The organism is Streptomyces sp. SID486 (assembly GCF_009865385.1).
Lineage (GTDB): Bacteria > Actinomycetota > Actinomycetes > Streptomycetales > Streptomycetaceae > Streptomyces.
The window spans coordinates 1-54,460 of sequence record NZ_WWJT01000402.1; the positions used below are offsets into that span (position 1 = coordinate 1).

Below are 54,460 nucleotides of genomic sequence, written 5' to 3' on the forward strand. Positions count from 1 at the left end.
ACCGCCGCCCGGCGACCGGGAGAGGGCGGGGCGGGCGGCGCGGAGCCCCGGAGACCGGTGCGCCGGACCGCCGCCGGGCCCCGCGAGGGGCGCGGACTACGGCGCCCCGCTGCTGTGCGCGATGCACGCGACGTCGATGCGGTCCGCCAGCTTCGCCAGCTCGATGGTCAACGCGGCGACCGTGTCCTCGTCCAGCCTCTGCTCCCCGGCCTCGACAAGATGCAGCCACCGCGCACCGACGGTCCGCAACAACTTACTCACGTCGGCCGCCGCCACCTGCAAGGCACCGCGGTCGTCGACGATCAGAGGCAGGGTCACTTCGCGGTTCACAAAACGGGATGGTAGCCGCGCAGCGCTCACGCACCCTGCCAAACCGTGGTGATGTTGCAGAACTCCCGGATTCCGTGCCCGGACAGCTCACGCCCGTACCCCGACCGCTTCACCCCGCCGAACGGGAACGCCGGATGGGAGGCGGTCATGCCGTTGACGTACACGGCACCGGCCTCCAGGTCCCGGGCGAACCGCTCCACCTCGCTCTCGTCCCGCGTCCACACGTTGGAACTCAGTCCGAACGGCGTGTCGTTGGCGATCAGCACCGCTTCGTCCAGGTCGTCCGCCCGGTAGAGCGTGGCGACCGGACCGAACGCCTCCTCGCGGTGGATGCGCATCTCCCGGGTGATGCCGGCCAGGACGGTCGGCGGGTAGTACCAGCCGGGCCCGTCCGGCCGCTCCCCGCCGCACAGCACCTGCGCCCCGCTGCGCCGGGCGTCGTCGACCAGCTCCTCCAGGTCCTTCCTGCCCTGCTCGCTGGCGAGCGGGCCGACCTCGGTCTCCTCCGCCAGCGGGTCGCCGAGCCGGAGCGCCCGCATGCCCGCGACGAACCTCTCGGCGAAGGCGTCGTACACGTCGCGGTGGACGATGAACCGCTTGGCCGCGATGCAGGACTGGCCGTTGTTCTGCACCCGCGCGGTCACCGCGATCTCGGCCGCGCGGTCCAGGTCGGCGGAGGGCATGACGACGTAGGGGTCGCTGCCGCCCAGCTCCAGGACCGTCTTCTTGATCATTTCGCCGGAGGTGGCGGCGACCGCCCGGCCCGCCGGCTCGCTGCCGGTCAGGGTGGCGGCCTTCACCCGTTCGTCGCGCAGGATGTCGTCCACCGCGCCGGAGCCGATCAGCAGCGTCTGGAAGCAGCCCTCCGGGAAGCCCGCCCGGTGGAAGAGATCCTCCAGGTACAGGGCGGTCTGGGGGACGTTGGAGGCGTGCTTGAGCAGGCCGACGTTGCCCGCCATCAGGGCGGGCGCGGCGAACCGGATCACCTGCCAGAGCGGGAAGTTCCACGGCATCACCGCGAGGACCGGGCCCAGCGGGCGGTACCGCACCCGCACCCGGGAGGCACCGGAGTCATGGACGTCCGCCTCGGCGGGCTCCTCGTCCGCGAGCAGGCGCTCGGCGTTGCCGGCGTACCAGCGCATCGCCTTGGCGCACTTGGCGGCCTCGGCGCGGGCCTGCTTGACCGGCTTGCCCATCTCGGTGGTCATCACCCGGCCGATCTCCTCCTGGTCCTCCTCCAGCAGGTCGGCCGCCTTGCCCAGCAGCCGGGCGCGATCGGCGAAGGAGGTCGTGCGGTACGTGCGGAACGTGGCCTCGGCGAGCTGGAGCCGGCGTTCCAGCTCCTCCTCGCCCATGGGCTCGTACGTCTTGAGTGTCTCGCCGTTCGCCGGGTTCACCGTCGCGATGGGCATGGCTGACCTCCCTGGGAGCGGGCTTGTCTCGACCTTCGCGCGCGCCCGCGCCCGTCGCAACGCGAAAGGCCCCTGTTCAGCCCGAGTGCTCCGCCAGCCGGTCGAGAAACGCGGCCTGCGCCGTGATGATCACCGCACGGGCCCGCTCCGGAGCGAACCACGCCACCCGGTCCAGCTCCGGGAACTCCTGCGTGCGGCCGGACCGCGGCGGCCACTCCATGGTGAAGGTGCCCGGCTCGATCGTCTCCGGATCGAGGTCCGCCTCCACCGCCCACGCCGTGACGATCTTGCCGTTCGCCTGTACGACCTCGCCGAGGGGTACGGCCTCGCCGTCGGGCGGGGCCAGGCCCAGCTCCTCCTGGAACTCCCGCCGGGCCGCCTCCCAGGCCGGCTCGTCCGCCTCGTACTCGCCCTTGGGCACGGTCCAGGCCCCCGCGTCCTTCTTCGCGAAGAAGGGGCCGCCCATATGGCCGAGCAATACTTCCAGTCCCTCATCGGTGTGCCGGAACAACAACAGTCCCGCACTGCGCTTCGTGGTCCGCACCGTCACGGCCTGACCTCCGGGTGGGCTGCCAGCAGAGCCTCCACGGTATCGGCCTCCACGGGCCGCTTGTCCTCGCGGTAGCGGACCACGCGGGCGAACCGGAGGGTGACGCCGGCCGGGTAGCGCGAGGAGCGCTGGAGGCCGTCGTAGGCGATCTCCACGACGAGTTCGGGGCGGACCCGGACGCCCCACCCGTGCTCCTCGGCCGCCAGTTCCCGCAGCCGCTCGGTCTGCCAGGTGAGCATCGCGTCCGTCATGCCCTTGAACGTCTTGCCGAGCATGGCGAAGGTGCCGTCCGGGTTGCGGGCCCCCAGGTGGAGGTTGGAGAGCTTGCCGGTGCGCCGGCCGTGGCCCCACTCGGCGGCCAGCACCACCAGGTCGAGGGTGTGGACGGGCTTGACCTTCAGCCAGGCGGCACCGCGCCGCCCCGCGCTGTAGGCCGCGTCGAGCCCCTTGACCACCACGCCCTCGTGGCCGCGGGCCAGGGTGTCGGCGAGGAACCGCTCCGCCTCCGGGATGTCCTGCGGCCCCGAGACCAGCGCGCGCCGCACCCGCATCGGCTCGGGGACCAGCCGGGCCAGCTCCGCGTGCCGTTCGGCGAACGGCAGGTCGAGCAGGTCACGGCCGTCGACCGAGAGGGCGTCGAAGAAGACGGGGGCGACCGGCGTGCCCTCGGCGGCCCTGGCCACGTCGGTGCGTGAGCCGACCCGGCCCGCGGTCTCCTGGAAGGACCGGGGCCGGCCCGCCGCGTCGAAGGAGATCACCTCCCCGTCCAGGATGAACCGCTCGGCCGGCAACCCCAGCGCGACGGAGGTCACTTCGGGCAGCCGGTCGGTGATGTCGTCCAGGGTGCGGGTGTGCACCCGGACGCTGTCGCCCTCCCGGTGCACCTGGACCCGGATGCCGTCCAGTTTCTCCTCCACCGCGCAGTCGCCCAGCTTCTCCACCGCCTCGGCGACCGACGACGCGCTGTGCGCCAGCATGGGCAGCACCGGGCGGCCCACCGTGAGCCGGAACCGCTCCAGCGCCGCGGGACCCTCGCCGAGCAGCGCCTGGGCCACCGTCTGCAGCGACCCGGCGAGCATCACGGCCCGCCGCACGTCCGCCGGGTCCGCGCCGGTCGCCCGTGCGAGGCCCTCCACCGCGACCGCGTCCAGGGCGCCCTGGCGCACCTCCCCGGTGAGCAGGCCGAGCAGGAAGCGCTGCTCGTCCTCGGTGGCCGCGCCCATCAGCTCGCCGACGATCCGGGCCCGCTCCGCCTGGGAGCCGGGCCCGGAGACCTCACCCAGCCCGGTGAGCCGGGCGTCGACGTCGCGCACGGTCAGGGAGGGCTCGGCCGCGGGCGGCACCGGCCGGCCGAGCACCTTCCACCCGACGCCGAGCCGGCCCTGCGGCAGCCGTCCGGCGAGGTAGGGGATGACGACCGGGACGTCGTCCGCCTCCGCCTCCCGGAACAGCTCCGCGAGCAGTTCGGTCTTGCGGGACCGGGCCGCCGTGGCGGCCACCTCCCGGGACACCTGGGCGAGCCGGGTCAGCAGCATGCAGCCATGGTGCCTCAGCGCCCCGCCGGATGCGTGGTTCCCGGGAGCGCGTCGTCCTGGCCGGGGGCGTCGCCGCAGGCCGCGCGGTTGCACCTCCCGCTCCGAAGGTGCTGTATTGACAAAACGGATTGCTGTTTCTGCAATGGGGGCATGAGCACAGACGACGTACTGTCCGAAGTGGGGCCGCGGCTGCGCAGGATCCGCAAGGAGCGGGAGGTGACCCTGTCCGCGCTGTCCGAGGCCACCGGCATCTCCGTGAGCACGCTCTCGCGGCTGGAGTCCGGTCTGCGCAAGCCCAGCCTCGAACTGCTGCTGCCGATCGCCCAGGCCCACCAGGTGCCGCTGGACGAACTGGTCGGCGCCCCGCCGGTCGGCGACCCGAGGGTGCGGGCCAAGCCGATCGTGCGGCACGGGCGGACCATGTATCCGCTGACGCGGCAGCCGGGCGGACTCCAGGCGTACAAGGTGGTCGAGCCGCAGCGGACGGCCGAACCCGACCCGCGCAGCCACGAGGGGTACGAGTGGCTGTACGTGCTGGCCGGCCGGCTGCGGCTGGTGCTCGGCCGGCACGACGTCGTGCTGTCGGCGGGTGAGGCCGCCGAGTTCGACACGCGCGTGCCGCACTGGTTCGGCTCGGCGGGCGACGGACCGGTGGAGTTCCTGAGCCTGTTCGGACCGCAAGGGGAGCGGATGCACGTGCGGGCGCGGCCCACCGCCGGTAAGTGAGACCGGTGGACTGTTCCCTGATCTCACGTGCGGTCGCGGCCACCGCCGGCAAGTGAGACCGGTGGACTGTTCCCTGACCTCACGTGCGGGCGCGGCCCGCGGTCGGTAAGTGAGACCGGTGGACTGTTCCCTGACCTCACGTGCGGGCGCGGCCCGCGGCCGGTAAGTGAGACCGGCGGACCGTTCCTGATCTCACGTGCGGGTGCGGCCCGCGGCCGGTAAGTGAGACCGGCGGACCGTTCCCTGATCTCACGTGCGGTCGCGGCCACCGCCGGCAAGTGAGACCGGTGAACTGTTCCCTGATCGGCAAGCGACCGCTTAGTATGCGATCGGACCCGGTCAGACAAAGCAGTCCCGTGGAGGCCCCGCATGCAGGCATGGCAAGTGCACGAGAACGGCGAGCCCGGCGAGGTGATGCGCCTGGCGGAGGTGGAGCGCCCCACCCCCGGCGACGGCCAGGTGCTGCTGCGGGTGCGCGCCGCCAACGTCAACTTCCCGGACGCCCTGCTGTGCCGGGGCCAGTACCAGGTGCGCCCGCCGCTGCCGTTCACACCCGGCGTGGAGATCTGCGGCGAGACCGAGGACGGCCGCCGGGTGATCGCCAACCCGGCGCTGCCCCACGGCGGTTTCGCCGAGTACGTCCTCGCCGACGCCGGCGCCCTGCTGCCCGCCCCCGAGTCGCTGGACGACGCCGAGGCCGCCGCGCTGCACATCGGCTACCAGACCGGCTGGTTCGGTCTGCACCGCCGCGCCCGCCTGGAGGCGGGGGAGACCCTGCTCGTGCACGCCGCCGCCGGCGGTGTGGGCAGTGCCGCCGTGCAGCTCGGCAAGGCCGCCGGCGCCACGGTGATCGGTGTCGTGGGCGGTGCGGACAAGGCCGCCGTCGCCCGTGAGCTGGGCTGTGACGTGGTCGTCGACCGGCGTGCCGAGGACGTCGTCGGCGCAGTGAAGGAGGCCACCGGCGGCCGGGGCGCGGACGTGATCTACGACCCCGTCGGCGGCGAGGCCTACGCGCAGTCGGCCAAGCTGGCCGCCTTCGAGGGCCGGATCGTGATCGTCGGCTTCGCCAGCGGCACGGTCCCGAGCCCCGCGCTCAACCACGCCCTGGTGAAGAACTACTCGATCCTCGGCCTGCACTGGGGCCTGTACAACACCCAGAACCCCAAGCTGGTCCAGCACTGCCACGAGCAGCTCACCGGGCTGGCCGCCCGGGGCGCCGTCAAGCCGCTGGTCAGCGAGCGGGTCCCGCTGAGCGAGGCCGCACGGGCCGTGCAGCGGGTCGCGGACGGCCGGTCCACCGGCCGGATCGCCGTGGTGGGGGAGGGGGCGGCATGACCGACGCCGCGGAACTGACGCGCCGCACCAGGGAGTTGCTGGCCGCCCACCCGCCGGCCGACACCGGCCGCCTGGACTTCCTGCGCGCCCGCTTCGACGCCGGCCTCGCCTGGGTGCACTACCCCGAGGGCCTCGGCGGACTGGGCGCCCCGCGCTCCCTCCAGGGCGTGGTGGACGCCGAGCTCCAGGCCGCCGGCGCCCCCGACAACGACCCCCGGCGCATCGGCATCGGCCTCGGCATGGCCGCGCCGACGATCCTCAAGTACGGCACCGAGGAGCAGAAGCGGCGCTTCCTGCGACCCCTGTGGACCGGTGAGGAGGTCTGGTGCCAGCTCTTCAGCGAACCCGGCGCCGGCTCCGACCTGGCCGCGCTCGGCACCCGGGCCGTCCGGGAAGGTGACGACTGGGTCGTCAACGGGCAGAAGGTGTGGACCTCCAGCGCCCACCTCGCCCGCTGGGCCATCCTCATCGCCCGCACCGACCCGACCGTGCCCAAGCACCAGGGCATCACCTACTTCGTCTGCGACATGACCGATCCGGGCGTCGAGGTCCGGCCGCTGCGCCAGATCACCGGCGAGGCCGAGTTCAACGAGGTCTTCCTCACCGACGTCCGCATCCCCGACAGCCACCGCCTCGGCGAGGTCGGCGACGGCTGGCGGGTCGCGCAGACCACCCTGATGAACGAGCGCGTCTCCATCGGCGGCATGGCCCTGCCCCGCGAGGGCGGCATGATCGGTCCGGTCGCGAAGACCTGGCGCGAACGCCCCGGACTGCGCACCCACGAGCTGCACCAGCGGCTGCTCAAGCTCTGGGTCGAGGCGGAGGTGGCCCGGTTCACCGGCGAGCGGCTGCGCCAGCAGCTCGTCGCCGGACAGCCCGGCCCCGAGGGATCCGGCATGAAGCTCGCCTTCGCCCGCCTCAACCAGGAGATCAGCGGCCTGGAGGTGGAGCTGCGCGGCGAGGAGGGGCTGTCGTACGACGACTGGACCATGCGCCGCCCCGAACTCGTCGACTTCACCGGCCGCGACGCCGGCTACCGCTACCTGCGCTCCAAGGGCAACAGCATCGAGGGCGGTACCAGCGAGGTGCTGCTGAACATCGTCGCCGAGCGCGTACTGGGGCTGCCCGCCGAGCCGCGCACCGACAAGGACGTCGCCTGGAAGGACCTGGCCCGATGACCGATCTCCTGTACTCCGAGGAGGAAGAGGCGCTGCGGGCCGCCGTCCGCGACCTGCTCACGGACCACTGCGCCCCGGCCGGCGTCATCGCCCGCACCGAGACGGACGCCCCGCACGACATGCCGCTGTGGAAGTCGCTCGCCGGCGGCATGGGCCTGGCCGGCCTGCTGGTGCCCGAGGAACTGGGCGGCCAGGGCGCCGGCCATCGCGAGGCCGCCGTGGTGCTGGAGGAGCTGGGCCGCGCCGTGGCACCCGTGCCCTACCTGTCGAGCGCCGTCGTCGCCACCGAGGCTCTGCTGGAGTGCGGGGCGGACGACCTGCTCGCCGAGCTGGCGTCGGCGACGACGATCGGGGTCCTCGCCGTCGGTCTGCACACCGCCCCGGGGGCCGGCTGCCCGGCCGTACGGGTGGAGGACGGCGCGCTGCACGGCGAGCTGACCGGCATCGCCGACGCGGCGATCGCCGACGTGCTGCTGGTGCCCGCCGACGACGGCGGTCTGTACGCGGTACCGGCCTCCGCCGCGACGATCACCCCGCAGGTGTCCCTCGACCTCACCCGGCCGCTCGCCCGCGTCACCCTGGACGGGGTGCGTGGCGCCCGACGGCTGGGCGACGCCGCTCCCGCCGTACGCCGCGCCCTGCGGGCCGCCGCCGGACTGCTCGCCTCCGAGCAGCTCGGCGTGGCCGACTGGGCGCTGACCGAGACGGTCCGGTACCTGAAGGAGCGCAAGCAGTTCAACCGGCCGGTCGGCGGCTTCCAGGCACTCAAGCACCGGCTCGCCCAGCTGTGGCTGGAGGTCGTCCACCTGCGGGCCGCCGCCCGTGCCGCCGCCGACGCGCTGGCCTGTGGCGAGGACACCGACGTCTCGGTGGCCGTCGCGCAGGCCTACGCGGCACCCGTCGCCGTCCACGCCACCGAGGAGGCGCTGCAACTGCACGGCGGGCTCGGCATGACCTGGGAACACCCGGTCCACCTGTACCTGAAGCGGGCCAAGGCCGACTCGATCGCGTACGGCACGGCCGGCGCGCACCGCTCGGCGCTGGCGGAACTGGTCGATCTCCAGGCGCCCTGACCCCGGACACCGGGCCGGTCCGGGCGGGGGCGGGACGCGCTCACCCCCAGCGGGCCCGCCCGGAGCCCTTCCTCGACGCCCACCCCTCCGCGTGACACCACACGATCGGAGGACATGTCAGCCGCCCGGACGAAGCCTCCGCTACGCCACACTTGCGGCCGAACGCCGCACATGGGGCGTGGCGGAAGGGGTTCCGATGGCGATTTCCATCTCTGTGGTGCTGCTGCTCCTGATCCTGGCCGTGATCTTCATGCGCAACGGCGCGCTGAAGGTCTCCCACGCCCTGGTCTGCATGCTGCTGGGTTTCTATCTGGCCAGCACGAGCATGGCGCCCACCATCCACAGCGGGCTCACCGCGACCGCGGACCTGGTGAGCAGCCTGCGGCCCTGACCCGGCCGGCGCTCAGGCCGCCGAGAAGACGCCGATGCCGTTGGGCACGGGGCGCTCGGCGCCGCCGCTCGGGTGGTTGCGCACGGTCACCGTGGTCTCGTCCGTGCCACGGGTGACCATCTCCGTGGAGCCGCCGCCGTCCAGGTTGAAGGCGTCGGTGGCGCCCAGCGACCGCATGGTGTCCGCCTCCTCCGCGACGGTCAGGCCGGAGCGGTAGGCGGCGGCGCCGTCCAGCGCCAGGAGCAGCAGTCGCCGCCCGTCGTCCTTGGTGCCCACGACCGTGCGCACGGCCGAGGTGACGTCGTTCAGACCGGACAGCGGGGTGCCGCCCCGCAGTACCGGAAAGCCGCCGATCGCGAACGCGTACGGCACCTTGGACGAGGCCGCCACCAGGGAGTGCGTGATATCCACCGGGTCGCCGACCGACAGCCCGCGCAGCTGCCGTGCGCCGTCCTCACGGCCCAGCAGCACCGTGGTGTCGGCGGGGATCGTGCCGCTGCCCGGGGCGTCCGAGGCGGACACCACCCGGCCCCCGCGCACCTTCACCTCGTAGGTGTCGTCGCTGCACGGCGCCGACCGCTGGGTGTCGGTGCCGCAGACGGCGCGCACCCGTGAGGCGCTGCCCCAGCGCGCGGTGAAGGCGCCGACCGAGTTCACCGGCAGGGCGTACTGGTTGAGGCCCTTCAGGGGCAGCCGGCCCTGCGGTGTGCCGACGGTGCCGGTCAGGGAGAGGCGGTCGAGCCTGGCCCGCCGGTCGGTGCCCACACCGAAGACCTCCAGGGTGTTCGTGCCCGGAGGCAGCGCCGGCCCGAACCGCTGGCCCTTCGGCACCGCCGCCTTGAGCGCCTGGCCGGCCGCCACGGCGGGTCCGACGGCCGCGCCGGTGGCCTCCACACCCGGGTGCTGCGTCTCGGTGATGTCGAAGAAGTCCCCGTTCACCCCGGCGACCGCCCCGGCCGAGTCCGCCAGCCGGGAGACGGTCGCGCGGGCCGCCACCACGCCCGGGTGGAGCAGGTCGACACGGACGTGCGGATCGGCCAGGTCCACCGTGAGCAGGTGGGCACGGGCCGTCCCCCCGGCCGTCTCGATGTCGAACTGCCGGTAGGTGACGCCCGGTGCGATCCGCTTGCCCGCGGACGCGGCACCGGCGGGTGCCGCACCCGTCGGTGCCGCACCCGCCGGAGTCGCGCCGGACAGCACGACGAACGCCGTGACAACCGTGAGAACCGTTCGGCCCGCCGCCGAACGTCTGCCGCGTCTGGTCACCGTGTCCCCTGACGTCTCGTCAACTGCTCCTGTGTGCAGGGGCAGTGCACCAGACTCAGGGAGCCGCAGGGCCGACTAGGCGTCGACGACGCGAGAACGGGTGAGAAAACGCACCCCGTCGGGTGCCTCCAGCGAGAAACCGCTGCCCCGTCCCGGCACGACGTCCACGATCAGCCGGGTGTGGCTCCACAGCTCGTACTGGCTGCGCGACATCCAGAACGTGACGGGCTCCGGCACGCCCTCCACCGCCAGCTCCGCCAGCAGCACGTCCGAGCCGCCGGTGCGGAACTCGCCGTCGGGGTAGCACATGGGGGCGCTGCCGTCGCAGCAGCCGCCGGACTGGTGGAACATCAGCGGGCCGTGTTCGGTTCGCAGACGGCGCACCAGGTCCGCCGCCGACGGGGTGAGTTCGACGCGCGGGGTCTCCTCGTCCATCTTCGCCCTCCTGGACGGCCGGGGTGCCGACCGGTCCAGTCTCACGGTCGGTCAGCAGCGCGTCCAGAAGGCGTCGTTCACCGGTGGCCGAGCACGTTGACGACCCGGCCGCCCGGGTCCCGGACGAAGAACCGCCGCACTCCCCACTCCTCGTCGGTCAGCGGGTGCACGATCTCCGCGCCGCGCTCCCGCATCGCCGCGTAGGCCGCGTCGACGTCCTCGACCTCGATGCTCAGGTCCGGGGCCACCGGAGCGGTCAGATCCTCACTCATGAGGCTCAGCTGGACGGCCGGGTTCCCGGTGGAGGCGAGCGTCCTGATCCACCCGTGGTCCATGACCTGCTCCAGGCCCAGGACGCCGTAGAACTCCGCGCTTTCGGGCAGGACGGTCGACTGGATGTTGGGCACGACACGGCGTACGGACATGATCGGGCTCCCCCTGGTCGTCGGCTCTGACGAGGGGTCAGCGTAGTCAGGCGTACGCGTCACCGCTCCGGTCGGGCTCGGTCGGGATGCCGGCCCGCCCGGGTGCTCGGCCGGTGTGGCGGGTCGGTCGGGTGCCGAAGCGGTCGGGTGCCGGACCGGGGTGCGGGGTCGGTCGGGGTGCTCGGCCGGTGTGGCGGGCCGCTCCGGTGCGGGGCCGGGGGGGAACCTGGTCAGGCGGTGTCGCGGACGTGTCGCATCAGCAGGGCGTACAGCGCCGAAGCCACCGCCATCCCGGCGGGCAGGGCCAGGTCGACGCCGCCCAGGGCGGCGGCCACGGGGCCGGTGTAGGCGGTGTCGACGCACAGCGCGGAGGCGGCCACACCCGCCCCGAGGGCCAGCGCCCCGGACCAGTTGACTCCGCCGGTGTACCAGAAGGGCCCGGCAGGGGACTCGTCGGCGAGGGCGGGGCCGTCGTAGCGGTTGCGGCGCAGCAGGATGTCCGTGGCGTAGACGGCCGTGCTCGGGCCGAGCAGGAGCACGGTCAGCTGGAGCACGTCGCCGACGGTGCCGAGGAAGTCCGAGACGAGCAGCGCGTACAAGGTCAGGGAGACCGACACGGCGCCGTCGACGAGGACGCTGAGCGAGCGCCGGATGCGCAGGCCGACCGCCTGCAGGGCGAGACCGGCGCTGTAGGCCGTCAGCGCGTTCAGCGCGACCGTGCCGAGGACCAGCGCGAGCAGGAAGACCGGACGGAACCAGCCGGGCAGCAGCGGCTGGAGCGAGGACTCCGGGTCGTTCATGTCGACGGCGGTCGCCGCACACGCGCCGAGCCCGCACACCAGGACGCTCGACACGAAGCCGCCGAACGCAGTCCAGCCCGCCACCGCCCTCGCGGGCGTGCTGCGGGGCAGATAGCGGGAGAAGTCCGCGCTCGTGGTGTAGGAGAGCGGCCCCGAGGCGATGAGGGCGACACCGGCCGGCAGCGTCGCCCACAGGGCGGTGCCCGTCAGCGGCCGCTCGGGGACGTATCCGACGTCCGTGTGCCGCAGCACCACCACCCCCACCGCGGCGAACACCGCCGTCAGGACCAGGGTGACGGGCAGGTAGAGCCGGACGATCGCGGCATGGCCGTAGACGCTGATGGCGAGCGTGACGGTGGCGACGAGCACCACCACCGCGGCCTTCACCCCGGTGTTCACCGGCAGTCCGGCCCTGTCCACCAGGGCGAAGGCCGCGGTCGCCGCGGCGGCCAGGTTCAGCGCGAAGTAGCACACGGAGATGAGCCAGCCGGTCACCGCGTTGTTCACCCGGTTCCCGCGCACCCCGTACATGGCCCGGGTGACGACCTCGCTCGGCGCGCCCGCCACCGGGCCCGGGACCGCCAGCAGGCCGGTGAGCAGCCAGAACAGATTGCCGACGACGATCACCGCGAGGGCCTGCCACAGGGTCAGCCCCATCAGCACCAGGCTGCCGCCCACGACCAGGCTCAGGTAGTTGACGTTCGCGGCGGCCCACACGGAGAACAGCTCGCCCGGGCGCCCGCGGCGTTCGGAATCCGGGATGTGGTCGATGCCGTGCGCCTCGACGCCGCCGGTGTGCCCGGTGTGCCCGGTATGCCCGGTGTCCCGGTATGCGGTGGTGCCGTCGGTGGTGCCGTCGAGAGGTGTGGGCCGCGGGCCGGGGTGCGGGTCGGGGAGCGTGGACGCCATGGGGCCCTCCGGAAGCGGTGGGATCGGCCTGGTCGCTTATTGGGCAGGTGACCAGTTGCTTATTGGTCGCACACTCAATAGCATCGCCGACATGTCGTCAAGCGTTCAGCGCAAGCGGATCCGCAAGGACCCCGCCGCCCGGCGGGCCGAGATCGTCGGGGCCGCGGCGGCTGTCGCCCTCGCCGAGGGACTGGAGTGCGTCACCCTGCGCCGGATCGCCGAGGATCTCGCCGTCCGCCCCGGGCTGATCAGCCACTACTTCCCATCGGCCGAGGACCTCGTCGCCGAGGCGTTCGGCAGCGCCGCGACCGGTGAGCTGGACCGGCTACTGCCGGGCGAGCTTGGTGAGATCGGTGAGAGCGGCGAGGCGGGGGAGCCGGAGGGTGAGTCGTCGGTCGGGCGTGCTGGGGTCGGGGAGCCGGAGGGTGAGTCGTCGGTCGGGCGTGCTGGGGTCGGGGGGTTTGAGGGTGAGCCGTCGGTCGGGCGTGCTGGGGTCGGGGGGCCTGAGGGTGAGCCGTCGGTCGGGCGTGCTGGGGGCGGAGAGTCTGACGGTGAGCCGTTGGCCGAGCGCGCCGGAGGCCGGGGCTTCGGCGGTCGGTCTGCGGCGGGCCGAGGGGGGCCGGGCGAGTTCGACGGCGAGCCGTCGGCCGGCCTCGGCGAGGTGCGCGAGTTCGGCAACCGGTCGCCGGCCGGCCGCGCCGGGGCGGAGGAACTCGACCGCCCGGTGCCGGCCGCCTCGCTCGCGGGTACGCCCACCCGACGTCTGGCGCGATTCCTCGCCCGTACCTCGGGAGAGGAGTACGACGCGATCAGCCGGCTGTGGATCAACGCCCGCCACCTCAGCCGTTACCGGCCCGTGCTCCGGGACCGCGTCGCCGAGCAGGAGACCGCCTGGCGCGACCGGCTCGAAGCGCTGATCCGGGACGGAGTGACCACCGGCGAGTTCGGCACGGACGATCCGCGGGCCACCGCCATCCAGATCCTGGTCGTCCTCGACGGCCTGGGCGTCCACGCGAACACCGCGACTCCGCAGCGACCGGCCGCGGTGCTCCGTATGCCGGTCACGACTGCGGAACGCGAACTCGGCCTGCCACCCGGCACGCTGGACCACCCCACCGGCTGACCCGTGCCCACCAGCTGACCTGTGTCTAACGGCTGACTTGTGCCCACCGGCTGACTTGTGCCCACCAGCTGACCTGTGTCCACCGGCTGACCTGTGTCCAGCGGCTGGCCCCCGCCTGACGGCCGACCCCCGTCTGACGGCTGACTGCGCGTTACGGGGGCTGCCCGCTACCGCCTCCACCCGCCTCCACCCACCTTTGACCCCGTCGACCTCGGCCGCGTTGGCCGGCCTCCGCTACCCCTGGCCCACGTTTGCTCCCGCCCCCGTCCGACTCCCGCGCCCGTCTCACGCGTGCATCACCCCCCTTGCCGTCCGCCAGACCCCCGCGCCGCCCGTCCTGCCGTCCGCCAGACCCCCGCGCCGCCTGCCGTCCGCCAGATCCCCGTGCCGACTGCATTCGGCCTGATCCCCCTGTCGCCCGCCTCACCCCTGCCGCCCCCTCCGTCATTGACGCCTGCCCCCCTCATGAGCGAAGGAGCCCCCGTGGCCGCCGATCTCGTCCTGCTCTCCGCCCGGCTGCTCGACCCCGGTACGGGCCGGTTCCTCCCGCACACCGCGCTCGCCGCGGAACGGGGGCGGATCAGCTTCCTCGGTGACGACCGGGACGCCCGGGCCCTCGCCGGGTCCCGCACCACCGTCGTCGACCTGCGTGGAGCGGTGGTCAGCGCGGGGTTCACCGACGGGCACCTGCACCCGGTCTCCGGCGCCGAACGCACCATGGGTGTCGACCTGTCCACCTGCCGCGACCTGGACGCCGTACGGGCCGCGCTCGCCGCGGCGGTGCGGGAACTGCGGCCCGGCGCCTGGGTACGCGGCTGGGGCCTGGACCCCAACGTCTTCGGCACCGCACCCGTCGGCAGCGCGGCCCTCGGCCCCGTCCTCGACGGGGTGCCCGCCCTCGTCGACCTGTTCGACGCGCACTCGGCGCTGGCCAGCGACCGCGCGCTGGAACTGGCGGGCATCGACGGCCCGCGCACCTTCGGTCAGGGCTCGGAGATCGTCTGCGACGACGCCGGCCGGCCCACCGGCCTGCTGCTGGAGGACGCGGCCTGCGAACTCGTCGAGGCGGTCGCCCCCCGGCCCACCGACGCCGAGATCCGCAGCCGTGCCGCCGAGGTGCTGGCCGCCATGGCCGCCTCCGGACTCACCGGCGGCCACGCCATGGACGCTAACGGGGACAGCCTCGCCGTCTACGCCGCCCTGGAGGCCGAAGGCGCCCTGCCCCTGCGTCTGCGGATCGCTCCCTGGTGCCGGCCCGAGGCGGACGACGACGCCGTCGCCGGTCTCGTCCGTGCGCAGGGCACCGGCGGCACCCTGTGGCGGGTGGCGGGCGTGAAGCTCTTCATGGACGGCACCATCGACAACGGCACCGCCTGGCTCGAGACCCCCGACTGCCACGGCGAGTCCGGCCACGCTCACTGGCCCGACCCGCTCCGCTACACCCAGGTGATCGCGGCACTCCACCGCGCCGGTGTTCCCACGGCGACCCACGCCATCGGCGACGCGGCTGTGCGGCACGTACTCGACGCCGTGGAAATGGCCCAGGCCGACAGTGGCGGGGCGGACGGTCCGGGCGTCGTCCGGCACCGGGTCGAGCACATCGAGACCGTGCCCGACGACACCGTACGACGCTTCGCGCCACTCGGCGTCGCCGCCTCGATGCAGCCCACCCACTGCTGCGAGTTCACCCGGGCGGACCACACCGACAACTGGTCGCGCCGGCTCGGCGAGGAGCGGGCGGGGCGCGCCTTCCGCTGCCGTGACCTGTGGGAGGCCGGGGCACGGGTCGTCCTCGGCTCCGACTGGCCCATCGCGCCGTACCCGCCGCTCCAGGTCATGGCCGGCGCCCGGCACCGCCGGCCCGCGGACCTCTCCCTTCCGCCGCATGGCCCCGGCCAGGCCCTCACCCCGCTCCAGGCGCTGCAGGGCATGACCGTCAACGCCGCCTGGGCCGCGGGGGAGGAGGACCACGCCGGACGTCTTGCTGTCGGCCACCGCGCCGACCTGACCGTGCTGGCCGACGACCCGCTGAGGGTGCCCGACACCGGGCTGGCCGAGCTGCCGGTGCTGCTCACGGCGGTGTCGGGGCGGATCACGCACCGGGGACCTCAGCTGTAGCGGGACGGCGCGGTCGGAGGAGGCCGGAGGAGGGGGGAGGACGGGCGCGGTGCTGCGGGCGGGTACGGGCGGCCTTCGAGTGGCGGTCCGCGGGGAGGTGCCGGGCGGCTCGATCGCGGCGGCCGGAGGTCAGTCCGATGAGTCGCGTCGTTCCTGGCGGGCGCGGCGGGCGCGGCGGGCCTCCGGCAGGAGCGGCAGCAGCGACAGGACGACGACCAGGCCGACCAGCGGCAGCAGGTAGTCGTCGATGTGCGGAACCGAGGCGCCCAGGGTGAACCCGGCCAGGACCAGCGCCTGCGACCACAGCAGACCGCCGACGGTCTGCCAGATCGTGAAGGCCCGCGCGGGCACGCCCAGGGCGCCGGCCACCGGGTGCAGGACCGACCGCAGCAGCGGTACGAACCGGCCGATCACCAGCGCCTTCCCGTGCCCGTAGCGGGCCAGCAGTCCTTCCGCGCGCCCCGCCGCGGCCCTCACCCGGTGACTGGACGTACGCGCCAGCACCGCCCGTCCGCCGTGCCGCCCGATCAGATACCCCACCTGGCCGCCCGCCACCGCTCCGACGGCCGCGCACAGCAGCACCTGCCACAACGCCAGCCGCGGCGGCTGCTGCGCGCTGCCGGCGCACAGCACCCCGGCCGGGAACAGCAGCGTGTCACCGGGCAGGAAAAAGCCGACGACCAGCAGGCCCGACTCGGCGAAGATCACCACCAGGACACCCAGCGCGCCGAAGGCGGCCAGCACCGAGGCGCTGTCCAGCGGGTTGACGGCTATCACCGGCCGAGCCTCCTGGCCTCCTCGCAGACCTGTCCGCTCCCCAGCATCGCCCGACCGGCGCCCCCGTGCGCGCCGGTCGGACGTCCGGTTGTACGCAAAACCCCGCCCGGCGTCTCAGTCCGGCGGCCCCGTCTCCGGCCGGTGAGCCCCGCCGCCTACGCCGCCCGTGACCACCGCCCCCCCCCCCCGCGGAGCCGCCTGCTTCCAAGCCACGCCGTCCCCGGGTGCCCGACGGACCGTTCCTAGAAGAACCCGAGCTTCTTGGGGGAGTAGCTGCAGAGCAGGTTCTTCGTCTGCTGGTGGTACACGCTCGCCGTCGCCTATGACCTGCGGCAAGGGGTGGAATCGTCTGCTGCTGGGCCGAGTTGGTCCGCACCTGGTCCGGATCTTGCTGCGTGATCTGGTGTTGGCGTGCGAGTCCTGCGGTACGCCATGGCACAGGTTGTAGAGGCCGTCTATGGGCGTCCACGCCAGTCCATGGTGTGTGCGTTGTAGCAGGTCAAGGCTTCGCGGTCCGGTGGCGTCGACTTAGTTGGTGACAGACGTGTGACAGGGCCGGTGATAGATCGAGGCCCTGCCGGGGGCATCCTTGGCGGGCCTCTGCCCAGAGCCGTGAGACGAAGCTTCACCGGAGCGCTCCGGTGAAGCATCACCGTGAAGGTGACTGTGCGTGCATGCGTGACGCGTTCGGCTCGTCATGCAGTTTGTCTTCCCTACGCTGTTCTAGAGGACGCTGAATTTGCGATCGCAGCCATGACGGACGACGTGGCCCGCCAGGCAACTGGGCGGGCTCTGTCGGCTGGAGGGTTGATGCGCTGTGCCCTGCTCGGGCAGGCCAAGCGGTATGCCGGATGCCCGTGGGTGAGTCACGTAGCCGCCGTCGTCGATGCTGAACCCCCCTTCGCTTCCCGTGATGTCGTTCGTGAGGCTAGGTGGGGCCCCAGTTTGTGTCAGGGGCCGTAGGGGCTCCAGTGCCCGTGGAAGGGCTTCAGTCGTCGGCTCGTGGTTCGCGGATCTCGGGCATCCGGGGCGGCGTGCTCAGTGGGTCGAGGCGCTCGACGGTGGTTACTGCCCAGATGATCCATGTTTCAGTTCTGGTCTGGTCTGGCCTGGAGGCGGGGTCTCGACTTGTGTGCGTGCGGCGCTCACGTATTCGGCCAGTCGGGGTCGCGTGGCGCCACGCCGCTTCCTGCGCTTCGAAGTGCCTGACACGGTACGCCTCGGCGTATTGCACGCGGGCCTGTCCCATGGCGGCTTCCCAGCTGATGCGCTTCTGGCTCCCGGAGGGCCTGTCGTTCGCGAGCCGCTACCCGGACACCGACGTCGCCCACAAGAACCTGCGGCTGTACGTCGAACGGCTGCGGGACGTCGTCACGGGCGTCGCCCGCGGTGACGTCCCGCAGTAGGAGAGAGTCAGAAACCGACTGACTGGAGGGCGCCCAGGCCGACGTCCGCGTAGGAGTGCTTGCCGGAGACGAAGATGTTGACGCCGTAGTAGTTGAACAGCCAGCAGGCGAACGCGGCCAGTGCCAGGTAGGCGGCCTTGCGGCCCTTCCAGCCGGCGGTGGCGCGGGCGTGCAGGTAGCAGGCGTAGGCGACCCAGGTGATGAAGGACCAGGTCTCCTTGGGGTCCCAGCCCCAGTAGCGGCCCCAGGCGTCGCCCGCCCAGATCGCGCCCGCGATGATCGTGAACGTCCACAGCGGGAAGACGGCGGCGTTGACGCGGTAGGCGAACTTGTCGAGGGAGGCGGCGGAGGGCAGCCGGTCCAGGACGGAGTTGGCGAAGCGCCCGGGGGTGCCGCCGGAGGCGAGCTTGCTCTCGAAGCTGTCCTTGAAGAGGTACAGGAGCGTGCCGACCGCGCCGACGTAGAAGACCGCGCCGCAGAAGATCGCGGTCGAGACGTGGATGTACAGCCAGTACGAGTGGAGGGCGGGCACCAGCTGGTCGCTGGCCGTGTAGAGGACCGTGACGGCGAGGCCCAGGTCGAGCAGGACTGTGGTGACCAGCGGCAGGCCGAGCCAGCGGATGTTCTTCCTCAGGGCGAGCAGCACGAGGAACACGCCGACGGCGACCGTCGTGAGGGTGAGGTTGAACTCGTACATGTTGCCCCACGGCGCCCGCTTCACCGACAGGGCGCGGGAGACCACGCCACCCGCCTCAATGGCGAAGGCGAGGACGGTGAGCGAGACGGCGATGCGTCCGTAGAGGTCGCCCTTCTCGGTGCCGCCGTGCGCGCCGGGCCCGTCGGGCACGTCACGGGAGCCGGCGGCGGAGCGCACCACGACCTGCGGCCGTTCCAGTACGGCGGTGCCCCCGGCCTTCTTCACGGTGACGGCCGGGCCGGACGCCGCCTTGGTGGCGGCGCCGGCGGTGAGCGCGGCGGCGGTACGGCCGACCTTGCTGCGGCTGCCGAAGAGCCACTCGGCGATGTACGCGAAGAAGGCCAGCGTGTAGACGGCCATCGCGGAGTAGATCAGCGTGTTGCTGACGTTCGCGAGATGCTCGTTGGTCGCGGCGGCGAGATTCACTTCTCAGCCCCTTCGGCAGTGACGGCGTGGGTGTCGGGGGATTCGGGGGTGGCGGGGTTCTCGGGCGCGGCGGGCGCCCGGTCGTACATGGCCCCGGCGAGGTCGCCGAGCTCCGCGGGGACCTTCGCGGACTCGCTGCGGCCGAGGCCGGCCATCTCCACGACGGTGACGCCGTCGGCGCCCCGGACCCAGACGCGTCGGCGCTGGATGAACAGGGACCCGGCCAGGCCGAAGATGGCGACGACGGCGCCGCCCAGGGCCCAGCCGCTGCCGGGCTGCTCGTCATGCAGTTTGTTTACCAGCGCTGTTCTCGATGACGATGATTTTGCGATCGCAGCCATGACGGACGAAATGGCCCGCCGGGGGAGTACCCCTTGGCCCCGGCGAGTTCCTTCTCGGTCGCGACGTGCTCGGCCCGGTCCTGTTCCTGGAGGACGAGGAACCCGACTGTGAGCCCTTGAGCGGTGATGGTGAAGTGGGGAGATGCCCTGCGACGGCGATGAGACGGGGGTGCGGAGCCTGTCCCCCCGCAGCACTATCGATGCCAGGAGCCGATTCGGCGGCGTTCTCGCCGGTCGACGCAGCTGCCTGCTACGCCTTCCCGTTCGGCCTGCCGAAATCGGCTCCCCGCAGCGCTGCCTACTGGGCACCCTCGTCGGCGCGCCCTCCAAGCCGCTGTGCGACCCGCTCGGCGGTCTGCTGACCCGTAAGCACGGCGCCATTCATGGTTCCGGCCCACTCGCCGGCGGTTTCTACCCCGGCCCAGTGGATGCGCCCGTGAGGCTCTGTGAGGGCGCTGCCGTAACTGACGGATGCATAGGGGGCTACAGCAGGGTTCGGCCCTCCCGGGGCGAACGGTTCGGACGCCGGGCCCCAGCAGTGGTCCACGTAGTCGATGGGGGTGCTCGCCTGAGCGCCGTACAGCCCGACGAGCTGGTCGATCACCCGACGACGTCGATCCGCCGAGTTGAAACCGTCGAATACGCGAGGGTCGCAGAAGGCCATCAGGACGCCTGGTCCGCTGTCATCGGGCGAAACGTCGAAGGTGATGAAAACGGTCCCGGTGTCGGTCAGTGCCTCACCCGAAAGCCCGCTGCTCCGCCAGAAGGGCTTCTCATAGGCGACGAACGCCTTGCTCAGTGTGCCCAGACGCCAGGTCTTCGCGAGCCCTTCCGCCTTGTCAGGCAGGGCAGGCTGGAAGTCGATGTCGGCGCGGTGCGAGGGGGCGGCGGTGACGATGGCGTACTTGGCGTTGATCACTTTCGAGTCGGTACTGACCGTGACGCCGCTGTCGTCCTGGGTGATTCGTCGAACAGGGGCACCGACGACAACCCTGTCGCCGAGTTGCTCGGCGAGCCTCACGGCGATCTCTTGAGTGGTTTCGGTGATTCGCTCCTCTTGCTGACCGCCCTCGACGCTGAGCATGTGCTCCACGCCCCCTGCAGCGCGAATGTAGCGCAACGCGTGCAGCAGAGAGACGTCCCCCGGGCTGCAGCCCCACTGCACCTTGGTGAGGATGGTCATCAGCGCCCGGGTGCTCGTTGTCGCCTGCTGCTGGTCGAGCCATTCTCCGAACGAGATCGCGTCGAGCTGGCCGGCGTCCGGGGATTCCCAGGCCGCATCGACGTTGATGGTCGAAGTCAGTTCCGCCACCGCCATCTGGATACGGGCCAAGTCTTCCAAGGCTTCCGGTGAGACCTCGGGAAAGGTGCCGGTGTAGGTGCTGCGCTGTCCGTCCATCCACAGGACGTTGTGGCCCTTGTCGAACTGACTGGTCGTGGTGCACCCCAACCGGCTCGCGAGGTCTCGGATCGCAGTGTGCCGCCGTGCGACCCACGTTGCCCCGAGGTCGACCTTGATCCCGGCCACTTCGCCTGAGAACGCTCGGCCTCCGACGCGGTCGCGACCTTCCACGACCAAGACCGACACGCCCATGTTCACGAGCCGTTCTGCGGCGGTCAGGCCGGCGAAGCCGGCACCGACGATCACGACGTCGACTGCTGTTTCCTCGGTTCCGCCCTTAAGAGAATTCGACATGCTTTCCTCCTTCACTCACGCGGTCTGCGTATTGTGAGATGTATTGGGTCATCGGGTCAGTAAGGGATTCGGGACTGCTATATGCCGTGCCAGGTATGGTGACGTGCCACGCCCGAATCGGCGGTTTCTGTGCCAGTTTCCGAATCTTCCTTGGTCGCGATTCCGACATTTCCACCGTCTCAATTATGGCGTCCGGCTGCAACAGAAAAGTGCACCTGTCTCGATCGGAGCGAGTGCACGATGCACCGACTCCCTCCTGAGCTCGGGGCATCACCGATTGTCGAGCGATGTGACACGCCATACCCGCCACGCCCGAAGCCTGTGGCTTGATTCGAAAAATTCGGCGATCGTGAACGTGCTTGCCGTCCGGTCTCGTAATCGAACACCGGCTTCGGCTGCTTTCTGTTCCCTCGAAAGAAGTCAAAACAGAGAAGGATCTCAGCCGGGTAGGTAGTCCTCGTACTTGAGTGGCTGCCCTGTCAGCGCGGGGTGGCCGAATATTCCGGGGTGCCGCTGACCTTGGGGCGGTGGTGGAGGCGGAGGCAGGGTCGGCCGCGCCGTGCCTGGTGATCCGGACTCCACCCCGTTGTGCTCAGGGGGTGAGTACGAGGCGGATCGGGTCTCCGATCTTCTTCTCCAGCCGGGCGACGGCGTCCGCGGCTTCGGCCAGGGGGACGTGGGCGCTGACGGAGGGGCCGAGGTCGATCCGTCCGGCGGCGGCCAGCGCGACGAGCTGTTCCACGTGCTCAGGTTCGGAGCCGTAGTGTCCGCGGATCTGCCGGACGTTGAAGCAGAAGTCGATGCTGTCGGCGACGCTGACCGGCTCCGGGGTGAGGCCGGCGAGGACCAGGACGCCGTTCGGGCCGAGCACGGTGCTGGCCTGGGCACGGGCCGCTCCGACGCCGGCGAAGTCGAAGGCGACGTCGATGCCCCGGCCTGCCGTGGCTTTGTGCACCGCCTCAGTGAAGTCTCCGGCTGCGGGGTCCAGCGCGTGGTCGGCGCCAAAAAGGAGGGCGCGCTCGCGGGCCGAGGCCAGCGGGTCGACGGCGATGACAGGGGCGGCGCCGGCCAAGCGGGCGAGCCGGATGCCGTGGGCGCCGAGACCTCCGGCTCCCCAGATGCCGACGGCCTGCGCGGGGCGGACCGCGCCGGTGTCCACGATCGCGGCGTAAGGGGTGGAAACGGCGTCGGGGATGATCGCGGCCTGGTCGAACGGCAGGTGGTCCGGGATGGGGAGCAGGGTGTCCTCCCGGGCGAGGGCGTACTGCGCCCAGCCGCCGTCGTAGTCAACTCCTCGGGTCAGGGGCTGGCGGCAGGTCATGTAGCGCAGGCAGTCGGCGCAGTCGCCGCACGCCTGACCGGCCTGTAGTACGACGCGCAGGCCGGGGGTCCAGTTGCCCTTGACGCCGGGGCCGACGGTGTGGACGACACCGGCCACCTCGTGGCCGGGGGTGAGGGCACCGGAGTCTTTGACGGTGTCCACGGGGTAGAAGGGGCTCAGGCTGCCGTCGATCAGATGGATGTCGGACAGGCAGACGCCGGCTGCCCGCACTTCGACGAGGACTTCGCCCGGGCCGGGAACCGGGATCTGGACCTCTTCGACGGCGAAGGTGCGGGTGTCCAGGCGAAGCCGCCCGGCCAGCATGGTGTTCATGCGCGGACCTCGATGTGCTCGGGAAGAAGCGCACGCCTATAGCTCAGACGCACGACATGGTCACATGACCATGTCGGTTAACCGTGTCTGTTGACGAGGTCGCCTGTCAAGCGGCCGCCGCTGGACGTTCGTATCGGATTCCAGGTTCCCCCAGCCGTCTGTGTCCTTCGATACAGTCATACGACATGTTCGACTGACAAAGTCGTGTGTAGGTTGGTTGGCGACTGCTGGAGTGCAACGAAAGGCACGCTCATGACTCAGGTGTCCGTAGGCGCGGCGCGAGCGATCCCCGAGCGCCCCCCGCTGCCGCTCGTAGGCCATGCGTTCAACGTTCCCGCGGGCGCGGACTTCCTGGCCTACCTGCTGAAGGAGTTCAAGGAGTTCGGCCCCGTGTACCGGCTGCGCATCTTCGGGAGGGACACCGTCATGGTCGGCGGTCTGGACCTCGTGACCGAACTGTCGGACGAGACCCGCTTCCGCAAGCACGTCCACGCCGACCTGGTCGAGGTCCGGGCTCTGGCCGGGGACGGTCTGTTCACCGCCTACAACCACGAGCCGAACTGGCGCAAGGCCCACGACATCCTGATGCCCGCGTTCTCCCTCGGCGCGATGCGCAGCTACCACGACCCCATGCTCAACGTCGCCCGCTCGCTGATCGACAAGTGGGACCGGCTGGCCGGGGTGCAGTCGGTGGACGTGCCCGACGAGATGACCCGGCTGACCTTCGACACGATCGGCCTGTGCGGCTTCGGCTACGACTTCGAGTCGTTCCGCCGCGACGACCTGCACCCGTTCGTCGAGGCGATGGCCCGGGCCCTCGTCTTCGCCCAGGAGAAGGGCGAGTCCATCCCGGGCTCCGAGCTGTTCAAGAGGAAGAAGGTCGAGCAGTTCCGCGCGGACATCGATCTGATGACGGACCTCGTCGACGACGTGATCAGGGAACGCCGCGCCTCCGGCGACACCAGTACGGACGACCTGATGGGGCTGATGCTGCACACCAAGGACCCGGTCACCGGTGAGCCGCTGGACGATGTCAACATCCGTCACCAGGTGATCACTTTCCTGATCGCCGGTCACGAGACCACCAGCAGCTCGCTCTCCTTCGCCCTGTACTACCTGACCAAGCACCCCGAGGTGCTCGCCCGGGCCCAGGCGGAGGTGGACGCCCTGTGGGGTGACACCGACTCCCCGGACCCCCAGTACGGCGACATCGGCAAGCTCACCTACATCCGCCAGGTTCTCAACGAGAGCCTGCGGCTGTGGCCGACGGCGCCCGCGTACGCCGTCGAGCCGATCGAGGACACCGTCATCGGCGGCAAGTACCCCGTACGCAAGGGCGAGTCGCTGATGGTGATCACCTCGGCCCTGCACCGCGACGCCGCCTGGGGAGAGAACGTCGAGCTGTTCGACCCCGAGCGCTTCACCCCCGCGCGGGAGGCGGCTCGCTCGGTCCACGCCTTCAAGCCGTTCGGCAACGGCGAACGGGCCTGCATCGGCCGCCAGTTCGCGCTGCACGAGGCCACCCTGCTGCTCGGCCTGCTGGTGCACCGCTACCGCCTGATCGACCACACCGACTACCAGCTGAAGATCAAGTCGACGCTGACCATCAAGCCCGACGGGTTCAGCCTGAGGCTCGCCCGCCGCACCAGCGACGAACGGCGCCTGCCCGCCGCGACGGCGGCGGACCCGGCCGCGGGCCGGACCGCGGCCGTGACGCGCCGGGCGAGCGGCACCGCGCTGACCCTGCTGCACGGCTCCAACCTCGGCACCTGCGCCGGCATCGCCCGCGACCTCGGCACGGAGGGCGAGGAGCACGGCTTCGCCCCGTCCGTCGCCCCCCTCGACACGTACACGGAGAAGCTGGCCCACGCCGAGGGCCCCGTCGTCATCGTCGCCGCCTCCTACAACGGCCGCCCCACCGACGACGCCGCCGAGTTCGTCGCCTCCCTGGAGAACCTCGCCCCCGGCTCGCTCACCGGGTTGCGGTACGCCGTCCTCGGTGTCGGCGACCGCAACTGGGCAGCCACCTACCAGCGGATCCCCACCCTGATCGACGAGCGTCTGACCGCCGCCGGCGCCGTCCCGCTCCTGGAGCGCGGCAGCGCCGACGCCTCCGGCGACTTCGGCGGAGTGGTCGACCAGTGGACGGAAGACCTGTGGAAGGTGCTCCTGGACGAGTACGGCGTGGCGATCGCCGGTGAAGCGGCCGGCCCCGCACCGGAGGCGGAAGGGGAAGGGCTGTACGAGCTGGAGGACACCTCGGAGTCCGTCCTCGGCGGTCTCGCCGAGCGCCACGGCGTCCGGCCGATGGAGGTCCTCGAAGCGTACGAACTCGTCGACACCGACCACGAACTGGGCCGCTCCAAGCGGTTCCTTCGGCTCCGGCTGCCCGAGGGCGTCACCTACCGCACCGCCGACCACCTGGCCGTCCTGCCCCGCAACCCCGAGGCCCTCGTCCAGCGCGTCGCCGACCGCTTCGGCCTCGACCTGAACCGCACCGTCCGGCTGCGCGCCCGCCGCCGGAGCCGGGGCGCCCTCCCCGTCGACCGGCCGCTGACCCTGCGCCGCCTGCTCACCGACTTCGTCGAGCTCCAGGACGCGGCCACCCAGGAGCAGGTCGCCGTGCTCGCCGAGCACACCTCCTGCCCGCCCGAGAAGCAGCCGCTCACCGCCGTCGCCACCGCCGATCCCGAGACCTTCCGGGAGCAGGTGACCGCCGCGGGGCTCAGCGTCCTGGACCTCCTGGAGCGCTACCGCGCGTGCGAACTCCCCTTCGAGCGCTTCCTGGAGCTGCTGCCGGTCCTGCGCCCCCGGCACTACTCCATCTCGTCGTCCGCCGCGGCCCGGCCGTGGGAGGCCGACCTGATGGTGTCGCTGCTCGCCGCGCCGCACCGGTCGGGGGAGGGCACCTTCCGGGGCATCGCCTCGCACTTCCTGCAGACCGTGAACGCGGGTGACGTGATCCAGGCTCGGGTCCTGCCGTGCAGCGAGTCCTTCCGCCTCCCCGAGGACACCGCTGTGCCGGTGATCCTGGTCAGCGCAGGCACCGGTCTCGCGCCCTTCCGCGGCGCCGTCCTGGACCGCCACCACACGGGTTCGACCGGCACCCTGCTCTGCTACTTCGGCTGCGACCACCCCGACGTGGACTTCCTGCACAGGGAGGAGTTCGAGGCGGCGGAGGCGGCCGGCGCCGTCAGCATGCGCCCCACGTTCATGCATGCGCCCGAGAACGGCGCCCGCTTCGTCCAGGAGCGTATCGCCCGCGAGAGCGAGGAGGTGTGGGCGGTCCTGGAGGCCGGTGGGCGCGTCTACGTCTGCGGCGACGGGCGTCGCATGGCCCCCGCCGTACGGGAAGCGTTCATGGCGATCTACCGCGAGCGGACCGGTGCGAGCGATGAGCAAGCCGTGGCATGGCTCGCCGCGCTCGTAGGGTCCGGACGCTACGTCGAGGACGTCTGGGCCGGCTGAATCCCCCGCAGAAACGGTGGTGGGCGCACCTTCCCGGGTGCGCCCACCACCGTTTCGCGTCGTGTCAGTCCATCGGTACGTCCGGGAGGTCGAGGTCCCCCTTGGCCAGCGCCACGGTCGCGGCCACGAGCGCCCTGAGCCCCGTCCGCTCGGTGGCCTCGTCCGGCAGGCACTGCAGGACCTGCATGGTGAGTCCGTCGAAGCCGGAGAGGAAGAACCGGGCCACCGTCTCCGGGGACTCGGTCAGTTCCTGCCCCGTCCTCTCGGCCGTCTCCGTGATCACCTGTGCGGTCACCTCTACGACCCGCCGGTAGTGGCTCTGCCGGGCCTCGTTGAGGCCGGGCACGCGCAGGGCGAACATGGTCAGCTCGCTGAGCAGCTGGTGGTGCGACGTCGGCTCGCGCACGGTGCCCCACAGGGCACCCGCCAGGGCGCTGAAGGTCTCCTCGAAGCCCGCGCCCTCCGGCGCCGCCCGCCGCACCTGGGCGACCAGCTCGTCGGTGATCTGGTCCATGACCGCGCGGTAGAGGTCCTCTTTCGTCCCGAAGGTGTAGTGGACGGTGGCCTGCGCGACACCGAGCTCCGCAGCGATGGCACGGGTGCTCCCCGCGGCGACGCCCTCCCGGGTCATGAGGTCGATGGCCGCTTTGATCAACTGGGGGCGGCGCTCCGCCGCGGAAACATGAGCCATACGCCCACTATATCGACTTAGTCGATCGATCAAGTCGGCTGGGATCGGAGGCTAGCCACCTGGGTGGTCGACGCGCTGACCGCCAGGGAGAGCCTGCTCGGCCCAGATGACCTTTCCCTCGCGACCGTGCCGCGTCCCCCAGCGCTCGGCGCACTGGGCCACGAGGAGCAGGCCGCGGCCGCCTTCGTCGTAGATCCGGGCGCGGCGCAGATGCGGGGCGGTGCTGCTGGCGTCGGAGACCTCGCAGGTGAGCGTCGACTGGAGGATCAGTCGCAGCAGGACGGGAGCCCTGCCGTAGCGGATCGCGTTCGTCACCAGTTCGCTGACCACCAGTTCCGTGGTGAAGGAAAGATCTTCCAGCCCCCAGGCCGCCAGGACGTCGGAGGCGAAGCGGCGGGCCCCGGACACGGCCGCCGGATCGGACGGGAGGTCCATCGTGGCCACGTGGTCCGGGTCGAGGGCGTGGGTCCGGGCGACGAGCAGGGCGATGTCATCGGCGGGGCGGCCGGGCAGCAGCGCGGCCAGCAGCCGGTCGCAGATCTCCTCCAGAGAGTCCGGCGCCGAGGTGAGGACGCTGTGCAGCGTGGCGAGTCCGAGGTCCACGTCCCGCGTGCGGCCGGCGATCAGCCCATCGGTGTGCAGGACCAGCAGGCTGTCCTCCGGCAGCTCGAACTCGCCCGTCTCGAAGGGGAGTCCACCCAGGCCGAGGGGTGGTCCGACCGGCACCTCGGGCAATCCGGCCACCCTGGCGGTCTCGCCGGAGGCCGGGGAGGTCACGACGGTCGGGGGGATGTGGCCGGCACTGGCCAGGGAGCACCGGCGGGAGACGGGGTCGTAGACCGCGTACAGGCAGGTGGCGCTGGTCTCGCCCTCGTCCGGCGACTCCTCGCGCTGCATTCGGATGACCACGTCGTCCAGATGGGTGAGAAGTTCGTCGGGCATGAGATCGATGTCGGCGAAGGCACGGACGGCCGTGCGGAGCCGGCCCATGGTGGCGGCGGCGTGCAGGCCGTGACCGACCACGTCGCCTACGACGAGCGCGACGCGGGCCCCGGACAAGGGAATGACGTCGTACCAGTCACCGCCCACACCGGCGCCGGACCCGGCGGGCAGGTAGCGCGAAGCCGTTTCGACGGCTGGCTGTTCCACCGTGGTGCGCGGCAGCAGGGTCCGCTGGAGGGTGAGCGCGGTGGAACGCTCCTGGGTGTACCGGCGGGCGTTGTCGATGGATACCGCAGCCCTGGAGACGACTTCCCGGGCCAGCAGGAGATCGTCGTCGTCGAAGGGGACCGAGGCGCGGTGGCGCACGAACTGCACCAGTCCGAGGGTGTCCCCGCGGGCGTGCAGGGGCACGAGGAGTACGGAGTGGAGGCCGAGGTCGCGCAGTACTCGGCCGTGGGAATCCGACGGAGCCAGCCACGGGGGCGTCTCGGTCGCCGCGATGTGCTTCAGGACGGACCGTCCGGTGGCCAGTGCGCGCACCGCCTCCGAGTCGTCGGGGTAGGCGTGGGTCTCACCGACGCGGAGCGGGGACTCCGGACAGCCGTCGAGGACGGAACGCTGGGCGACGCGGCGCTGCGTCAGAGCCTCCGGCGAGCCCGTGCCTGTTTCGTCCAGGGCGGAGTCGAGGAGGTCGACGGTGACGAGGTCGGCGAAGTCCTCGGTGCAGACCTCCGTCAGCTCCTCCGCGGTGCGGGTGATGTCGAGCGTGGTCCCGATGAGCTTGCTCGCCCTGTCGGTGAGGGCGAACCGACGCTGCAGCAGACGCTCGCGTTCCTCCTCGTAGGCGGCGACGACTTCTTCCGAGGAACGGTCCACATAGTCGAAACCGAGCGCCACCAGCCTCTTGGAGATCAGGTGGACCATGTGCCAGTCGCCGGTGAGACGGGCGGCCTCGGCCTGCATCTGTTCGAGCAGGCCGAGATGGCCCAGCCGGTAGGCACGCAGGAGCCGGCTCACCGGGATCCCGCGCCGGGCGTAGAAGCGGCCCAGGTCCAAGGCGGCCGGGGGAGCCTGCGACGCGCTCGCGCCGGGGCGGGTCTCCAGGAGATCCAGAAGGGCGGTGATGTGCTGGACCGTCTCCTCCAGGGTCAGGGCCTCGATGTCCGCGTTCTCCCACAGCTCGGGGAGCTCACCGTTCAGGCGCTGGAGCAGCAGGACGGCCAGCTTCAGCACCTGTGGCCTGAGGTGGCGGGCGAGCTGACCAAGGAACGCATCGACCTCGGTTCCCATAGTGCGAATGTACGGGAAGGCCATGACGTGCGCTCCTCGGACAACTGCGGCAGCCTTTGCCGGCCCGGGTCTCAGAGACCGAGGTGGTCGCCCAGATCGGCGTAGTCGACCTGCCACAGACCGGGGGAGCCCGTGGGGTACTGGGAGCGGAAGCCGAGCATGCGCTGGACACGCGGCGAGAGCGTCTTGGCGAGCTCCCGGTCGACCAGGAAGGGGTACGCCTCCTCGCCGGTGAGGAAGCCCGCGTTGAACGTGAAGGCGAGGCCCCGCCGGTACTCGTCGCCGGTCTGGTTCGCCCCGCCGCCGTGCGCGGTCTTGCCGCTTATGAGAAGGACGTCTCCGGCGTTCATGACCGCGGGAATCGTTTGCTCCGGAGCCCCGCGGTCCTCGAAGTCGCTCCAGTGGTTGCTTCCGGGGATGACGCGGGTGGCGCCGTTCTCCTCCGTGAAGTCGGTCAGGGCGACCAGGAAGTTGATGGTGACTTCCGGGCCGCCGGGCCCCATGCCGATGAAGGGGAACCAATTCTCCAGGTCACGGTGGAGCATCTGCGCATTGTTGCCGGGGCCGATCTCGATCACCTGTGCGGTGGTCATCCAGTACGTGCCCGACTCCTGGAGGAAGACCAGGTCGCTGATCTCGTGGACCAAGGGATGGTCGATGACCTCGCTGCGGAACGTGGCGCTGTGCGTCACCAGGTTCGTGAGGCGCTTGGTGTTGCTGCCGTGGAACGCGGCCACGATTTCGTCCTCGTGGGTGGACCCCGGGGCGAGCGCCTGCAGCGGCTGCTCGATCTCGGCGTTGAAGCGGGCGATCTGCTCCCGCGTCAGAAAGTTTTTGATGATGACGCCGCCGTCACGGGTCACGATCTTGAGGATCTCCTCCGCCGGCGTGTCGTTCGCCACGGATGCCAGGTTCTGGGCCTTCTCCTGTGTGGTCATGTGTGTCCTCTTCCTCGATCTGAATCGCGGTTGATCGGCCGTTCGATCAGCCGCGGGCGTTCCGTCTTCTGGGGACTCGCGCGCGGCGTCCTCGCGAGGGGCAGGTGGGTTCGGTGGTCATGGCGTTTCCGCGTTGTTCCTGTGGTGGTGGTCTCACTGTCGCCAGCCAGTACCGCGGGTGAGAACGACGGCGGGCACCTGCTTCGCCCGGGTCCGGTGCACGATGCACGGTCCGGTCGGGGGAACGGCGGAGCTATCCGCTCACGACGTCCTCGTCGGAGTCGAGGCGCGCTCCAGGGGATCTACGTGCAGGAGTGGGTCCCGGCGCCGTGTGCCGGGGGTGTGTGGTTCGCTCCCAGGGACGCGCGCTGCCGAGCCATCCGAGGAGGAAAGCTGCCGGGACGGAGACCAGCCCGGGGGTGTGGAGCGGGAACAGGTTGAAGTCCTGCTCCGGCAGCAGCGCGTATCTCGTCCCTGAAACAGCTGGGGAGGCGAGGGTCAGGAGGGTGCACAGAGACAGCCCTCCGTACACGAGCCACAGCAGCCCGCGGCGGTCGAAGCCGGTCCACAGGAAGGAGTAGACGAGCGCGGGGAACACGCATGAGGCCGCGAGGCTCAGCGAGAAGGCGAGGAGGAACTCGATGGGGTAGCGGTGTACGGCGGTGGTGAGGAGAAGACTCACGGAGCAGAGCGCGACAACGGACAGCCGCAGGACCGCCGGCTCCCCGATCCCCATCCCGCTCCGGGTACGGCCCTTCCGCCCCAGCAGGTCGCGGGTCATGGAGACGGCGGCGGCGAAGGTCACGCTCGCCACGGCCGTGAGCATGGCGAGGAAGGCGACACAGGCCACGAGGGTGATGAGCACGACCCGGCCGGTGGAGTGGTGGGGGAGGACCTCCGATGCCAGGAGGATCGGGGCTCCTTGTCCCTTCGCGTCGACCGCCCCGATCTGTCCGCTGCCCACCACCGCGGCCGCGGCGAAGCCGGTCGTGATCAGGAGCAGGTAGAAGAGGCCGGTCAGCCCTACGGCGATGCTCAGTGAGCGCCGAGCGGCGGGCACGTCCCGGCTGGCGCTGACGCGCAGGAGCAGGTGGGGCATCATCGCGGTGCCGAGGATGACGACGATGTGGTCGCTGATCGTCCCGAGCGCACCGAGATCGGCGGTGTGCGCCCACAGCCCGGGGCTGAGGTAGTGATCCGGAGACATGCTCTTGTCCGTGGCAGCCGACAGCAGAGCTTCAGGGCTCCAGTCGAACAGGCGGAGCGCCATCAGCGTCAGTGCGGCGAGCGCCGCCAGGGCTACGGGCACCTTGGCGACCTGCACGAAACTGGTGCCGCGCAGATCGGCCACTCCTGCGAAGCATGTGATGAGGACTCCCATCAGCACCGTGCACACCACCTGCGCCGCCTCGGTCGGCTTGCCGATCAGAAGAGCGGCGGTGATGCCGCCGGCACGCAGTTGCACCATGAGCAGGGGTACGGCGATGCACAGCGTCACCACCGCACCGGCGATCCGCGTTCCCGGTCCCTCGGCACGCAGAGAGAACAGCTCGCCCAGGGTGTAGCGGCGGGTCGCGCGAATCCGGGAGGCGAGGAGCAGGAAGACGCCGAGTGCGAGGGCACTGTCGACGGCGGTCGAGACTCCGTCGTAGCCGAAGAGGGCGATCGCTCCCGGCAGCGAGACCAGAAGGACGACCGTGATCTGTTCTCCCGCCATCGCGACGCCGTTGAAGACGGGCGGGAGAGACCGGTCGGCGACGTGGAGGCGTTCCGGGTCGTCGTCCTGAGTGACAAGAGTGAAGACCCACAGGAGGCACAGGCCGATGAAGACGAGGAAGGTGGTGATGACCGCGCCCCTCGTGGCGGAGCCGGTGAGGTCGGGCGAGCCGACGCTCAGGAGGAAGAACGTCACCACGTGCCCCCGTTCGGTCGAGAGGCAGTGGTCGTCGCCGAGGCCGGTTCGCAGGAGGACGCGGCCCGGTTCTCGTGCCACCACGTTGCGCCGACGAGGACGACGAGCTGCGTGAGTGCCCACGCCATGCCGAGGGTGAGACGTCCGTACACGGAGACCTCTCCTAGGGTCGTGGAGCAGGAGAGCAGGACACCGACGGCGAGCGGCAGCGCGTTGACAGTGACCAGCACACGTGTGTCACGGGGGGAATGTCGGGAGGAAGCGGGAGGCACGGAACCTCTCTCTGAGGAAAAGGAAGACGGACACGGCGCGAGGGGTCGCGGGGGACGGTCGCAGCCGTTGAGGACGAGCGATGGAAGTCGGGCGGTCGTGCTCCGTACCGGTCGGAAGTGCATGCTGCGACTGCGGGGGCTCGGCGGTGGCGCGGCCGCCCCGGCCCGGCCGCAGCGAGGTCGGTGAGGAGCCCCGTACCGGAACGCGTCGGGCGTCAGCGGCGTGTGGCCGCCGTCAGGCCGGCGTACTGCCCGGCACGTTCCAGCAGACGGGGGACACCCGTTTCGAGCGACGGCCCGAAGGTCGTGTCGTGGGGGCGCTCACCACGCTGCCAGCGTGTGTAGATGGCCTCGCAGAAGATCGCCGCCTTCCACAGGGCGAGGGTCTGGTACCAGGGCAGTGGGGTCAGATCGAGGCCCGTGCGGGACTTGTAGCGCTCTGCCAGCTGGCGCTGGGTGAGATAGCCGGGCGACCGGGTCACCCGGGTGAGCTCGAGCGGCGTGGCCGGGTTGCCGGCCTCGGACCAGGTGGCGGTGAGATACCCCAGGTCCGCGAGCGGGTCACCGAGCGTGGCCATCTCCCAGTCCAGGATCGCGAGGACCCTGGCCGATGCCTGGGGCGCGAACATGAGGTTGCCCATGCGGTAGTCACCGTGCACCACCGAGGCCGCCTGGCTCGTAGGCAGGTTGCGGGCGAGCCAGTCCCCGATGCGCTCCACCGCGGGCAGGCTGCGGTTGGTGTTGACCTCCCACAGGCCGCGGAACCGGTCGACCTGACGCCGCAGATACCCCTCGGGCCGGCCCAGGGAGGCGAGTTCCCCTCCGGACACGTCGATGCCGTGCAGGGCGACGAGGGTGTCGACGACCGCCTCGCTGGTGGCCCGGCGCTGTTCGGCGGGGGAGAGATGGGGTGGGATCGTGTCGGTGACGACCGTCCCGTCGAGCCGGGACATGAGGTAGAACGGCACGCCCAGAAGCGACTCGTCCTCGCAGACGGCGACGATCTCCGGCACCGGCACTCCGTGCCCGCCGAGGATCTTCTGGACGCGGGCCTCGCGCACCATGTCGTGCGTCGACTTGGGCAGGGGCGGACGCGGTCCACGGCGTAGTACGACGCACTCACCACCGCGCTGGATCAGATAGGTGATGTTGGAGTGGCCGTCGCCGATGCGTTGCCACGCGAGCGGGCCGCTGCCGATGCCTTGTGCGTCGAGGAAGCCGGTGACCGCGTCGAGGACCAGGAGCGGAGGGCTGTCGAGGTGGCGGGCGCTCTCCCAACTCGCCACGATCTCCACGCCGTCGGGGACGGTGTGCATCACGCGCCTCCGTGCCGGCCGACGACGGCGTCGCCCCTGTACTGCTCACCGGCGCGGACCGCGGCGGCGCGGCCGGCCGAGGCCCGACGCGCGATGGCCCACCGGTGGGTCTCGTTGGAGCCGTCGTAGATGCGGAACGGGCGGACCTCGTTGAGGTACTGCGCCAGCGGGAGTCCGTCGGATACCCCGTCCCCGCCACAGATCTGGATGGCGCGGTCGATCACCCGGAAGATCGCCTCCGAGCAGTGCACCTTCGCGATCGAGGACATCGCGGACCCCGCCTTGGGGTCGGTGCCCAGCAGGGCCGCGGTCTTGGTGATGACCGCGTCGGACGTCTCGATGTCGATGGTCGACTCTGCGATCAGGTGCTGCGCCAGGCCGAGAGAGTCGATCGGGCCGCCGAACAGCTCCCGCTTCCCGGCCCGGTCCAGCGCGATGTCGTGTGCCCGCCGCGCCAGCCCCAGCCACCGCATGCAGTGTGTGAGACGCGCCGGTCCGAGCCGTACCTGGGCGTAGCGGAAGCCGAGGCCCACCTCGCCGAGCACCGCCTCGTCGGGGACGAAGCAGTTCTCGATGTACAGATGCGGATGACCGCCGTCGATGGCGCGGTCGACGGTGTGGATCGCCTCGCCGACCCGGATGCCGGGGTTCGTCATGTCGACCAGGAACATGGTGGCCCCTTCGGGGGAGCTGCCCACGGACGGGGTCCGAGCCATCACGATGCAGAACGCGGCACCGACGGCACCGCTGGTGAACCGCTTGTGGCCGTCGATGATCCAGCCGCCGTCGGTACGCACGGCCGTGGTCCGCAGCGCCGCCGGGTCGGAGCCCGCCCCCGGGTGGGGCTCGGTCATGCCGAAGCAGGACCGGATCTCGCCGGCGGCCAGAGGCGCGAGATGGTGCTTCTTCTGATCCTCGGTGGCGATCAGGTTGAGCATGTGCATGTTTCCCTCGTCGGGGGCCATGCAGTTGAGCGTGCTCGGGCCGATGGTTGAGTAGCCGGCCTCCTGGAGGATCGGCGACCAGTGCTCGATGGGCAGACCCTGCCCGCCGTACTCCTTCGGCACGAGCGGCGCGAAGACGCCGGCCTCCTTCGCCGCCACCTGCAGCCGGTCACGGGTGGCTTGGTCGAGACGTCCGCCCGGTGCGGGCTCGGCGTCGATGACGACCTCGCGGATGAACCGGCGCGTGCGGTCACGCAGCTCCGCGACCTCTGGCGGAAGATGAGGGAAAGTCATGGCTGTCCTTTGTCGGGTGAGCGCGGTTTACGCGGTGCCGCCGACGACCGTGAGGCCGCCGTCGACGGTGAGGATGTGACCGGTGACCCAGGAGGAATCCTCCGATGCCAGGTAGGCCACGGCAGAGGCGATGTCCGACGGGACGCCGAGGCGCCTCATGGGGTACTCCGCGGCCACCTCCGCTTCCCTGCTCTCGTACAGGGCTTCGGCGAAACGGGTTTTCACCACCGCCGGTGCCACGGCGTTGACGCGGATCTCCGGACCGAGCTCGACGGCCAGGGTCCTGGTCAGGTGGGACACCGCCGCCTTGCTCACGCCGTACAGGCCGATGCCGGGCGCGGGGGTGTCGCCGGTCACCGAGGAGAGGTTCACGACGGTGCCGCGGCGTTCGGTGAAACCGAGCTTCGGGTGGGCCACCGCTTCCTGCACCCAGGCGAGAGTGGCGAGGACGTTGACCTCAAGGACCTTGCGGGCTGCCTCGAGGTCCAGGCCGACGACGGGGCCGTACGCCGGGTTGATGCCCGCGTTGTTCACGAGGACGTCCAGTCCGCCGAACTCGCGTGCGACGGTGTCGAAGGCCTCGCGCCGGTGCTCGGGGTCGTCCGCCTTGCCGGCGACGGTGATGACGCTGCCCCGGGGGAGAGCGGCGGCGGCCTCTTCGAGCGGCCCGGCCTTGCGCGCGGTCAGGCACACCCGCGCCCCCTCGGCGACGAGCCGTTCCGCGACGGCGAGACCGATGCCCCGGCTCGCTCCGGTCACGACGGCGACACGGCCCGCGAAACGGCCCTGGCCGGTGTGGTCCTTGCTCATGGCTCAGTCCTTCGAAGGGGAATTGGGCTCGGTGCCGTCGAGGCCGCGGAGTTCGGCGCGCCGGATCTTGCCGCTCTGGGTCTTGGGCAGGTCGGCCAAGAAGTGGATCGTGCGGGGGCACTTGTAGGCGGCCAGCCGGTCGCGGGAGAAGGCGATCAGCTCCTCGGCCGTGGCGATCAGGCCCGACTTGAGCGAGACGTAGGCGGTGACGGTCTCCCCGCGGTAGGCGTCCGGCTGCCCGACGACCGCGGCCTCCAGCACCGAGGGGTGCTCGTACAGCGCGTCCTCGACCTCGCGCGGCCAGACCTTGTACCCGGACACGTTGATCTGGTCCTTGAGCCGGTCCACCAGGTAGACCCAGCCCTCCTCGTCGATGACGGCGACGTCACCGGTACGAAGCCGGCCCTCCGGCATCGTGTGACGAGTGGCCTCGGGTTTGCCCCAGTACCCGGGCACCACCTGCGGCCCGCTCAGTTCGAGTTCGCCCTGTTCCCCGCTGGGCACCGGGTCGCCGTGCAGGTCCACGACGCGTGCCGTGAGGTGCGGCAGGGGCTTGCCTATGGACAGCGTCCCGCTCGGCAGATGCACCGGCGCTCTGTCCCCCGGCGGCACGGCGATGACAGCCGACGTCGTCTCGGTCATCCCGTAGCCGTTGTGGAGGTAGACACCGAACCGCTCCCGGAACCGCTCGACGGTCGCCGGCGGGATCGGCGCGCCGCCCGAGTACAGGGCCTTCGCCGACGCGAAGTGCTCCGGTCCGGCCTGCTGCAGCTCGTAGATCGCGTTGTACGCCGTGATGGAGCCGATCGTGTAGGTCACCCCGTGCTCGGCGAAGGCATCCAGGGCGACCTCGGGGTGGAACCGTCCCGCCAGGACCAGCGTGGTGTCGGTGAGCAGCGAGATCGTCGCGTTGACCACGGCACCGGTGATGTGGAACAGCGGAGCGATGGCGAACACGACGTCCCCGTCGCTCACCCCCATCCACGACGCGCAGGTCGCCACCACGCTCAGGACGTTGCCGTGGGTGTTCATGGCACCCTTCGGCGGCCCCGTCGTTCCCGAGGTGTACGTCAGGAACGCGACGTCGTCGCGGGTCAGCTCCACTGGCGAGGGGCTGCGGCCCTCGAACTCACCGATCAGCGCCACCAGATCGCCGTCCGGCGCGGGGGCCAGACGTTCCGTCGTCGCGAAGACCCGCGGATCGTTCCTCGACTGGTAGTCCAGGGCCGACGTGCTGATCAGCCATCGCACCGTGCTCCCCGCCAGCGTGCCGAGCGTCTCGTGGACGTCCGCGTCCGCGCAGACGACCCCGACCGCCCCGGAGTCGTCGATGATCCGGCGGAGCTCCTGGCGCCGGTACATCGGGTTGAGTCCCAGCGCCGTCGCCCCCAGCTTCCACAGAGCCAGCAGGACCAGCGCGTACTGCGGAACGTTCTGCAGGTACACCCCGACGCGATCACCCCGGCCGGTTCCGCGCGCCTCGAACGCGGCGGCCAGGGCGTCGGACGCCACGTCCACCTCCCGCGCGGACAGCGCACCGTCGAAGAAGCGGAGCGCCGTGCCCTCCGGGTTCTTCGCCACGCGTGCCTTCCAGGCGGCCACGAGTGAGCCGGGAACCGCGTCCGTCCCGGTACCGGACCCGTCGGGGAACGTGTCCAGCCGCCGACCTTCATCCACTGTCATCTGCCGTCCTTCCCACCCATGTCCATGCGCTTGGTGCGCCGGTCACGTGAGTTCGCGCTTGAGGATCTTTCCGGTCGACGTCATCGGCAGGGTCTGCACGATCTCCACGATGCGCGGGTACTTGTAGGCGGCCATCTGCTCCTTGCCCCAGGCGATCAGCTCGTCGGGACGGGCCTCGGCGCCGCGGTCGAGGATGACGAACGCCTTGATCTCCTCGCCGTGGCTCTCGTGCGGCACGCCGACGACCGCAGCCAGGCTGACCGCAGGGTGCGTCATCAGGACCTCCTCGATCTCGCGCGGGTACACGTTGAAGCCACCGCGGATGATCAGGTCCTTCGCCCGGTCGACGATGTAGTAGAAGCCGTCCTTGTCCCTGCGGGCCAGGTCGCCGGTGCGGAACCAGCCGTCCCTGATGGCTTCGGCGGTGGCCTCGGGGCGGCCGTGGTACCCCTTCATGACGTTGTGGCCCTTGACCGCGATCTCCCCGATGGCGCTGCCCGTGCCGTCGTCCTCGACCTCCGACCAGTCCGAGTCGACGAGCTTGACCTCGACGCCCCAGACGGGCACGCCGATCGACCCGGGCCGGGGCTCCCGCGCCGGATCACTGAAGGTCACCACCGGCGAGGTCTCGGAGAGGCCGTAGCCCTCCAGGACCTGAACGCCCAGCCGCTCCCTGACCTGCTTGACGATCTCCGCGGGGAGCGCGGCGCCACCGGAGACGCCGACGCGCAGGTTCCTCGCGATCCTCTCGACGTCGACGTCGTCGGTGAGCGTCTGCAACAGGCCCCACCACATGGTGGGGACGCCCGCGAAGACGGTGATGTCTTCCTGCTGCATCAGGGACACCGCCTGCCGGGCGTCGAACCGTGGCAGCAGCACCAGCGTGCTCGCTGTCGAGAAGCCGGCGTTCAACTGCACGGTCGCGCCGAAGGAGTGGAACAGCGGCAGCACGACCAGATGGGTGTCCAGGGCCGGCCGGTTCTCCAACAACTGGTTGACCGCGAGGGCGTTGAGCACCAGGTTGGCGTGGCTGAGTCCGGCGCCCTTCGCCTGTCCTGTCGTACCGCTCGTGTAGAGCAGCACGGCCGGGTCGTCCCCCGAGGTCCCGATGCTGTCGAACGTCGTCGCGGTGCCCCGCAGCGCGGCGCCCAGGGTCTCGACGCCCTCGATCGGGCTTTGCGCCGCGGGGCCGGCGGTGATGAGGAAGAAGTGCTCGCAGCCCGCGGCCTCGCTGAACCCGGCCTGTCCCTCCGCGCCCGTCGGCAGGCCCTCGCCGCCCTCGAAGCAGAAGTACGCCTTCGCCTCCGAGTCGGCGAGGTGGTAGGCGACCTCCCGGCCCTTGAGCAGGATGTTGAGCGGTACGACGACGGCGCCGGCCTTGAGGATCCCGTAGTAGACGATCGGGAACCAGGGCACGTTCGGACAACTGAGCGCGACCTTGTCGCCGGGCCAGATGCCGCGGTCCACCAGGAGGTTGGCGACTTGATTGGCGGCGGCCTCGACCTGGGCGTAGGTCAGACGCGTCTCGCCGAGGACGACGGCGTCCCGGTTCGGGTGCGTGCGGGCGGAGTCCTCGAGCAGGACCGAGAGGTTCAGCATGGTGTCTTCCGGAAAGGTGGACCGGGCCAGGCCGCGGGGGAACGGAACACGCGGCCTGGCTCGGGGCGGGTGGGGTTACACGCGGCTTGACGCGGACGTCACAACTGCCGCAGCAGCCGGTCGAGGGCCTCGGCCGTCGCCTCGACGTCGGCGGTGGTGTGCGCCGTGCTGAGGAAGACCTTGCCGGACGGCATGAACAGGAAGCCCTGCCGCAGCATCCCTTCGAGGATCACCGCCCAGAGCCCGCTTGTTCCGTGAAGCCCCGTGGCGCCACCGGCGGGGACGTACTGGAGGAGCGAGCCGACCCGGTTGAGGCTGCCGAAGTCGGGCGATGCACCGAGAACGGCGCCGACGAGGGCTTCGAACTCGGACGAGGTCCGTTCGAGTTGCTCGTAGACCGCGGGATCGGCCAGGACGCGCATCGTCGCCGCGACGGCCGCCAGCGCGATCGGGTTGGCGTTGAAGGTTCCGGCGTGAACGACGCCGGACGTCACCTGGTCGATCAGATCGGCCCGGCCGACGACGGCGCTCTGGGTGAAGCCGCCGGCCATCGCCTTTCCGAAGACGGACAGGTCGGGAAGGACGCCGTACTTCTCGGCCGCCCCGCCCCGGGCGATCCGGAACCCGGCGATCACCTCGTCGAAGACGAGGACGACGCCGTGCCGGTCGCAGAGGGTCCGCAGCGTCGACAGGAACCGCGGTGTGGGTGCTTCGACGCCGGCGTTGCTCATCACCGGGTCGACGAGCACGGCCGCGATGTCGCGCTCGACGGCCTCGCCCAGCAGGCGCTCGGCCAACGGTACGTCGTTGAAGCGCGCCACGACCAGGTCGTCAAGGACGCTGGCCGACTGCCCCGCCCCACCGGGGGTGGCGGGGCGATCGCAGTCGTCCTCGGACATCCCGGCGTACACGGTGTCATGCCAGCCGTGGTAGCTCTTGGCGAACTTGAGGACGCGGCGCCGGCCGGTGGCGGCTCGCGCGAGGCGCAGCGCCACCTGCACCGCTTCGGTCCCCGTGTTGCTCCACAGCAGTCGCTCGCCGTGCGGCGCCGCTTCGAGGACCGCTTCCGCCGCGAGGTACTCGAGCGGGTGGCCGGTGCCGACGACCTGCATCTTCGTCGCGACCTCGGACACCGCTGACAGCACGCGCGGGTCACTGTGACCGAGGACGAGCGGTCCCCAGGCCATCACGTAGTCGATGTACCGGTCGCCGTCCAGGTCCCAGACGTGTGCGCCCCGCGCCTCGCGCACGAAGAGCGGATGGGGAGGCATGGCGGCGCGCAGGCCCGACCCCACACCCCCGCCGACGCTGCGGCGGGCTCGCTCAAAGGCCGAGCGTGATGATTCCAGGGCCATGAGATCGCCCCTGCCTTTCAGTACGTGATCACCGAGCGGATGCCGATGCCGCGCTTCATCTGGTCGAACGCCTCGTTGACGTCCTTCAGACCGATCACGCTCGTCACCAGGGAGTCGAGATCGATGCGGTCGTTCATGTAGTGGTCGATCAGCAGGGGGAAGTCGGAAGCCGGCTTGCTGGAGCCGTAGTTCGAGCCGATCAGCGAGAGCTCCTGATCGGACATGACGAAGGGGTCGATGGAGACCTTCAGGCCGTCCGCCACCTGCCCGGCGACCACCGCCGTGCCGCCCCGGGCCAGGACCTCGTAGGCCGACTCGATGGTGCGGGGCAGCCCGATGGCCTCGATGGCGATCTCCACACCGCGTCCGTCGGTGAGCTGTCGCACCCGGTCCGCGAAATCCTCGCGGTCGTTGTTGATCAGGTCGGTCGCGCCGAAGACGCGCGCCTGCTCCAGCTTCTCGTCGGAGATGTCCGCGGCGATGATCTTCCGCGCGCCGGCGAGGCGGGCACCCTGAATCGCGTTCAGGCCGACGCCACCGCAGCCGAGGACCAGCACGGTGTCGCTCGGACGCACACCGGCGGTGTTGACGGCCGCGCCGACACCGGTCGTGACGGCGCATCCGACCAGAGCCGCCTGCCGGAACGGGGCGTCGTCCCGGATGGCGATCGCGCCCGACTCGGGCACGAGGGTGTACTGGCCGAACGTTCCGAGGCCCGCGAAGCTGAGCACGTCGCCCCCGCCGGCGGACGTGATCCGGGACCGACCGTCGAACGACAGGTGGTTCGCCGAGTGCTGACTGACCATGTCACAGAGGACCGGCCTGCCACTGATGCAAAAGCGGCAGCGGCGACAGGAAGGCGTCCAGGACAGCACGACGTGGTCGCCCTTCTTCAGCGTCGTGACGCCTTCACCGACGCTCTCGACGATCCCAGCTCCCTCGTGGCCGAGGATCATCGGCGAAGGAACCTCCCATTCGCCGAGGAGGACGTGGAGGTCGCTGTGGCACACCCCGCTGGCCTGGAGCCGCACGAGCACCTCGCCGGGCGGAGGCGTCGAGGGGATCGACACTCTCTCGATGGTCAGCGGTTCGTTCGGCGTCCTGAAGACGGCGGCGTCGAATTCGATGGTCATGCAAGGTTTCCTTCCGTGCTCTGGGGCGATCACGTCCGAGCGGTGCGGATGAGCTTCTTGTTGGCGAACTCGTCGATTCCCGCCCGGCCCAGCTCGCGGCCGAAACCGGACAACTTGACCCCACCGAAGGGCAGTTCCGCGCCTTCGAGGCCGACGCCGTTGATGAAGACCATGCCGGCGTCGATCCTGTCGGCGACGCGCAGCGCCTGCTCGGCGTCCGTCGTGAACACGTAGGAGCCCAGCCCGTACGGGGTCGCGTTCGCCAGCTCGACGGCCTCGTCCTCGGAGGCGACGCGGTAGACGGTCGCCACGGGGCCGAAGAGCTCCTCGGCGGCCGACGGCGAAGCAGGGGAGAGGCCCGTCAGCACGCCGGGCGGGAAGTACGCCCCCTCGCGCTGCCGTGCGGAGACGAAGGTGGCACCCTCGTCGACGGCTCGCTCGACCTGCTCCTCGACGTACTCGGCGGCGGCGACCGAGGAGAGCGGCGCCAGGCCATCGGTCAGGTCGAGCACCCTCTTGGTGAACTTGTCGAGGAAGGCGTCGTAGATGTCCTCGGCGACGATGAAGCGCTTCCCGGCGTTGCACGCCTGACCGGCGTTCTCGAACCGCGCCTCGACCGCGGCCTGGACCGTGGCGTCGAGGTCGTCGGTGGACAGCACGATGAAGGGGTCCGAGCCGCCCAGTTCGAGCACCACCTTCTTGAGACTGCGCCCGGCCTTCTCGGCGACCTCCGCGCCGGCCCGCTCCGAACCGGTGAAGGAGACGCCCTGCACGCGGGGGTCCGCGATGGCGCGACCGATCTGCTCGCCGGTGGCGTGGACGTTGACGTAACAGCCCTCGGGGAGGCCCGCGTCCGTGAACAGCTGCTGGAGAGCCGCGGACGACTCCGGACACTGCGACGCGTGCTTGAGTACGATGGTGTTGCCCAGCGCGAGGTTGGGTGCGGCGAACCGGGCCACCTGGTAGTACGGGTAGTTCCAGGGCATGATTCCCAGCAGCACGCCGACCGGCTGGCGGCGGACGAAAGCGGTGCCCTCTCCCTCCAGAAGCTCGATCGGTTCGTCGGTGAGGAACTTCTCCGCGTTCTCGGCGTAGTACCGGTAGATGGAGGCGCTGAACTCGACCTCCGCGACGGCCTCGTCCACCGGCTTGCCCATCTCCCGGTGGATGGTCTCGGCGAGCTGCTGGCTGCGCTCGCTGTGCAGGGTGGCGACGGCGTGCAACAGCTGGGCGCGCTGTTCCACGGAGGTCTGCCTCGACCAGCGCGCGTAGGCGTTCGCCGCCGCGTCGAGCGCCGCGTCGACGGTCTCGTCCGTCGCGGTGGGGTACTCCTTGACCAGCTTGCCGCTGGCGGGGTCCACCACCGCGTACACGTGCTTCTTCGCCATACTGACTCCTTGTCGGTGTTCCGGGTTCATGCGGGGGCCCCGGTTGCCCGGGCCGGGTTCGCGTCCGAGGCCGCGTTGTGGTCGTGCAGTGCGCGATAGGCGCGGAAGTAGACGAATCCCTGGGTGCCCCAGGTCGCCAGCGCGGCGGTGTAGAAGATCGTGCGGTTCGCGTCGTCGAACGGCAGGGGGAAGAAGTCGTACGTGATCGCGATGGTGGTCGCAGCGGCCGTGACCAGTCCCGTCCAGATCGCCGGCCACTTCGCGCCGGCGTCCCAGAGCCGCTTGGCGAAGTATCCGAGGAAGACCGCGGTGAGGAGATTGACGACGATGTAGAAGACGGCGACCCAGAACGCGATGCCTCCGGTGTGGAGATCCGCGCCGTGGAACTGCCGGAGGAACAGGCCGGCCACGATCGCGACTCCGAACACGCCGACATCGACGCCGACGCTCGGCTTGTAGCGATGAGTGACCTTCATCAGGCCCATGACCAGGATGAGCGTGATGCCGACCGACCTGGAGAACGCGTCGAAGAAGTACGCCAGGTCGTACAGGACGCTGTCGCTCTTGGCTCCGGACAGCGACCAGAGCAGGAAGTTGCTGCCCGACGTCGCGACGACCATCCACTCCAGGCCCAGGAGGTAGTTGCCGTACCGGCGGATGAACTTCCAGCCGTAGAAGTAGCCGGCGAAGATCATCCACAGGTCGGCCAGCAGGAACAGCGCTTCTCTCATCGCGACGCCCCCTCGCGGACGTGACGGGACAGGAGGGTGGCGACGCGTTCGGCGGTCCGCTGGCCCGTCAGAACCGCGCCGTTCATGGTGCCGGCCCATTCACCGGCGGTTTCGGTGCCGGCCCAGTGCACGCGCCCGTGGGGCGTGGACAGCGCCTTGCCGTAGCTCGTCGTCGCGTAGGGGGCGACGGCGGGGTTGGGGCCGCCCGGGGCGAACGGCTCCGCTCCCCAGCAGTGGTCCACATAGTCGATCGGGGAGCGGGCCTGGGGACCGTAGAGGTCGGCGAGCTGCTGGACGACCCGGTCGCGTCGGGTCTCGGGGCTGAAGCCGTCGAAGACGCGCGGGTCGCAGAAGGCCATGAGGACGCCCGGTCCGCCGGGGGCGGGGGACACGTCGAAGGTGATGAACACGGTTCCGGTGTCGGTCACCGCTTCACCGGAGAAACCGTCGGTCCGCCAGAACGGCTTCTCGTAGGCCACGAATGCCTTGCTCAGCACGCCCATGCGCCAGGTCCGCGTGAGCCCTTCGGCCTGTTCGGGCAGAGCGGGCTCGAACTCGATGGCGGCGCGGTGCGCCGGCGAGGCCGTGACGATCGCGTACCGGGCGCGGATCTCGCCGGAGTCGGTGTGGACGGTGACGCCGGTGTCGTCCTGCGTGATGCGGCGCACCGGTGTCTCCAGGCGCACGCGGTCGCCGAGCCGCTCCGCCACCCGGTTGGCGATCTCCTGGGTGGTTTCGACGAACCGGTCCTGCTGCTGGCCGCCTTCGACGTCCAGCATGTGGTCGAGTCCGCCCGCCGAACGGATGTACCGCAGTGCGTGCAGCAGGGAGACGTCTCCCGGGGTACAGCCCCACTGCACCTTGCTGATGACGGTCATCAGCGCACGGGTGCCGGGCAGCGCGTTCTTCCGGTCGAGCCACTCGCCGAACGAGATGGCGTCGAGCCGGCCGGCCCCGGGCGTCTCCCACGCGGCGTCCACGTCTATGGTCGCGACCAGCTTGTTCACCGCCGTCTGCATGCGGGCCATGTCCACCAGGGCCGCGGGTGAGACTTTGGGGATGGTGCCGCGGTAGATGCGGCGCCGGCCTGCCATCCACAGCACGTTGCGGCCCTGGTTGAACTGGCCTGTCGTGGTACAGCCCACTCGGCTGGCAAGGTCCCGGACGGCGGTGTGGCGTCGTGCCACCCACGTCGCTCCGAGGTCGACCTTCACGCCTGCCACCTCGCCGGAGAGCGAGCGCCCTCCGACCCGGTCGCGGCCTTCCACGACCAGGACGGACCGCCCCGTGTTCACCAGTCGTTCGGCAGCGCTCAGGCCGGCGAAGCCGGCACCGACGACCACGACGTCGACCGTGGTGCTCCTGGAGCGGGACTCACGAGATCCGGACATGGCTTCCTCCATCACCCACGCGGTTCGCGTGCTGCGAGATGTACTGCGTGACGGGGTCGACAAGGGCCTCGGGAAGGTGATGGCCCATGCCCGGGATGACCACGTGCTGGGCCGAGCGGATCGCCTTCACGGTCGCTTCGCCGCCGCTCGGGTCGACCAGCAGGTCCCGGTCGCCGTTGATGACCAGCGTCGGAGCGGTGATCCTGTTCAGCTGGGCCGTCCGGTCGCCGGAGCGCTGGATCGCCTGGATCTGGCGCGCCGCGCCGGCCGCCGGATCGCCGGCGCTGCGGTCCCAGCCGCGCGCTGCGAGGGCCGCCTCGGCCGCGTCGTCGATGGGATATCCCGTGCCCGCGATGTGCCGGGTGATCCGCAGGTGGGCCCGGACCGCCGCGGTTCTGGTCCGGGCCGGCGGGGCGGCGAGGAGCCGGATCGTCGAAAGCGCCGGCTGCCCCACCTTCTTCGACCCGGTGGTCGAGTAGACGGAGGTCAGCGACAGAACGCGCTCGGGCGCCGTGGACGCGATCGTCTGCGCGATCATCCCGCCCATCGAACGACCCACCAGGTGAACCCGCGAGATCCCGAGATGGTCGAGTACGCCGAGGGCGTCCTGGGCCATGTCGGCCAACGCGTAGGCGTCGCCGCGCGGACGCCCGGTGAGCTGACGCCACAGCCCGGGAGGGGAAGCGGCGACGAACGTCGACTGCCCGGAGTCGCGGTTGTCGATCGCGACGACCCGGAAGCCGCGGGTGACGAGTGAGCCGACGAACGAGTCGGACCAGAAGGTGAGGTCCTCGCCCAGTCCCGCGATGAGCAGCATCGCGGGGTCGGCTTTGTCGCCGTAGTCCCGGAAGCAGATCGTCATCCCGGACGGCAGGGTCGCGTACCGGTCGGCGCTCTCGGCGCCACTCGTCTCAGGCATGGGTCGCTCGCTTCCCGCCGAGCCGGTGCGCGGCCGACCGCCTGACGCCGAAGTGGAGGTGCTCGTCGGCCACCGGACCGCGCAGGGCCTTGGCGTCCTCGGGGTAGGACATCGCCATCCGCCAGGGCTTCTCGGGGCCCTGCTTGGGCAGGAACTTCTCGCCGCGCTTGGCGTACCCGGCCTGAAGGTCCATGACGGGCCTGCGGTTCGTTCCCGGCGGTGCGACCGGAACCACCGTGTCATATCCGCGGGCGTCCATGTGCCTGACCAGGTCGATGAAGTAACGGCACATCAGGCTCACCTTGAGCGTCCAGGACGAGGTGGTGTAGCCGATCGCCATCGCCCAGTTCGGGATCCCGCTCAGCAGCATGCCGCGGTAACAGAGCGCGTCCGCGATGTCGACCTGGTGCCCGTCGACCACGATGGGCATGCCGTCGAAAAGCCGAAGGTTCAGCCCCGTCGCGGTGACGATGATGTCGGCTTCCAGCTCCTCACCCGACGCCAGGACGATGCCGCGCTTGCTGAACCTCGCCACGGCGTCGGTGACGACGGAGGCCCTTCCTTCCTTGATCGCGTCGAAGAAGTCGCCGTTCGGTGCCACGCACAGCCGCTGGTCCCACGGGTCGTACGGCGGGTTGAAGTGCTTGTCGACGTCGAATCCCTTGGGAAGGCGCTTGACGTTCTCGCGCCGGATGAAGGCCCGTCCTGCCTTGGGGAAGGTCCGCAGGCCCTTCACGACGGCGTGTTCGGTCCAGATGTTCTTGAACCGCGTTACGGCGTACCCGCGCTCTTCCCCGAGCAGCTTCGTGAGCGCCAGGGCGACCTTGTCGACGCGGGGGAGCGCCATGACGTAGGTGGGGGTGCGCTGCAGCATCGTCACGTGCCGGGCGGCGCCCGCCCCGGTGGTCATGGCCGGCACCAGAGTGATCGCGGTCGCGCCGCTGCCGATGACGACGACCTTCTTGTCGCTGTAGTCGAGTCCCTCGGGCCAGTGCTGCGGATGGACGATCTGTCCCTCGAACTCGTCCCGTCCCTGGAACTCCGGGGAGAACCCCTCGTCGTACCGGTAGTAGCCGGTGGCGGCGAAGACCCATCCCGCGTGGATCGTCCTGGTCGGGTTCGCTCCCGTGGCGGAGTCCGACGTCTGGACGGTGAGGGTCCACCGTGAGTCCGCCGTGGACCACTCCGCGCGGACGACCCGGTGGCCGAGCCTGAGGACGCGCTCCAGGCCGTTCTCCTCGACGGTCTCGTGGAGGTACTCCTTGATGAGGGGAGCGTCGGCGATCGCGGCTTCGTGGCGCCAGGGCTTGAACGCGTATCCGAAGGTGTGGAGGTCGGAGTCCGAGCGGATGCCGGGATAGCGGAACAGGTCCCAAGTGCCCCCGATGTCGTCGCGCGCTTCCAGTACGGCGAGCGACTTGTCGGGCAGCTCCCGGCTGAAATAGGTGGCCGCGCCGATCCCGGAGATCCCGGCTCCGATGATCACCACGTCGAATTCCTCGACGGCGTCCAACACCTCAGCTGTCATGGCGTTTCCTCGCTGTTCCTGTGGCGGTTGCCTCACTGTCGCCAGCCAGGACCGCTTGCGAGAACGACAGCGGGCACCTCCTTCGCCAGGGCTCGGTGCACGATGCACAGGCGGGCCGGGCCGCTGCGCCCATACGGTGTCCGACGTTCGGGCGGGGCCCCCGGCCGAGCCTGCGGCCCGGCCCTTCCGGGAGCAGGGCGGCCGGAGCCGGCCGTCCAGCGGACGGTCGTGCCGCAGCCATTGCGGCAGCAAGACCGGCGCGGTAAAGGTTTACTCCCTGTGTTTAGTGGTACTAAACCCCTCGTCGTGGTCATGCGCAGAGGTCGTACCCGCTGTCGTCACGACCTCGCTGCGCGTCGCGCCCCCGGGTGTATCGAGTCGCAGGGGAAAACGCCGCCGTCGCTCCCCCGATCGCGGCCGAGCGGAAGCGGCTGACGACCCGGAACCCGCACGGGGCCACGTCTTCTCGGGCGGGAGGAGCCGCCTCCTGCCGCTCCGGCTCAGCCACCGCGAGGGAGCCACACCCGTTCGTTGGCGCAGGCGTACCGCTTCACGCACTCCTTCATCCACCCATGACGAGCCGGTACCGGCCCGTGAGCCGAAAGGTGGTCGCGATGACCGGCCTCTCCAAGACAGGGCACGCCGAAGCACCCGGCGGTGAAGCGAGGTCGGGCAACCCGCTCCACCGTGGGCTCGGCGTGTCGCAGATCGTTTTCATGGTCGTCGCCGCGGCGGCACCGCTCGGGCTTGTGGCCGGCGGGGTGCCGCTCGCCTTCGCCGTGAGCGGCAGCCCGGGGATGCCGCTGTACTTCGCGCTGTCCACCGTGCTGCTGCTGATCTTCGCGGTCGGCTTCACGCTGATGGCCGGACGGGTACGCAACGCGGGCGCCTTCTACGCCTACGTCCAGGCGGGGCTCGGCCGCATACCCGGCCTCTCGGCCGCGACCCTCGCGCTCTTCTCCTACACACTGCTTCTCGTCGGGGTGAACGCCTACGTCGGCGTCGCGACGAGCAACGTCATCGAGCGGTACGCCGACATCGGCTCCCCGTGGTGGACGTGGGCGCTCGTCTCGCTCGGCGTCATCGCCTTCCTCGGCTACCGCGACATCGAGCTGAGCGCCAAGGTGCTCGGCGCCGTGCTGGTGCTGGAATCCCTGCTGCTCCTGGTCATGGACCTCGGCATCGTGGGCCACGGCGGCGCCCACGGCCTGACGGCCGAGCCGGTGTCGCCCTCGATCGTGGGCACCGGCTCCCTGGGCCTCGGCGTCATGTTCGCCCTCTTCGGGTTCATCGGCTTCGAGGCGACGGCCGTGTTCCGCAACGAGGCGAAGGACCCCGACGTCACGGTCCCGCGGGCGACATACGTCGCGATCCTGGTGATCGGAGCCTTCTACTCGTTCACCGTGTGGGCGATCGTGGTGGGTTCCGGCGTCGACGCCGTGGTCGGAGCCGCGCAGGCCGACCCCGAGGGTCTGGTCCTCACGCTGACGCGGAGCTACGTCGGGTCCGTCTGGGCCGACATCATGCAACTACTGCTGATCACCAGCCAGTTCGCTTGCGTACTGGCCTTCCACAACGTCGTGACGCGCTACCAGTTCGCGCTGTCCCGGGCCGGCGCGCTTCCGGCGTCGCTGAGCGTCGTCCACTCCCGGCACCGCGCGCCGTCGGCGTCCTCGGCCGTCGCCTCGGCGGTCGCGTTCGTCTCCACGCTCGTCGTCGCCTCGCTCGGCCTCGACCCGATCGGGGACCTCTACGCCTGGTTCTCCGGTGCCGCCACCCTCGGCATCGTCCTGCTGATGGCGGCCACCAGCCTCGCCGTCATCGGCTTCTTCCGGCGCGCCGGCGGGCGGCCATCGGTGTGGCGGACGGTCGTGGCCCCGGCCGTCGCCTTCCTCGGCCTGGCCTGCGTGGTCTGCCTGATGGTCGCCAACTTCCCGCTCCTCGTCGGCACCACTACGGGTGCCTGGGTGATCGGCGGACTCGTCGCCCTCTCGGCCGTGGCCGGCGCGGTGCAGGCCCTCGTCCTGCGAGCACGCCGACCGGCTGTCTACGAGCGGCTCTGAGCGACTTGCCGGTCAGCTCATGAGCGCAAGGGCGCGGCCGGTCTGTGCACCGTGCACCGCCCCCGGAGGAAGCCGGTGCCCGGTGTCGTTCTCACCACGCCCGTGGCCTGTGACAGTGGGGTACCAGGCAACCGCCACCGGCGAAGTTCAGTTTCGCCGAGCACCGTGTCGCGGGCGGGCCGACCGAGGCGCCCAGGGGAGTGACGTTGAAGAATCGGACTGTCGTGGTGGGGCTCGGTGCCACTGGCCGGGCCATCACCTCTTCCTTGCTGCAACGCGCGGACGTGGAGATCGTGGGAGCGGCGGACCGGGACCCCCGCGTGGTCGGTCAAGACCTCGGAGTGCTCCTCGGTGGCGTCGCGAACGGTGTCGTCGTCGTGAGCGACCCGACCGAGCTGCCCGCCGCCGACCTCGCGATCGTGGCGACCGTTTCGGATCTGCGCAAGGTGGCCGACGTCCTGCTGCCGCTGCTGGAACGTTCGTACAACGTCCTGAGCATCTGCGAAGAGCTGGCCTATCCATGGCGGAGCCACCCCGATCTGGCCCGGCGGCTCGACGACACGGCGAAGGCGCACGGCGTGACCGTCCTGGGCAGCGGGGCGAACCCGGGCATCCTGATGGACACCCTTCCTCTCCTACTGACCGCACTGACCCAGCGTTTGGAGAGCGTGCGGATCCGCCGACGGACCAACATGTCACGCTATGGCGCGATCCTGTCGAAGTTCGGCCTCGGTCTGACCCTGCGCGAGTTCGCGACGGCTCGCAGCCGGGGCGAGGTCGTCGGACACCACGGCTTCGAGCAGGCCATCGGGGCGCTCGCGGCAGGGCTCGGATGGGATCTCGACTCGGTGGACGTGGGAGAGGTCGAACCCGCTGTCGTGACGACTTCGCCGCGCGTCGGCGACCACATGCGTATCGAACCGGGGCAGATCGCGGCTGTCACTCATGCCGCCCGGGGCGTGCTCAAGGGCGAAGTGGTGATCGATCTGGAGATCACGTTCGGGTTCTTCGAGCCGGCCGACGAGGTGGCCGCGGGGGACGACTATCGGATCGTCGGAGAGGAGCAGGTCGTCGACCTTCGTTCCTCTGTGGGCTTCGATTCCTTCCTCAGCACCATCGCGGCAGCGGTCAACGCCTCCACCGCGGTCGTCGAGGCGCGTCCCGGTCTCCTGTCGATGGGGGACCTGCCCGCCCGTTCGGTCGCGGCCAAGGGAGAGCGGCGAGCGGGCCGGGCCTCGCTCGGGGCCACGACTTCTCAGGACTGAGACGGAGACGCAGAGGACGGAGAACCTCCTGTTCGCCGTCTTCACGCGTCTCGCCGAAGAGCCGCCCGTCACGGTCGATCCGCCGGACGGGAACGGCGGCTCGGGCGCGCCGCCGAGCACGCCTCGACGCGGAGTACGAAGTGGGGCGGACGCCCCACCTGGAAGGAGATCGGGACAGCATGAGGACCGACAGCACGAAGTACACCAGCTTCACCGGCTGGATCGACCCGCCGGACGACGTGCGGCCCGCGCTGGACGGCGATCTCAACTGTGACATCGCCGTCGTCGGCGGCGGGATGGGTGGTATGGCGGCCGCCCTGCGCCTCGCGGAGCGCGACCAGGACGTCGTCCTGCTGGAGGCCGAGTTCTGCGGCTACGGCTCGGCCTCGCGCAACGGCGGTCAGATCGCCGGGGCGCCGGGTGGCGACCTGCGGATGCTCAGCCTCCAGTCCCCGAAGAAGATGCCGGTCATGGCCAAACTGGCGGAGCACGCGGGCCGCTATGTGGAAGACCTCATCAAGACGCACGACATCGATTGCGACTACGTGGCGAACGGCCTGGTGTGGGGTGCGGTCTCACCCCTCATGATGCTCAGGGTGCGTACGCAGGCGGCGATCCTGCGCGCCTTCGGTGGGGGCGGGACCGTCGGCAGCAGGGAGGAACTCGGCCTCCCCGCCGGCTTCGTGGGCGGGATGCGGGAATCCATCGGCGGGATGCTGAACCCGGGCAAGCTCGCCCGTGGTGTGCGTCGCGCACTGCTCGCCTCCTCGGCCAAGGTCTTCGAGCAGACGCGGGTGAGCGATGTCCGGCGCACAGGCGGCATCGTCGAGATCACGACACCGCACGGCACCGTGCGGGCCGCCAAGGTCCTGCTCGCGACCAGCGTCTACGGCGGCGAGTGGGACATCACGCCCAAGAACCTCGCGACGCCGCTGTACGTCATCGAGATCGAGTCGGAACCCATCGCGCCGGAGCGGCTCGCCGCGCTGGACTGGACCAGTCGGTCCGGCATCATCACCCAGCACCAGTTGATGACCCACTACCGGCTCACCGAGCGCAACACCATCGTCTGCGGGGTCCGCAAAGCGCAGCGAGGCCAGACCTACCCGCTCCCGGACCGGGTCCCGGACCCCAGTGTCGTGCGGGACATGGGGAAGGATCTGGCCAACCGGTTCCCGTCGCTGTCCGACGTGGCCATCGAGCGGGCCTGGGGCGGTTGGATCGGCATCAGCCCGGACTGGCTGTCGGTCGCCGGGCAGGTGGGCGACAACGTCTTCTACGCGATGGCCTGCAACGGCCACGGCCTCTGCCAGGTGCCGTACGTAACCCATCAGCTCGCCGACTACATTGTCGACGGTGAGATGCCGGAGGACCTCGCCGGCATCTGGTCGGACGCCTCGAAGTACTCGCCGTCGATGTCGCTGCTGATGCAGCCGTTCGTCCTCCGAGCCGTCTGGGGGCTGGACCGGTTCAACGACTTCTTCAACGGCAGCAAGACGCTGGCCCGGCGGGCGCTCCGTCGTGGCAGGCGCGGGGGTTCCTGAGGGTCGGGCGACGCCTGCTCCGTGACGGCGCGGTGTGAGATCGCCATCCGCTACGACCAGACCGCCGGGTCCTGCGAAACAGCCGCCGCCCTCGCATCACTCCTGATGCGGGCCCGGCATTCGACGCCAGGATCTAGGCGGGCCCTCGCGCGGCGCGCAGCAGGGGAGGCGACAGGACCCAGAGGACCTCGCTCACCGTCGTACCCGGATTGTCGAACTGGTGAAGCGTCTGGCCGGAGAACGAGGTGGACACCCCGGCCGACAGCATCCGGGTCTCGCCTCCGACGATCAGACGGGTCGAGCCGCTCAGCCCCATCGCGAAGATCGTGGCGGTGTCGAGGCGATAGGGGCCTCCGGTCCCCCCGCCTGGCTCGATCACGGAACGGAAGACCTGGAACGCCGTGGTGCCGGCGGGCGTGAGCAGGTACTCGGCCACGCCCTCACCGCCCATGTCGATCCGGCTTCCGCCGTCCACGACCTGCTCGTCGGGGTACGCGAACAGCTCCCCGACGCCGATCCGCAGCACCTCGCAGACACGCAGCAACGTCGGGACGGACACGCTGGTGAGCCCGCGCTCCAACTGGCTCAGGAAGCCCTTGGTGACCTCCGCCCTGTGCGCGACCTCCGTCAACGACAACCCGCGGTCGAGCCTGATCTTCCGCAGCTGCGCGCCCGTGGACGCTTCGACGGCGGCGGCGCCTGTTTCCGCTCCGTCTGCCGTCCTGCCGTCACCGATGGACATGATGTGCTCACCGCCCCGCCCGTCCTGAGGCCGAGGTCGTGTGCCTGTCAGGTGACGGGCCGCCCCGGACGAGTCCTCTCCGTGACACGAGGCTAAGGCATGCGCGCCAGTGCCCTTGCGGAGGTGGCGACAGCGTCGAACCCCTTGTGGCGCCGACGTGGGTGTGATAAATCTGCCGCCGTTTAGTGGTGGTAAACAGCGGTCGGCGGCCCGCGCGTCGTCGGCCAGGCCGCCGGCACACCCTTCATCTGTCTGTGGCACGGCATGTCGGGCGCCTCGGCCCCCCGAGAGCAGAGGGACACTGAGAACATGGAAGAGCTGTGGCCCCCGCCCTCGAGTGAGGTCGCCGATGCGATCAGGTCCCTGTGTCAGCGCCTGCTGACGGAAACGGACGCCCTGATCGACGCCTTCGCAAGGCCCTCTCTCGTCGCCCAGAACGATCCCGCTCTCCTCGCGGACGCGTCGCTGGTCGAGGAGGACCGTGCGCTCAACCGCTCTGACCTGGTCCAGTGGTTGACCGCAAACGTTCAGCAACCGGGGCGGAGGGTGGAGCCCTACGTCAGTCCGAGGACCACGGCGTACATCAACGATCTCGTCTCCCGGGGCATCGCGCCCGACTTCGCCGTTGCCTGGCGTGTGGCCCTGGGGATCGGCTGGCGGCGATGGCTGGAGGAATGCGTGGCGGACTGCGCGGACCCCGATCTTCTCGTGGGGGTCCTGGACGTGACGGCGCAGTCGCTGGTGCAGTACGCCCTCGACTCCGTCGCGTCCCTGCGGCAAGCCGGCCTCGCCGCGGCGATGGGGAACACGGATGCCGAGGGGATCGCACTGATCCAGCTGATCGCCAGTGGGGCACCGATGGCGGAGGACCTCGCCGAAGGGCGCCTGCGCTACCGGATGGCGCGATGGCACGTGGGTCTCGTCCTCTGGGTCGATGATCCCCAGCAGGTCGACGCCCTGGACGAGGCGATCGTCGCCGTGCGCTCCTCCGCCGGCGGCCGGAGCGCCCTGGTGGCGCGCGCCAGCACCACGTCGCGGTGGATCTGGCTCTCAGGCGAAGCCGTCCCGGACCCTCACCACGTGGAGAAGGACCTCGCGGCGACCGACGAGGTCCGCGCGGCGGTGGGCAGGCCGGGACGCGGACTCGAAGGATTCCGCTCCAGCCACCAGGACGCCCTCGCGGCGCAGGCACTGGTGATCCGACTGGAGTCCGACCGGCGGTTCACCGCCTACGCCGACGTCGAGCTGATCGACGCGCTCACGAAGGACCGGCCCGGCGCACGCCGGTTCGTCATCAACACCCTCGGGCCATTGGCCGAAGCCGACACAGCCCTGCGGCAAGCCCTGCTCACCTACGTGCAGTGCGGCTTCAGCACCACCCGGGCTGCCGCCAACCTCTACGCGCACCGCAACACCGTCGAACGGCGCGTCTCACGCGCCAACGAGCTCTCGACCGTCAAGGTGGAGGAGAATCCGACCCACGTGGCGGCGGCGCTCCTGGTGCTGGACATCGCGCCTGACATCGTGACGGTCGTTCCGAGCTGAGCTCACACCACGCAGCTGCGGTGCTCGAGCTTCCTTGCCCAGGAAAGAGCCCGGAAGGGGCTTACGAGTTGGTGCGTGATAGCGGGTGAGGTGT

General features: G+C 70.7%; 43 protein-coding genes and 2 pseudogenes. 14 read left to right on the top strand and 31 right to left on the bottom strand.

The annotated features are described in order from the left end of the window. Nucleotides 1–96 precede the first annotated feature (96 nt). The 4 genes from GT045_RS18605 to GT045_RS18620 form a co-directional block, all read right to left on the bottom strand. Nucleotides 97–330, bottom strand: a complete 234-nt coding sequence (locus tag GT045_RS18605) for a DUF6213 family protein (protein WP_345942688.1) — start codon at nucleotides 328–330, stop codon at nucleotides 97–99. Between the two features lie 26 nt (nucleotides 331–356). Beyond that, complete coding sequence (locus GT045_RS18610) at nucleotides 357–1,742, bottom strand: NADP-dependent succinic semialdehyde dehydrogenase (RefSeq protein ID WP_161334852.1); 1,386 nt, start codon at nucleotides 1,740–1,742, stop codon at nucleotides 357–359. 76 nt (nucleotides 1,743–1,818) lie between these two features. Then, nucleotides 1,819–2,292, bottom strand: coding sequence for an NUDIX domain-containing protein (locus GT045_RS18615; protein WP_161334853.1), 474 nt, complete (start codon nucleotides 2,290–2,292; stop codon nucleotides 1,819–1,821). Then, entirely contained in the window at nucleotides 2,289–3,827 is a 1,539-nt protein-coding gene (locus GT045_RS18620) for an ATP-dependent DNA ligase (protein WP_161334854.1), read from the bottom strand. The genes GT045_RS18615 and GT045_RS18620 overlap by 4 nt, the downstream gene beginning before the upstream one ends. A gap of 150 nt (nucleotides 3,828–3,977) precedes the next feature. On the opposite strand from GT045_RS18620, the gene GT045_RS18625 reads away from it, so the two are divergent. The 5 genes from GT045_RS18625 (at nucleotide 3,978) to GT045_RS18645 (ending at nucleotide 8,530) form a co-directional block, all read left to right on the top strand. Beyond that, nucleotides 3,978–4,553: an XRE family transcriptional regulator gene (locus GT045_RS18625; RefSeq protein WP_161293358.1), complete on the top strand. Its 576-nt coding sequence runs from the start codon at nucleotides 3,978–3,980 to the stop codon at nucleotides 4,551–4,553. Between the two features lie 369 nt (nucleotides 4,554–4,922). After that, nucleotides 4,923–5,888, top strand: a complete 966-nt coding sequence (locus GT045_RS18630) for an NADPH:quinone oxidoreductase family protein (protein ID WP_161293361.1) — start codon at nucleotides 4,923–4,925, stop codon at nucleotides 5,886–5,888. Continuing rightward, nucleotides 5,885–7,066, top strand: coding sequence for an acyl-CoA dehydrogenase family protein (locus tag GT045_RS18635; RefSeq protein WP_161333168.1), 1,182 nt, complete (start codon nucleotides 5,885–5,887; stop codon nucleotides 7,064–7,066). Before GT045_RS18630 ends, GT045_RS18635 begins: the two co-directional genes overlap by 4 nt. Then, on the top strand, nucleotides 7,063–8,139 hold the full coding sequence (locus tag GT045_RS18640; protein ID WP_161333169.1) for an acyl-CoA dehydrogenase family protein: 1,077 nt from the start codon (nucleotides 7,063–7,065) through the stop codon (nucleotides 8,137–8,139). Before GT045_RS18635 ends, GT045_RS18640 begins: the two co-directional genes overlap by 4 nt. A gap of 196 nt (nucleotides 8,140–8,335) precedes the next feature. Beyond that, nucleotides 8,336–8,530 (top strand): hypothetical protein, encoded by a 195-nt coding sequence (locus GT045_RS18645; RefSeq protein WP_059247976.1) that lies wholly within the window; start codon nucleotides 8,336–8,338, stop codon nucleotides 8,528–8,530. Between the two features lie 12 nt (nucleotides 8,531–8,542). On the opposite strand, the gene GT045_RS18650 is transcribed toward GT045_RS18645, so the two are convergent. The 4 genes from GT045_RS18650 to GT045_RS18665 form a co-directional block, all read right to left on the bottom strand. After that, nucleotides 8,543–9,796 (bottom strand): phosphodiester glycosidase family protein, encoded by a 1,254-nt coding sequence (locus GT045_RS18650; protein ID WP_345942529.1) that lies wholly within the window; start codon nucleotides 9,794–9,796, stop codon nucleotides 8,543–8,545. 75 nt (nucleotides 9,797–9,871) lie between these two features. Further along, a complete protein-coding gene (locus GT045_RS18655) occupies nucleotides 9,872–10,231 on the bottom strand; it encodes a DUF779 domain-containing protein (protein WP_161293367.1) in 360 nt (119 codons plus the stop codon). Between the two features lie 77 nt (nucleotides 10,232–10,308). Further along, entirely contained in the window at nucleotides 10,309–10,656 is a 348-nt protein-coding gene (locus GT045_RS18660) for a VOC family protein (protein ID WP_161293369.1), read from the bottom strand. 230 nt (nucleotides 10,657–10,886) lie between these two features. Beyond that, nucleotides 10,887–12,365 carry a cytosine permease gene (locus GT045_RS18665; RefSeq protein ID WP_161333170.1) on the bottom strand — a complete coding sequence of 493 codons (1,479 nt, stop codon included), beginning with the start codon at nucleotides 12,363–12,365 and terminating at the stop codon, nucleotides 10,887–10,889. A gap of 91 nt (nucleotides 12,366–12,456) precedes the next feature. Here GT045_RS18665 and GT045_RS18670 point away from each other — a divergent pair. The 3 genes and pseudogenes from GT045_RS18670 to GT045_RS18680 all read left to right on the top strand — a co-directional run. Continuing rightward, a pseudogene (locus tag GT045_RS18670) lies at nucleotides 12,457–12,699 on the top strand (TetR family transcriptional regulator); the annotation flags it as partial. Nucleotides 12,700–12,714: 15 nt separating this feature from the next. Next, the gene (locus tag GT045_RS40730) at nucleotides 12,715–13,488 is read left to right on the top strand and encodes a TetR family transcriptional regulator C-terminal domain-containing protein (RefSeq protein WP_345942530.1); all 774 of its coding nucleotides are present in this window, start codon (nucleotides 12,715–12,717) and stop codon (nucleotides 13,486–13,488) included. Nucleotides 13,489–13,971: 483 nt separating this feature from the next. Further along, nucleotides 13,972–15,606 carry an amidohydrolase gene (locus GT045_RS18680; RefSeq protein WP_161333171.1) on the top strand — a complete coding sequence of 545 codons (1,635 nt, stop codon included), beginning with the start codon at nucleotides 13,972–13,974 and terminating at the stop codon, nucleotides 15,604–15,606. A gap of 129 nt (nucleotides 15,607–15,735) precedes the next feature. Here GT045_RS18680 and GT045_RS18685 read toward each other — a convergent pair whose 3' ends face one another. Beyond that, the gene (locus tag GT045_RS18685; protein WP_161334855.1) at nucleotides 15,736–16,383 is read right to left on the bottom strand and encodes a DedA family protein; all 648 of its coding nucleotides are present in this window, start codon (nucleotides 16,381–16,383) and stop codon (nucleotides 15,736–15,738) included. Between the two features lie 1,247 nt (nucleotides 16,384–17,630). On the opposite strand from GT045_RS18685, the gene GT045_RS38950 reads away from it, so the two are divergent. After that, nucleotides 17,631–17,789, top strand: a complete 159-nt coding sequence (locus tag GT045_RS38950) for a hypothetical protein (RefSeq protein WP_202516532.1) — start codon at nucleotides 17,631–17,633, stop codon at nucleotides 17,787–17,789. Between the two features lie 7 nt (nucleotides 17,790–17,796). Here the strand turns inward: GT045_RS38950 and ccsB are convergent, their stop codons facing one another. From ccsB to GT045_RS18710, 4 genes and pseudogenes are all read right to left on the bottom strand, one after another. After that, nucleotides 17,797–18,912, bottom strand: coding sequence for a c-type cytochrome biogenesis protein CcsB (gene ccsB / locus GT045_RS18695; protein WP_161334856.1), 1,116 nt, complete (start codon nucleotides 18,910–18,912; stop codon nucleotides 17,797–17,799). Beyond that, nucleotides 18,909–19,193: pseudogene (locus GT045_RS18700) on the bottom strand (cytochrome c biogenesis protein ResB); the annotation flags it as partial. The gene ccsB and the pseudogene GT045_RS18700, both read right to left, overlap by 4 nt. A gap of 358 nt (nucleotides 19,194–19,551) precedes the next feature. Continuing rightward, on the bottom strand, nucleotides 19,552–20,949 hold the full coding sequence (locus tag GT045_RS18705; RefSeq protein WP_161288147.1) for an FAD-dependent oxidoreductase: 1,398 nt from the start codon (nucleotides 20,947–20,949) through the stop codon (nucleotides 19,552–19,554). A 592-nt stretch (nucleotides 20,950–21,541) separates the two neighbouring features. After that, nucleotides 21,542–22,603: a zinc-binding dehydrogenase gene (locus GT045_RS18710; RefSeq protein ID WP_161334857.1), complete on the bottom strand. Its 1,062-nt coding sequence runs from the start codon at nucleotides 22,601–22,603 to the stop codon at nucleotides 21,542–21,544. Nucleotides 22,604–22,855: 252 nt separating this feature from the next. Between GT045_RS18710 and GT045_RS18715 the strand changes: the two genes are divergently transcribed. Next, nucleotides 22,856–26,071 carry a cytochrome P450 gene (locus tag GT045_RS18715; protein ID WP_161334858.1) on the top strand — a complete coding sequence of 1,072 codons (3,216 nt, stop codon included), beginning with the start codon at nucleotides 22,856–22,858 and terminating at the stop codon, nucleotides 26,069–26,071. A 64-nt stretch (nucleotides 26,072–26,135) separates the two neighbouring features. Here the strand turns inward: GT045_RS18715 and GT045_RS18720 are convergent, their stop codons facing one another. The 17 genes from GT045_RS18720 to GT045_RS18800 all read right to left on the bottom strand — a co-directional run bounded on the left by GT045_RS18720 (nucleotide 26,136) and on the right by GT045_RS18800 (nucleotide 47,207). Next, the gene (locus tag GT045_RS18720; RefSeq protein WP_161298622.1) at nucleotides 26,136–26,762 is read right to left on the bottom strand and encodes a TetR/AcrR family transcriptional regulator; all 627 of its coding nucleotides are present in this window, start codon (nucleotides 26,760–26,762) and stop codon (nucleotides 26,136–26,138) included. A 51-nt stretch (nucleotides 26,763–26,813) separates the two neighbouring features. Then, nucleotides 26,814–29,018, bottom strand: coding sequence for a SpoIIE family protein phosphatase (locus GT045_RS18725; RefSeq protein WP_161298623.1), 2,205 nt, complete (start codon nucleotides 29,016–29,018; stop codon nucleotides 26,814–26,816). Between the two features lie 47 nt (nucleotides 29,019–29,065). Further along, the gene (locus GT045_RS18730) at nucleotides 29,066–29,932 is read right to left on the bottom strand and encodes a phytanoyl-CoA dioxygenase family protein (RefSeq protein ID WP_161298624.1); all 867 of its coding nucleotides are present in this window, start codon (nucleotides 29,930–29,932) and stop codon (nucleotides 29,066–29,068) included. 253 nt (nucleotides 29,933–30,185) lie between these two features. Next, on the bottom strand, nucleotides 30,186–31,844 hold the full coding sequence (locus GT045_RS18735; protein ID WP_345942689.1) for a transporter: 1,659 nt from the start codon (nucleotides 31,842–31,844) through the stop codon (nucleotides 30,186–30,188). Beyond that, on the bottom strand, nucleotides 31,841–32,074 hold the full coding sequence (locus GT045_RS18740; protein ID WP_161298626.1) for a hypothetical protein: 234 nt from the start codon (nucleotides 32,072–32,074) through the stop codon (nucleotides 31,841–31,843). The genes GT045_RS18735 and GT045_RS18740 overlap by 4 nt, the downstream gene beginning before the upstream one ends. Nucleotides 32,075–32,331: 257 nt before the next feature. Beyond that, nucleotides 32,332–33,432 (bottom strand): phosphotransferase family protein, encoded by a 1,101-nt coding sequence (locus tag GT045_RS18745; protein WP_202516791.1) that lies wholly within the window; start codon nucleotides 33,430–33,432, stop codon nucleotides 32,332–32,334. Beyond that, nucleotides 33,432–34,670 carry an acyl-CoA dehydrogenase gene (locus tag GT045_RS18750; RefSeq protein ID WP_161298628.1) on the bottom strand — a complete coding sequence of 413 codons (1,239 nt, stop codon included), beginning with the start codon at nucleotides 34,668–34,670 and terminating at the stop codon, nucleotides 33,432–33,434. The genes GT045_RS18745 and GT045_RS18750 overlap by 1 nt, the downstream gene beginning before the upstream one ends. 27 nt (nucleotides 34,671–34,697) lie before the next feature. Beyond that, nucleotides 34,698–35,480, bottom strand: a complete 783-nt coding sequence (locus tag GT045_RS18755; protein WP_161298629.1) for an SDR family oxidoreductase — start codon at nucleotides 35,478–35,480, stop codon at nucleotides 34,698–34,700. A gap of 3 nt (nucleotides 35,481–35,483) precedes the next feature. Beyond that, nucleotides 35,484–37,163 carry an AMP-binding protein gene (locus tag GT045_RS18760; RefSeq protein ID WP_202528441.1) on the bottom strand — a complete coding sequence of 560 codons (1,680 nt, stop codon included), beginning with the start codon at nucleotides 37,161–37,163 and terminating at the stop codon, nucleotides 35,484–35,486. Nucleotides 37,164–37,205: 42 nt separating this feature from the next. Then, a complete protein-coding gene (locus tag GT045_RS18765) occupies nucleotides 37,206–38,762 on the bottom strand; it encodes a long-chain fatty acid--CoA ligase (RefSeq protein WP_161334860.1) in 1,557 nt (518 codons plus the stop codon). Between the two features lie 98 nt (nucleotides 38,763–38,860). Beyond that, a complete protein-coding gene (locus tag GT045_RS18770; protein ID WP_237538698.1) occupies nucleotides 38,861–40,033 on the bottom strand; it encodes an aminotransferase class III-fold pyridoxal phosphate-dependent enzyme in 1,173 nt (390 codons plus the stop codon). Between the two features lie 101 nt (nucleotides 40,034–40,134). After that, nucleotides 40,135–41,250: a Zn-dependent alcohol dehydrogenase gene (locus GT045_RS18775; RefSeq protein ID WP_161334862.1), complete on the bottom strand. Its 1,116-nt coding sequence runs from the start codon at nucleotides 41,248–41,250 to the stop codon at nucleotides 40,135–40,137. A 29-nt stretch (nucleotides 41,251–41,279) separates the two neighbouring features. Beyond that, complete coding sequence (locus GT045_RS18780) at nucleotides 41,280–42,638, bottom strand: NAD-dependent succinate-semialdehyde dehydrogenase (RefSeq protein WP_161334863.1); 1,359 nt, start codon at nucleotides 42,636–42,638, stop codon at nucleotides 41,280–41,282. 26 nt (nucleotides 42,639–42,664) lie between these two features. Next, nucleotides 42,665–43,369 (bottom strand): transporter, encoded by a 705-nt coding sequence (locus GT045_RS18785; protein WP_161334864.1) that lies wholly within the window; start codon nucleotides 43,367–43,369, stop codon nucleotides 42,665–42,667. Next, complete coding sequence (locus GT045_RS18790) at nucleotides 43,366–44,760, bottom strand: flavin monoamine oxidase family protein (protein ID WP_161334865.1); 1,395 nt, start codon at nucleotides 44,758–44,760, stop codon at nucleotides 43,366–43,368. Before GT045_RS18790 ends, GT045_RS18785 begins: the two co-directional genes overlap by 4 nt. After that, complete coding sequence (locus tag GT045_RS18795) at nucleotides 44,744–45,679, bottom strand: alpha/beta fold hydrolase (RefSeq protein WP_161287278.1); 936 nt, start codon at nucleotides 45,677–45,679, stop codon at nucleotides 44,744–44,746. Before GT045_RS18795 ends, GT045_RS18790 begins: the two co-directional genes overlap by 17 nt. After that, nucleotides 45,672–47,207: an NAD(P)/FAD-dependent oxidoreductase gene (locus GT045_RS18800; protein WP_161334866.1), complete on the bottom strand. Its 1,536-nt coding sequence runs from the start codon at nucleotides 47,205–47,207 to the stop codon at nucleotides 45,672–45,674. Before GT045_RS18800 ends, GT045_RS18795 begins: the two co-directional genes overlap by 8 nt. A gap of 698 nt (nucleotides 47,208–47,905) precedes the next feature. On the opposite strand from GT045_RS18800, the gene GT045_RS18805 reads away from it, so the two are divergent. The 3 genes from GT045_RS18805 (at nucleotide 47,906) to GT045_RS18815 (ending at nucleotide 52,079) form a co-directional block, all read left to right on the top strand. Then, nucleotides 47,906–49,270 (top strand): APC family permease, encoded by a 1,365-nt coding sequence (locus GT045_RS18805; protein WP_345942690.1) that lies wholly within the window; start codon nucleotides 47,906–47,908, stop codon nucleotides 49,268–49,270. 224 nt (nucleotides 49,271–49,494) lie between these two features. Further along, nucleotides 49,495–50,535, top strand: a complete 1,041-nt coding sequence (locus GT045_RS18810; protein ID WP_345942691.1) for a dihydrodipicolinate reductase — start codon at nucleotides 49,495–49,497, stop codon at nucleotides 50,533–50,535. A 179-nt stretch (nucleotides 50,536–50,714) separates the two neighbouring features. Continuing rightward, nucleotides 50,715–52,079 carry an FAD-dependent oxidoreductase gene (locus GT045_RS18815; protein WP_161334868.1) on the top strand — a complete coding sequence of 455 codons (1,365 nt, stop codon included), beginning with the start codon at nucleotides 50,715–50,717 and terminating at the stop codon, nucleotides 52,077–52,079. A gap of 133 nt (nucleotides 52,080–52,212) precedes the next feature. On the opposite strand, the gene GT045_RS18820 is transcribed toward GT045_RS18815, so the two are convergent. Beyond that, a complete protein-coding gene (locus tag GT045_RS18820; RefSeq protein ID WP_161292681.1) occupies nucleotides 52,213–52,821 on the bottom strand; it encodes a helix-turn-helix transcriptional regulator in 609 nt (202 codons plus the stop codon). A gap of 309 nt (nucleotides 52,822–53,130) precedes the next feature. Between GT045_RS18820 and GT045_RS18825 the strand changes: the two genes are divergently transcribed. Further along, nucleotides 53,131–54,366 (top strand): helix-turn-helix domain-containing protein, encoded by a 1,236-nt coding sequence (locus GT045_RS18825; protein WP_161334869.1) that lies wholly within the window; start codon nucleotides 53,131–53,133, stop codon nucleotides 54,364–54,366. Nucleotides 54,367–54,460: the final 94 nt, after the last annotated feature.

What these genes read in the sequence shown, in the direction of transcription:
- GT045_RS18610 (WP_161334852.1), bottom strand. Translation starts at nt 1,742, where the DNA reads ATGCCCATCGCGACGGTGAACCCGGCGAACGGCGAGACACTCAAGACG.
- GT045_RS18620 (WP_161334854.1), bottom strand. Translation starts at nt 3,827, where the DNA reads ATGCTGCTGACCCGGCTCGCCCAGGTGTCCCGGGAGGTGGCCGCCACG.
- GT045_RS18625 (WP_161293358.1), top strand. Translation starts at nt 3,978, where the DNA reads ATGAGCACAGACGACGTACTGTCCGAAGTGGGGCCGCGGCTGCGCAGG.
- GT045_RS18630 (WP_161293361.1), top strand. Translation starts at nt 4,923, where the DNA reads ATGCAGGCATGGCAAGTGCACGAGAACGGCGAGCCCGGCGAGGTGATG.
- GT045_RS18635 (WP_161333168.1), top strand. Translation starts at nt 5,885, where the DNA reads ATGACCGACGCCGCGGAACTGACGCGCCGCACCAGGGAGTTGCTGGCC.
- GT045_RS18640 (WP_161333169.1), top strand. Translation starts at nt 7,063, where the DNA reads ATGACCGATCTCCTGTACTCCGAGGAGGAAGAGGCGCTGCGGGCCGCC.
- GT045_RS18645 (WP_059247976.1), top strand. Translation starts at nt 8,336, where the DNA reads ATGGCGATTTCCATCTCTGTGGTGCTGCTGCTCCTGATCCTGGCCGTG.
- GT045_RS18655 (WP_161293367.1), bottom strand. Translation starts at nt 10,231, where the DNA reads ATGGACGAGGAGACCCCGCGCGTCGAACTCACCCCGTCGGCGGCGGAC.
- GT045_RS18660 (WP_161293369.1), bottom strand. Translation starts at nt 10,656, where the DNA reads ATGTCCGTACGCCGTGTCGTGCCCAACATCCAGTCGACCGTCCTGCCC.
- GT045_RS18665 (WP_161333170.1), bottom strand. Translation starts at nt 12,365, where the DNA reads ATGGCGTCCACGCTCCCCGACCCGCACCCCGGCCCGCGGCCCACACCT.
- GT045_RS38950 (WP_202516532.1), top strand. Translation starts at nt 17,631, where the DNA reads ATGGCGGCTTCCCAGCTGATGCGCTTCTGGCTCCCGGAGGGCCTGTCG.
- GT045_RS18705 (WP_161288147.1), bottom strand. Translation starts at nt 20,949, where the DNA reads ATGTCGAATTCTCTTAAGGGCGGAACCGAGGAAACAGCAGTCGACGTC.
- GT045_RS18710 (WP_161334857.1), bottom strand. Translation starts at nt 22,603, where the DNA reads ATGAACACCATGCTGGCCGGGCGGCTTCGCCTGGACACCCGCACCTTC.
- GT045_RS18715 (WP_161334858.1), top strand. Translation starts at nt 22,856, where the DNA reads ATGACTCAGGTGTCCGTAGGCGCGGCGCGAGCGATCCCCGAGCGCCCC.
- GT045_RS18720 (WP_161298622.1), bottom strand. Translation starts at nt 26,762, where the DNA reads ATGGCTCATGTTTCCGCGGCGGAGCGCCGCCCCCAGTTGATCAAAGCG.
- GT045_RS18725 (WP_161298623.1), bottom strand. Translation starts at nt 29,018, where the DNA reads ATGGCCTTCCCGTACATTCGCACTATGGGAACCGAGGTCGATGCGTTC.
- GT045_RS18730 (WP_161298624.1), bottom strand. Translation starts at nt 29,932, where the DNA reads ATGACCACACAGGAGAAGGCCCAGAACCTGGCATCCGTGGCGAACGAC.
- GT045_RS18745 (WP_202516791.1), bottom strand. Translation starts at nt 33,432, where the DNA reads ATGCACACCGTCCCCGACGGCGTGGAGATCGTGGCGAGTTGGGAGAGC.
- GT045_RS18750 (WP_161298628.1), bottom strand. Translation starts at nt 34,670, where the DNA reads ATGACTTTCCCTCATCTTCCGCCAGAGGTCGCGGAGCTGCGTGACCGC.
- GT045_RS18755 (WP_161298629.1), bottom strand. Translation starts at nt 35,480, where the DNA reads ATGAGCAAGGACCACACCGGCCAGGGCCGTTTCGCGGGCCGTGTCGCC.
- GT045_RS18760 (WP_202528441.1), bottom strand. Translation starts at nt 37,163, where the DNA reads ATGACAGTGGATGAAGGTCGGCGGCTGGACACGTTCCCCGACGGGTCC.
- GT045_RS18765 (WP_161334860.1), bottom strand. Translation starts at nt 38,762, where the DNA reads ATGCTGAACCTCTCGGTCCTGCTCGAGGACTCCGCCCGCACGCACCCG.
- GT045_RS18770 (WP_237538698.1), bottom strand. Translation starts at nt 40,033, where the DNA reads ATGCCTCCCCATCCGCTCTTCGTGCGCGAGGCGCGGGGCGCACACGTC.
- GT045_RS18775 (WP_161334862.1), bottom strand. Translation starts at nt 41,250, where the DNA reads ATGACCATCGAATTCGACGCCGCCGTCTTCAGGACGCCGAACGAACCG.
- GT045_RS18780 (WP_161334863.1), bottom strand. Translation starts at nt 42,638, where the DNA reads ATGGCGAAGAAGCACGTGTACGCGGTGGTGGACCCCGCCAGCGGCAAG.
- GT045_RS18785 (WP_161334864.1), bottom strand. Translation starts at nt 43,369, where the DNA reads ATGAGAGAAGCGCTGTTCCTGCTGGCCGACCTGTGGATGATCTTCGCC.
- GT045_RS18790 (WP_161334865.1), bottom strand. Translation starts at nt 44,760, where the DNA reads ATGTCCGGATCTCGTGAGTCCCGCTCCAGGAGCACCACGGTCGACGTC.
- GT045_RS18795 (WP_161287278.1), bottom strand. Translation starts at nt 45,679, where the DNA reads ATGCCTGAGACGAGTGGCGCCGAGAGCGCCGACCGGTACGCGACCCTG.
- GT045_RS18800 (WP_161334866.1), bottom strand. Translation starts at nt 47,207, where the DNA reads ATGACAGCTGAGGTGTTGGACGCCGTCGAGGAATTCGACGTGGTGATC.
- GT045_RS18815 (WP_161334868.1), top strand. Translation starts at nt 50,715, where the DNA reads ATGAGGACCGACAGCACGAAGTACACCAGCTTCACCGGCTGGATCGAC.
- GT045_RS18820 (WP_161292681.1), bottom strand. Translation starts at nt 52,821, where the DNA reads ATGTCCATCGGTGACGGCAGGACGGCAGACGGAGCGGAAACAGGCGCC.
- GT045_RS18825 (WP_161334869.1), top strand. Translation starts at nt 53,131, where the DNA reads ATGGAAGAGCTGTGGCCCCCGCCCTCGAGTGAGGTCGCCGATGCGATC.